The sequence below is a fragment of the Acinetobacter lactucae genome (genome assembly GCF_013122135.1).
Classification (GTDB): domain Bacteria; phylum Pseudomonadota; class Gammaproteobacteria; order Pseudomonadales; family Moraxellaceae; genus Acinetobacter; species Acinetobacter lactucae.
In genome coordinates this window covers 115,344-173,014 of record NZ_CP053391.1, presented here as the reverse complement: position 1 = coordinate 173,014, position 57,671 = coordinate 115,344, and the positions used below count along the sequence as shown (strand labels likewise).

Annotated in this window: 52 protein-coding genes (2 of these 52 cut by a window edge); 23 read left to right on the top strand and 29 right to left on the bottom strand. The window is 39.5% G+C overall.

Annotation, left to right across the window (positions count from 1 at the left end; translation table 11 throughout):
• From HLV59_RS00785 to HLV59_RS00775, 3 genes are all read right to left on the bottom strand, one after another.
• Positions 1–752, bottom strand: the 5' end (the start) of a protein-coding gene (locus HLV59_RS00785; protein ID WP_087089745.1) for a 2-oxo acid dehydrogenase subunit E2. It extends 1,234 nt beyond the left edge of the window; 752 of the gene's 1,986 nt are visible here — the first part of the coding sequence; its start codon is at positions 750–752; its stop codon lies off the left edge, out of view.
• Positions 753–754: 2 nt separating this feature from the next.
• Positions 755–3,472, bottom strand: coding sequence for a pyruvate dehydrogenase (acetyl-transferring), homodimeric type (gene aceE / locus HLV59_RS00780; protein WP_016143781.1), 2,718 nt, complete (start codon positions 3,470–3,472; stop codon positions 755–757).
• 248 nt (positions 3,473–3,720) lie between these two features.
• Positions 3,721–4,413: a M23 family metallopeptidase gene (locus HLV59_RS00775; RefSeq protein ID WP_031949615.1), complete on the bottom strand. Its 693-nt coding sequence runs from the start codon at positions 4,411–4,413 to the stop codon at positions 3,721–3,723.
• A 100-nt stretch (positions 4,414–4,513) separates the two neighbouring features.
• Between HLV59_RS00775 and HLV59_RS00770 the strand changes: the two genes are divergently transcribed.
• On the top strand, positions 4,514–4,960 hold the full coding sequence (locus HLV59_RS00770; protein ID WP_079748565.1) for a DUF721 domain-containing protein: 447 nt from the start codon (positions 4,514–4,516) through the stop codon (positions 4,958–4,960).
• A gap of 97 nt (positions 4,961–5,057) precedes the next feature.
• On the opposite strand, the gene lpxC is transcribed toward HLV59_RS00770, so the two are convergent.
• The 8 genes from lpxC to gshB all read right to left on the bottom strand — a co-directional run bounded on the left by lpxC (position 5,058) and on the right by gshB (position 14,294).
• Complete coding sequence (lpxC, locus tag HLV59_RS00765) at positions 5,058–5,960, bottom strand: UDP-3-O-acyl-N-acetylglucosamine deacetylase (RefSeq protein ID WP_031949617.1); 903 nt, start codon at positions 5,958–5,960, stop codon at positions 5,058–5,060.
• A gap of 110 nt (positions 5,961–6,070) precedes the next feature.
• Positions 6,071–7,246 (bottom strand): cell division protein FtsZ, encoded by a 1,176-nt coding sequence (gene ftsZ, locus HLV59_RS00760; RefSeq protein WP_031949618.1) that lies wholly within the window; start codon positions 7,244–7,246, stop codon positions 6,071–6,073.
• A 164-nt stretch (positions 7,247–7,410) separates the two neighbouring features.
• Positions 7,411–8,673 carry a cell division protein FtsA gene (gene ftsA, locus HLV59_RS00755; protein ID WP_002122057.1) on the bottom strand — a complete coding sequence of 421 codons (1,263 nt, stop codon included), beginning with the start codon at positions 8,671–8,673 and terminating at the stop codon, positions 7,411–7,413.
• Positions 8,674–8,733: 60 nt separating this feature from the next.
• Entirely contained in the window at positions 8,734–9,588 is an 855-nt protein-coding gene (locus HLV59_RS00750; RefSeq protein WP_016143786.1) for a cell division protein FtsQ/DivIB, read from the bottom strand.
• Positions 9,589–9,590: 2 nt separating this feature from the next.
• Positions 9,591–10,517 (bottom strand): D-alanine--D-alanine ligase, encoded by a 927-nt coding sequence (locus HLV59_RS00745; RefSeq protein WP_032054508.1) that lies wholly within the window; start codon positions 10,515–10,517, stop codon positions 9,591–9,593.
• A gap of 37 nt (positions 10,518–10,554) precedes the next feature.
• Positions 10,555–12,003 (bottom strand): UDP-N-acetylmuramate--L-alanine ligase, encoded by a 1,449-nt coding sequence (gene murC, locus HLV59_RS00740; protein WP_125698196.1) that lies wholly within the window; start codon positions 12,001–12,003, stop codon positions 10,555–10,557.
• A gap of 11 nt (positions 12,004–12,014) precedes the next feature.
• Positions 12,015–13,112 (bottom strand): undecaprenyldiphospho-muramoylpentapeptide beta-N-acetylglucosaminyltransferase, encoded by a 1,098-nt coding sequence (gene murG, locus HLV59_RS00735; protein WP_057106088.1) that lies wholly within the window; start codon positions 13,110–13,112, stop codon positions 12,015–12,017.
• A 237-nt stretch (positions 13,113–13,349) separates the two neighbouring features.
• On the bottom strand, positions 13,350–14,294 hold the full coding sequence (gshB, locus tag HLV59_RS00730) for a glutathione synthase (RefSeq protein ID WP_171429103.1): 945 nt from the start codon (positions 14,292–14,294) through the stop codon (positions 13,350–13,352).
• Between the two features lie 160 nt (positions 14,295–14,454).
• Between gshB and HLV59_RS00725 the strand changes: the two genes are divergently transcribed.
• Positions 14,455–14,667 carry a DUF1737 domain-containing protein gene (locus tag HLV59_RS00725; protein WP_057106086.1) on the top strand — a complete coding sequence of 71 codons (213 nt, stop codon included), beginning with the start codon at positions 14,455–14,457 and terminating at the stop codon, positions 14,665–14,667.
• Positions 14,668–14,896: 229 nt separating this feature from the next.
• Positions 14,897–17,083 carry a TonB-dependent receptor gene (locus HLV59_RS00720; RefSeq protein ID WP_216606748.1) on the top strand — a complete coding sequence of 729 codons (2,187 nt, stop codon included), beginning with the start codon at positions 14,897–14,899 and terminating at the stop codon, positions 17,081–17,083.
• Positions 17,084–17,515: 432 nt separating this feature from the next.
• Here the strand turns inward: HLV59_RS00720 and HLV59_RS00715 are convergent, their stop codons facing one another.
• The 3 genes from HLV59_RS00715 to pyrE form a co-directional block, all read right to left on the bottom strand.
• Complete coding sequence (locus HLV59_RS00715) at positions 17,516–18,355, bottom strand: sterol desaturase family protein (protein ID WP_171429100.1); 840 nt, start codon at positions 18,353–18,355, stop codon at positions 17,516–17,518.
• 97 nt (positions 18,356–18,452) lie between these two features.
• Positions 18,453–19,220 carry a helix-turn-helix domain-containing protein gene (locus HLV59_RS00710; protein ID WP_171429097.1) on the bottom strand — a complete coding sequence of 256 codons (768 nt, stop codon included), beginning with the start codon at positions 19,218–19,220 and terminating at the stop codon, positions 18,453–18,455.
• Between the two features lie 358 nt (positions 19,221–19,578).
• Entirely contained in the window at positions 19,579–20,229 is a 651-nt protein-coding gene (pyrE, locus tag HLV59_RS00705; protein ID WP_057106169.1) for an orotate phosphoribosyltransferase, read from the bottom strand.
• Positions 20,230–20,267: 38 nt separating this feature from the next.
• Here pyrE and HLV59_RS00700 point away from each other — a divergent pair, with 38 nt between their 5' ends.
• Together HLV59_RS00700 and HLV59_RS00695 are read left to right on the top strand one after the other, a co-directional pair.
• Positions 20,268–21,092, top strand: coding sequence for an exodeoxyribonuclease III (locus HLV59_RS00700; RefSeq protein WP_125739501.1), 825 nt, complete (start codon positions 20,268–20,270; stop codon positions 21,090–21,092).
• Between the two features lie 453 nt (positions 21,093–21,545).
• Positions 21,546–21,896 carry an arsenate reductase gene (locus HLV59_RS00695; RefSeq protein WP_046811811.1) on the top strand — a complete coding sequence of 117 codons (351 nt, stop codon included), beginning with the start codon at positions 21,546–21,548 and terminating at the stop codon, positions 21,894–21,896.
• A gap of 37 nt (positions 21,897–21,933) precedes the next feature.
• Here HLV59_RS00695 and HLV59_RS00690 read toward each other — a convergent pair whose 3' ends face one another.
• A complete protein-coding gene (locus HLV59_RS00690; RefSeq protein ID WP_171429095.1) occupies positions 21,934–22,371 on the bottom strand; it encodes a DUF2147 domain-containing protein in 438 nt (145 codons plus the stop codon).
• 152 nt (positions 22,372–22,523) lie between these two features.
• Here HLV59_RS00690 and HLV59_RS00685 point away from each other — a divergent pair, with 152 nt between their 5' ends.
• A complete protein-coding gene (locus HLV59_RS00685; RefSeq protein WP_016143795.1) occupies positions 22,524–23,435 on the top strand; it encodes an alpha/beta hydrolase in 912 nt (303 codons plus the stop codon).
• 174 nt (positions 23,436–23,609) lie between these two features.
• Positions 23,610–24,803, top strand: coding sequence for a GGDEF domain-containing protein (locus HLV59_RS00680; protein WP_171429093.1), 1,194 nt, complete (start codon positions 23,610–23,612; stop codon positions 24,801–24,803).
• Here the strand turns inward: HLV59_RS00680 and dsbD are convergent.
• From dsbD to HLV59_RS00660, 4 genes are all read right to left on the bottom strand, one after another.
• Positions 24,798–26,624 (bottom strand): protein-disulfide reductase DsbD, encoded by a 1,827-nt coding sequence (dsbD, locus tag HLV59_RS00675; protein WP_062850296.1) that lies wholly within the window; start codon positions 26,622–26,624, stop codon positions 24,798–24,800. The genes HLV59_RS00680 and dsbD overlap by 6 nt on opposite strands.
• Positions 26,625–26,642: 18 nt before the next feature.
• Positions 26,643–27,410 (bottom strand): transporter, encoded by a 768-nt coding sequence (locus HLV59_RS00670; RefSeq protein WP_171429091.1) that lies wholly within the window; start codon positions 27,408–27,410, stop codon positions 26,643–26,645.
• Between the two features lie 12 nt (positions 27,411–27,422).
• Positions 27,423–27,968: an ankyrin repeat domain-containing protein gene (locus HLV59_RS00665; RefSeq protein ID WP_005066773.1), complete on the bottom strand. Its 546-nt coding sequence runs from the start codon at positions 27,966–27,968 to the stop codon at positions 27,423–27,425.
• Between the two features lie 153 nt (positions 27,969–28,121).
• Complete coding sequence (locus tag HLV59_RS00660; protein ID WP_001019316.1) at positions 28,122–28,472, bottom strand: HPF/RaiA family ribosome-associated protein; 351 nt, start codon at positions 28,470–28,472, stop codon at positions 28,122–28,124.
• A 252-nt stretch (positions 28,473–28,724) separates the two neighbouring features.
• Between HLV59_RS00660 and puuE the strand changes: the two genes are divergently transcribed.
• The 5 genes from puuE (at position 28,725) to HLV59_RS00635 (ending at position 32,852) form a co-directional block, all read left to right on the top strand.
• A complete protein-coding gene (puuE, locus tag HLV59_RS00655) occupies positions 28,725–29,690 on the top strand; it encodes an allantoinase PuuE (protein ID WP_171429089.1) in 966 nt (321 codons plus the stop codon).
• Between the two features lie 99 nt (positions 29,691–29,789).
• A complete protein-coding gene (uraD, locus tag HLV59_RS00650) occupies positions 29,790–30,293 on the top strand; it encodes a 2-oxo-4-hydroxy-4-carboxy-5-ureidoimidazoline decarboxylase (RefSeq protein ID WP_081172537.1) in 504 nt (167 codons plus the stop codon).
• A complete protein-coding gene (gene uraH / locus HLV59_RS00645; protein WP_081172536.1) occupies positions 30,290–30,613 on the top strand; it encodes a hydroxyisourate hydrolase in 324 nt (107 codons plus the stop codon). The genes uraD and uraH overlap by 4 nt, the downstream gene beginning before the upstream one ends.
• A gap of 24 nt (positions 30,614–30,637) precedes the next feature.
• Complete coding sequence (locus HLV59_RS00640) at positions 30,638–32,005, top strand: nucleobase:cation symporter-2 family protein (protein WP_081172534.1); 1,368 nt, start codon at positions 30,638–30,640, stop codon at positions 32,003–32,005.
• 121 nt (positions 32,006–32,126) lie between these two features.
• The gene (locus tag HLV59_RS00635) at positions 32,127–32,852 is read left to right on the top strand and encodes an outer membrane protein OmpK (RefSeq protein ID WP_171429087.1); all 726 of its coding nucleotides are present in this window, start codon (positions 32,127–32,129) and stop codon (positions 32,850–32,852) included.
• A 52-nt stretch (positions 32,853–32,904) separates the two neighbouring features.
• Here HLV59_RS00635 and hpxO read toward each other — a convergent pair whose 3' ends face one another.
• Positions 32,905–34,062, bottom strand: a complete 1,158-nt coding sequence (gene hpxO / locus HLV59_RS00630) for an FAD-dependent urate hydroxylase HpxO (protein ID WP_171429086.1) — start codon at positions 34,060–34,062, stop codon at positions 32,905–32,907.
• Between the two features lie 199 nt (positions 34,063–34,261).
• Between hpxO and alc the strand changes: the two genes are divergently transcribed.
• Entirely contained in the window at positions 34,262–35,272 is a 1,011-nt protein-coding gene (gene alc / locus HLV59_RS00625; RefSeq protein ID WP_171429084.1) for an allantoicase, read from the top strand.
• A complete protein-coding gene (locus HLV59_RS00620) occupies positions 35,269–35,772 on the top strand; it encodes an ureidoglycolate lyase (RefSeq protein ID WP_171429082.1) in 504 nt (167 codons plus the stop codon). Before alc ends, HLV59_RS00620 begins: the two co-directional genes overlap by 4 nt.
• Positions 35,773–35,894: 122 nt before the next feature.
• Here HLV59_RS00620 and parE read toward each other — a convergent pair whose 3' ends face one another.
• A complete protein-coding gene (parE, locus tag HLV59_RS00615; RefSeq protein ID WP_171429081.1) occupies positions 35,895–37,778 on the bottom strand; it encodes a DNA topoisomerase IV subunit B in 1,884 nt (627 codons plus the stop codon).
• 14 nt (positions 37,779–37,792) lie between these two features.
• The gene (locus HLV59_RS00610) at positions 37,793–38,374 is read right to left on the bottom strand and encodes a YqiA/YcfP family alpha/beta fold hydrolase (protein ID WP_061873986.1); all 582 of its coding nucleotides are present in this window, start codon (positions 38,372–38,374) and stop codon (positions 37,793–37,795) included.
• Positions 38,375–38,585: 211 nt separating this feature from the next.
• On the opposite strand from HLV59_RS00610, the gene HLV59_RS00605 reads away from it, so the two are divergent.
• Positions 38,586–39,929 (top strand): PGAP1-like alpha/beta domain-containing protein, encoded by a 1,344-nt coding sequence (locus HLV59_RS00605; RefSeq protein ID WP_017387586.1) that lies wholly within the window; start codon positions 38,586–38,588, stop codon positions 39,927–39,929.
• A 63-nt stretch (positions 39,930–39,992) separates the two neighbouring features.
• On the opposite strand, the gene HLV59_RS00600 is transcribed toward HLV59_RS00605, so the two are convergent.
• The 6 genes from HLV59_RS00600 to gshA all read right to left on the bottom strand — a co-directional run bounded on the left by HLV59_RS00600 (position 39,993) and on the right by gshA (position 48,804).
• Entirely contained in the window at positions 39,993–40,718 is a 726-nt protein-coding gene (locus tag HLV59_RS00600) for an SH3 domain-containing protein (protein WP_125739491.1), read from the bottom strand.
• On the bottom strand, positions 40,715–42,661 hold the full coding sequence (locus HLV59_RS00595) for a LysM peptidoglycan-binding domain-containing protein (RefSeq protein ID WP_171429079.1): 1,947 nt from the start codon (positions 42,659–42,661) through the stop codon (positions 40,715–40,717). Before HLV59_RS00595 ends, HLV59_RS00600 begins: the two co-directional genes overlap by 4 nt.
• A complete protein-coding gene (locus HLV59_RS00590) occupies positions 42,661–43,224 on the bottom strand; it encodes a hypothetical protein (RefSeq protein WP_025465228.1) in 564 nt (187 codons plus the stop codon). Before HLV59_RS00590 ends, HLV59_RS00595 begins: the two co-directional genes overlap by 1 nt.
• Positions 43,217–46,531: a type VI secretion system Vgr family protein gene (locus HLV59_RS00585; RefSeq protein ID WP_171429077.1), complete on the bottom strand. Its 3,315-nt coding sequence runs from the start codon at positions 46,529–46,531 to the stop codon at positions 43,217–43,219. The genes HLV59_RS00590 and HLV59_RS00585 overlap by 8 nt, the downstream gene beginning before the upstream one ends.
• Positions 46,532–46,688: 157 nt before the next feature.
• Positions 46,689–47,210, bottom strand: coding sequence for a disulfide bond formation protein B (locus HLV59_RS00580; protein ID WP_002121896.1), 522 nt, complete (start codon positions 47,208–47,210; stop codon positions 46,689–46,691).
• Positions 47,211–47,226: 16 nt separating this feature from the next.
• Entirely contained in the window at positions 47,227–48,804 is a 1,578-nt protein-coding gene (gshA, locus tag HLV59_RS00575) for a glutamate--cysteine ligase (protein ID WP_171429075.1), read from the bottom strand.
• Between the two features lie 168 nt (positions 48,805–48,972).
• On the opposite strand from gshA, the gene HLV59_RS00570 reads away from it, so the two are divergent.
• The 5 genes from HLV59_RS00570 (at position 48,973) to HLV59_RS00550 (ending at position 54,115) form a co-directional block, all read left to right on the top strand.
• Positions 48,973–49,512, top strand: a complete 540-nt coding sequence (locus HLV59_RS00570) for a DUF924 family protein (protein WP_171429073.1) — start codon at positions 48,973–48,975, stop codon at positions 49,510–49,512.
• A gap of 59 nt (positions 49,513–49,571) precedes the next feature.
• Entirely contained in the window at positions 49,572–50,135 is a 564-nt protein-coding gene (locus HLV59_RS00565; protein WP_016143814.1) for a CC0125/CC1285 family lipoprotein, read from the top strand.
• A 13-nt stretch (positions 50,136–50,148) separates the two neighbouring features.
• Positions 50,149–51,459 (top strand): DUF445 domain-containing protein, encoded by a 1,311-nt coding sequence (locus tag HLV59_RS00560; protein ID WP_031949645.1) that lies wholly within the window; start codon positions 50,149–50,151, stop codon positions 51,457–51,459.
• Between the two features lie 27 nt (positions 51,460–51,486).
• Positions 51,487–52,641: a pyridoxal phosphate-dependent aminotransferase gene (locus tag HLV59_RS00555; protein WP_171429071.1), complete on the top strand. Its 1,155-nt coding sequence runs from the start codon at positions 51,487–51,489 to the stop codon at positions 52,639–52,641.
• A gap of 106 nt (positions 52,642–52,747) precedes the next feature.
• Positions 52,748–54,115 carry an MATE family efflux transporter gene (locus tag HLV59_RS00550; RefSeq protein ID WP_032054538.1) on the top strand — a complete coding sequence of 456 codons (1,368 nt, stop codon included), beginning with the start codon at positions 52,748–52,750 and terminating at the stop codon, positions 54,113–54,115.
• A 57-nt stretch (positions 54,116–54,172) separates the two neighbouring features.
• Here HLV59_RS00550 and HLV59_RS00545 read toward each other — a convergent pair whose 3' ends face one another.
• On the bottom strand, positions 54,173–55,006 hold the full coding sequence (locus tag HLV59_RS00545; protein WP_016143818.1) for an SDR family NAD(P)-dependent oxidoreductase: 834 nt from the start codon (positions 55,004–55,006) through the stop codon (positions 54,173–54,175).
• Positions 55,007–55,218: 212 nt separating this feature from the next.
• Here HLV59_RS00545 and HLV59_RS00540 point away from each other — a divergent pair, with 212 nt between their 5' ends.
• The 3 genes from HLV59_RS00540 to phoR form a co-directional block, all read left to right on the top strand.
• Positions 55,219–55,890 carry a TetR/AcrR family transcriptional regulator gene (locus HLV59_RS00540; protein ID WP_000224580.1) on the top strand — a complete coding sequence of 224 codons (672 nt, stop codon included), beginning with the start codon at positions 55,219–55,221 and terminating at the stop codon, positions 55,888–55,890.
• A 253-nt stretch (positions 55,891–56,143) separates the two neighbouring features.
• The gene (gene phoB, locus HLV59_RS00535; protein ID WP_000650776.1) at positions 56,144–56,854 is read left to right on the top strand and encodes a phosphate regulon transcriptional regulator PhoB; all 711 of its coding nucleotides are present in this window, start codon (positions 56,144–56,146) and stop codon (positions 56,852–56,854) included.
• Between the two features lie 9 nt (positions 56,855–56,863).
• On the top strand, positions 56,864–57,671 hold the 5' portion of the coding sequence (gene phoR / locus HLV59_RS00530) for a phosphate regulon sensor histidine kinase PhoR (RefSeq protein ID WP_002121907.1). 551 nt of this gene lie beyond the right edge of the window; only the first 808 of its 1,359 coding nucleotides appear in the window; the start codon lies at positions 56,864–56,866; the stop codon falls past the right edge of the window.

Here is a 57,671-nt window from a genome sequence, read left to right as displayed (position 1 = left end):
ACCAAGATTTCAGCAACAACGGCTTTATCAACACCCAAATCAGGAACGTTAATATCAACTGGTCCAGATTGAGTAGCAGTCGATGCTACAGTTTCTTGCTGAGCTGGTGCAGGTGCTGCCGCCGGAGCTGCTGTTGTAGGAGCGGGTTCAGCCGATGCACTAGATGCAGACGTTGTTTTCACTTGAATGAGAACCACGCCTTCTTTAACTGTATCGCCTTCTTTAACTTGAATGCTTTCTACAGTACCAGCAACACTGCTTGGTACTTCTACAGTTGCTTTATCAGACTCAACCACAACGATGCTTTGCTCAACATCGATTTGCTCGCCAACTTTTACTAAAATTTCACCAACCAGTGCTTTTTCAACACCAATATCTGGAACTTGAACTTCAACCACTTGGCTAGTTGTTGCCGTTGCTGGTTGAGCAGCAGTTGAAGGCTGTTGTGCCGCTGCCGGTGCTGCTGTTTGCTCAGCTGCTGGTGCAGATTTTTGAGCTTCTTCTGCTTGAGCTGCTGGTGCAGCTCCTTCAGCTTCAAGTTCAAGCAATACCGTACCTTCAGTTACGCTATCACCTTCTTTGATTAAGATGCTTTTTACCACACCTGCTGAAGTGCTAGGCACTTCAACAGAGGCTTTATCTGACTCAAGCAAAACAAGGCTATCATTTTCTGCAATGCTGTCGCCAACTTTTACCAAAATTTCAGCAACAACTGCTTTATCTACACCAATATCAGGGGTCTTAATTTGCATGCTTAGTTCCCCTCACCTGTTTGCGTTTCATTATATTCAGCAACTGCCTGAACTTCTGGATGCGCTTGAGGAGCCCATGCCACTGGACGGTCAGTATCTAACTCAAAGTTAGAAATTGCGTCTTTAACTAAACGTGCATCCACTTCACCTTCGTCAGCTAATTTTTTCAAAGTAGCAACAACGATATGTGCAGCATCAACACCAAAGAAACTACGTAAGTTAGCACGTGTATCTGAACGACCGTATCCATCTGTACCTAATGCAACAAATGGGCGACCATCTGGAAGATACGCACGGATTTGTTCGCTGTAAGCACGCATATGGTCTGTTGCTGAAACAACGATACCTTCTGTGCCACGTAACTGTTTAGATACCCAAGACTCTTTCACTTCTTCAGAAAGTGGGTGTAAACGGTTGTATTCTTCACATGCCATACCATCACGTGACAACTCATTGAAGCTTGTTACACTCCAAACGTTTGAATGGATTTGGTATTCATCACGTAAGATTTTCGCAGCTTTGATCACTTCACGAAGAATTACACCTGAACCAAGCAATTGAACAGTTGCTTTTTCATCTTTTTCGAACAAGTACATACCACGTTTAATGCCTTCCTCAGCGCCTTCAGGCATTGCAGGATGCTCGTAGTTTTCGTTCATCACAGTTAAGTAGTAGAACACACGCTCTTGGTTCACATACATACGTTGTAAACCGTCATGTACGATTACAGCTAATTCATAACCAAAACATGGATCATAAGATACACAGTTTGGAATAGTGTTCGCCAAGATATGTGAATGACCATCTTGGTGCTGTAAACCTTCACCGTTCAACGTTGTACGACCAGCAGTTGCACCTAACAAGAAACCTTGAGCTTGCGCATCACCAGCTGCCCATGCAATGTCACCAATACGTTGGAAACCGAACATTGAGTAGTACATATACATTGGAATCATTGGCAAGTTATTAGTTGAATAACTTGTTGCCAACGCAGCCCATGCACTCATCGCACCAGCTTCGTTAATCCCTTCTTGAAGCATGTGACCGTCACTTGCTTCACGGTAATGCATTAACTGTTCTTGGTCTTCTGGGGTATATTTCTGGCCGTGAGCGGCATAGATACCAAGCTGACGGAACATACCTTCCAGACCAAAAGTACGTGCTTCATCTGGAACGATTGGTACTACGCGGTCTTTAATCGCTTTTTCTTTGAGTAAAGAAGCAATTAAACGAACCATCACCATCGTGGTAGATTGTTCTTTACCACTTGAACCATTTAATACAGCATCAAATACAGATAATTCAGGAATCGCTAAAATTTCACTCTCTTTACGACGTGCAGGTAGATAACCACCTAACGCTTCACGACGCGCCTTCATGTACTTCATTTCTGGAGAGTTTTCACTTGGACGATAGAATGGAAGCTCTTCTAACTTATCATCTGTAAATGGAAGGTTGAAACGGTCACGTACATACTTTAAAGAGTCGATCTGCATTTTTTTGATTTGGTGAGTTTTGTTCACTGCTTCAATTTCTTCAGACAAACCGTAACCTTTAACAGTTTTCGCAAGAATAACTGTTGGTTGACCTTTGGCTTTCATTGCTTCTGCATATGCAGCAAACACTTTGTAAGGGTCGTGACCACCACGGTTAAGATTATCGATATCTTCATCGCTTAAATCTTTTACAAGTTCCGCAGCTTCTGGATACTTGCCAAAGAATTTCTCACGCGTGTATGCACCACCTTTCACTTGATAGCGTTGGTATTCACCATCAACTGTTTCTTCCATTACCGCTTTTAAAGCGCCTGTGCTGTCTTTTGCAAGTAATGGATCCCAATGACGTCCCCATACTACTTTAATGACACGCCAGCCCGCACCACGGAATAAAGATTCTAGTTCTTGAATGATTTTACCGTTACCACGTACAGGACCATCTAGACGCTGTAAGTTACAGTTAACAACCCAGATAAGGTTATCAAGCTTTTCACGGCCAGCAAGCGAAATCGCACCAGTACTTTCTGGCTCGTCCATCTCGCCATCGCCAAGATAAGCCCAAACTTTACGGTCTTCTTCTTTGATCAAGCCACGGTTCATCAAATATTTTTGAATGTGTGCTTGATAAATCGACATGATTGGACCAAGACCCATTGATACAGTTGGGAATTGCCAATAGTCAGGCATTAAATATGGATGCGGATAGCTTGGTAAACCGTTACCGCCAACTTCACGGCGGAAATTACTTAACTGTTCTTCAGTTAAACGTCCTTCAAGGAATGAACGTGCATAAATACCAGGAGCACAATGTCCTTGGTAATAAATCATATCTCCGCCAAAGCTATTGCTGTTTGCGCGGAAGAAATGGTTAAAACCTACGTCATATAATGTTGCACTTGATGCGAAGCTCGCCAAGTGTCCACCTAAATCATCACCTGTTTTATTCGCACGAAGTACCATTGCTAAGGCATTCCAACGAATCAATGCACGAATACGGCGTTCCATATCTTGGTCGCCCGGCATTGCAGGTTGTTCTTCAACAGAAATTGTATTTAAGTAAGGTGTATTGAGACGTTGAATTGGAACATGCTTAGCAATTGCTTGTTGGTAAAGTTTTTCCAACAAGAATGCCGCTCGTTCAGTTCCCATATGTTGTAAAACTGAATCGAATGCATCTTGCCATTCTTGGGTTTCTTGTGCGTCGGAGTCACCGTAAAACGCCATAATTCACCTGTTCCTTGTTCTCTAATCTACTTTGTATTTTTACCACGTTTTACCCCTTTCAAGTTATTGCCTCGGGTGAATGTGAGGGGGCCCTATTATTTTCTGAATGAATAGTCATTGACCGAGCATTAAACAAAATAACAAAAAAACGCCAATAATGGCGTTTTTTATACATTCTTTGCGTTAAAAAAGGTTTAGCTTAGTTTTAGATTCATAAATTTAATAACCTCACCCTTTTAACTATGCTTTTATGGAAGCATTGCCAAGTAAGTAGTTGGGTTTTTACGTTGACCATCTTTTACTACTTCATAGTGCAAATGTGGACCAGTACAGCGACCTGTACACCCTACATTAGCAATATGTTCACCTGCAGATACTTGGTCGCCTACACGCACCATTAGACGTGAAGCATGCGCATAACGCGTTAAATAACCATTACCATGGTTAATTTCAACATATTGACCATAGCCAGTACCCCAACCAGATTTAGTTACTATACCTGGGCCTGTAGCATAAATTGGTGTGCCACTCGGAGCCGCCATATCCAAACCGCCATGATGTTCTGCGCGACCACCCATGGTGCGGCCACCAAAGTTCGAAGAAACTCGTACTGTATCAGGAAGAGGATGAGAAACTAACCAAGAGTAAGGATTTGAAGAAGAGGCTTTAAATGAATTTTTTGCAGTCGTACTACCGTACTTCTTTGCGAGCGACTCATTGTTGAGTTCAACTGGTTTTTGGCGTAAGGTCACTGAAACTTTCGCACTCGCCGGAAGATCTAAATCATCGGGATGAGTATATGAACCTTGAGATAATGTTTTTGATAGTTGTTCCAATCGATCTGAGTCAGTAGATTGGTTAATTGTTTGATAATCTGCAAAAGCAACTGATGCTGCCGAAGCGGCAAGTGAAAACGCTAATAAAATACGACGCGTGTGCATAAAAACCTCTTGAAACTGTTCTTACTCAAGTTCCTTATGATCTCTTCCTTGATATCGATTGAAATGAACGCTTAAGATTAAGACAAGAATCTATCCGAGAATGACCATGTCTAAACCCGATAACGTTTTTCAACAAACCGGAAAACACATAAAAACAGGAAACCTTACGTTTCTAACAACGCAAGTCGCGCAATGGCAAAGACTTACGAAAATTATCCAACCCTTATTGCCCCAACCGGAACAATGGCAGGTCGTGTGTTATCAAAATGGTTCTTTAATCATTACTGGTGAAAATCAAGCGATGATCAGTCAACTCAGTTACTTACAGAACCAATATGTATCTAAATTATCTCAGCTTGAAGGGTTAAAAGACTTACAAAGAATTCAGGTTCGTTTGAGAAATAAAAATATTTCCAATGCACCCTCATCTGAGCCATCTAAACCCATCCCCCCGGAAGCACAAGAAATGTTACGTAGTGCAGCCGACTTCGTGAGCGACCCTAAGCTTAGCCAAGCTTTACTACGTTTGGCAAGCAATAAAAAATGACGAGCTTTCTATTTCTTAATTAGAAACATTATTATTATGTGACCAAAATCACACTTTTTAATGTTACATTATAACGTAGCCAAGTAAAGACAAGGACTTATGTCACGCTCACATATGGAATTGGACACTGACTCTCGTCATCAAATGTTACAATTTCATAATTACTCGGATCACTTTGAACATTGCGTAACAACTGATTATTTAAAGCATGTCCTGATTTGTAGCCATCAAACTTGGCAATAATTTGATGACCAAGCAAATACAAATCACCTACTGCATCTAAAATCTTATGTCTGACGAATTCATCGGCGAAACGTAAGCCTTCTTCATTGACGACCCCTGTATCATCTACACCAATTGCATTATCTAAGCTTGCACCTAACGCTAAATTATTGGCTTTCAGATAGTCTAAATCTTTCATGAAACCAAAAGTACGCGCTTCACTAACTTCATAAACAAAAGTTTCAGTCGAAAAGTCGATCGTCGCAGATTGATATTCTTTAGCAAATGCAGGATGGTCAAAATCAATTGTAAAATTTAATTGAAAACCATTATGCGGTCTAAAAATTGCTTTTTTATCATCGATGAGGGCTTCAACTGGTTTTAATATTTTTATAAATTTTTTCGGTGCATCCAGCTCACGTAATCCACCTTGCATTAAAAGGTAAATAAATGGGCCGGCACTTCCATCCATGATTGGAACTTCAGAAGCAGACACTTCTACAATCAGGTTATCAATTCCTAAACCTGCAATTGCACTCATTACATGCTCAATTGTTCCAACTTTTATATCTCCAGTGACTAAGTTGGAGCACATAAAAGCTTCTTGAATCAATAATGCATTGGCAGGGATATCGACTGGTGGATCCAAATCGATACGGCGAAATACAATACCTCCATCCACGGTATGTGGAATGAAATTGATCATCACTTTTTGACCGCTATGAAGACCTATTCCACTCGCTTTTACCACACGACTGAGAGTACGCTGTTTCACCATGCTTTGTAACTTCTTTTTTAAAACCGCTATACGTTAGCATATTTAGTCATTGATCAAAAATAAAAAAAGGCAGTGTTTAAACACTGCCTTTCATTAAAACTAACGATAATTTACTTACGTTGCTGATTTTTCAAGTAATCTTGAATACTCATTGGAGAAGAACGTGGTGTAGAACTTGCTGTACTACTTACTTCATTATCAGCATTTTGACGCTTATTGATTGCAGGAACATCATCTTCATCAACAGATTGAGCTGACTGAGTCGATGCATGGCTTACCGTATTACGTTTTCTCGGTTCAGCATCTGCTGCATTACGAGTTAAACCTGTTGCAATCACTGTTACGCGTAATTCATCACGTGCATCTGGATCAAATACTGTACCGTAGAAGATTTCGCCTTCATCAAGGTCAACAATCTGGTTTACCACGTCAGTAATAATTTCTGTCTCACGTAACGTAATGTCATCACCACCAGTAATGTTAATTAACACGCCTTTAGCATTAATAATATTTACGTTATCAAGTAAGGGACTGCGAATTGCTTGTTCAGCAGCTTGACGCGCACGGTCTTCACCACGACCTAAACCAGCACCCATCATTGCGTAACCGCGAGTACTCATTGCAGTTTTCAAATCGGCGAAGTCAAGGTTAATGTGACCACGGTTAACAACCAAGTCAAAGATACTACGTACAGCGTTTAACAATACATCATCAGCTTTTTTATAAGCATCTTTCATTGAAATATCGCCATATACGCTCAATAAGCGCTGGTTAGGGATAATAATCAATGAATCGACATGTGCTTCAAGTGCTTCAATACCGCGTTCAGCAGATTTTAAACGGCGACGGCCTTCAAAGTTAAATGGCGTTGTAACTACACCAACAGTCAAAATACCCATTTCTTTGGCAACTTCAGCCACAACAGGCGCTGCGCCAGTACCCGTACCACCACCCATACCAGCGGTAACGAAAACCATATCGGTACCTTCAAGGTGGTGACGAATGATTTCACGGCTTTCTTCTGCTGCAACTTGCCCTACTTCAGGATTAGCACCAGCACCTAAACCACGTGTACTTTGCTCGCCTAACTGAATTTTGAAAGGTGCATTCATACAGTCCAGTGCTTGTTTGTCTGTATTGGCACAAACGAATTTAACACCTTGAATATCAGACTGCACCATATGTTGAACGGCATTACCGCCACCACCACCTACACCAAATACAGTGAAACGGGCTTGACCGTTGCCATCGTTTAGTTCATCTTCTATAAATTCAAATGAGGCCATGACCTTTAGGGTTCCTAATACATTATGGCAGTCACTTCAGCCCGTATACTGCCTTGATTTTCAAAAATAACTAATTTTAAGAATGCTGTGCAATACCAACCTTGTCAAGTACAGCGGTTTTCTCTTACAACTTCCTAACAATTCTACCAATAAATACATACATCCTAAAAAATGGCTTTTAACTTGCTATTAAACGCATTCCAGCCATTTACCATTCGTTCCCATACCGAACGGTCATTTGCCTCTTCAGGCTCTTCAACAGCATCTTGCAACTCACTTTGGCTAAACATGAGCAAACCAGCTGCTGTTGCATACATAGAACGACGTAAGGCTGCTTGATGTTGATCATCAGCATAAACCTGTAACGGCGGATTACCCAAATGTGCAGATACACCCAACATACGACGAGCTAAACTCACCATACCTTCTATTTGACAAGCATCCCCTGTCAATACTACCCCATGGTATAAACCATGAATTGCACCGCTTTGTTCGAGTTCATCGCGAATCTGGCTAAAGATCTCTTCATAACGGGCAATAATAATTTCTGACAACTCAATTCGGCTAATGGTTTGAGGGCCATCAATTCCTTCTACCTGAATCATGTGATCAGGCTTAACAGCACTTAAATCGACACAACCATGCAGAATTTTAATTCGTTCAGCTTCTTCTGTCGTGGTTTGCAATACAGCAGCAATATCACGTGTAACGTGTTCACCACCGCGTTGCAATGTACGTGCTAGAGCCAAACGTCCATCCAGATAAACAGCAAGATTGGTAATGCCTGCGCCAATATCAACCAGACAAACACCATACTCTTTTTCATCTTTCAGCAAGCTTGCCTCAGCGGTTGCCAGACAAGACACCACCATTTTTTCAACCCCGATATTTGCGCCTTTCATAGCACGATCAAGGTTTTGCATAGTCGCTATAGGCATCATCATGAGTTGATAATGTCCAGTCATACTATGGGCAGTCATATTAATTGGATTCTGCACCCATTCAGCAGAATCACCCAGTTCAAAGCCTAACGGCACTGCACTTGCTAAATAGTAATCAGAAGTCACATGACTTGCTTTTGCCAATTCTAACGCGCGCACGACTTCATTTGTTGTAATCACATGTGCTGGATTAGATACTGGTGTGCGACCAGAGGCATAAAAACTTTGCAACTCGGTACTCGGAATCGATACCCATGCGCTATGAATGCGACATTCGGCCATATTTTCCGCTTCAGCAACAGCATTTTTAATCGCAGCAATGACTTTATCGAGGCTTACAATTTTTCCTTTATTCATGCCTCGATTGCGAGCAGTTGCCATACCGATAACTTGAATGTTATCCGGCGCATGAATTTTTCCAATCAAAACTGAAACTTTATGCGTCCCAATGTCAATCGCAACAACTGAGGGAACAGCTTCACTCATCACTCATACCATTTCTTTGTTGTTTAATACCAGGCAAATTGCCTATTTTAAAGCCACGTATTATGGCTTTGCTTTTGTTCCACCTGCAATGCTTGTGTCATCACTCGTTACAACAAACTGACCATTCACAATTTTAGGTGGTGTTGCGTTCTTCCATTGAATAGATAATCCATTACGATATCGCAAATCAATGGCTGATATTTTCGACCACACCGGTTTCAAGTCAGATTGTGCCAGATGACTTAAACGTTGCAACTTATTCATTGTTTGATCTTGGTCAACAATAATACGTAAACCTGAGTCAAACTGCATAAACCAAGTCATTCGCTCAGTTAGATATAACTCTTTTAAGCGTAAATTGACAGGATGGAATAATTGATTAATTTCATTATAGCGTCGCATCATCATTTTTGACTGACTTACCGGCCCATGAAGCAACGGAAGTTCAGGATGAATTGTTGGCTCCGCCTCACTAAATACATCGCCTCCATCGCTTAACAAGCGACCTGTTCCCCAACGGGCGATAGCATGTCGAGGCATGACACGAACACGAATACCATTGGGCCAAGCACGAGATACAACAACCCGGTCTACCCATGAAATTTCTAATGTTTTGTCACGAATTTGTTCTAAATCAGATGTGAAATAATTCGCTTTTATAGTTGGAGCAACATGTTGCATCACTTGTTGTGTTTCAACTGACGTCGTTGAACCTACAACTTCTAGCTTTGCAACTGTCGCATCTGTAATAACTTTATATAACCCATAAATTCCGACTGCCAGCACCACAAAAGCAATAACCAACAGCACCCATCCACCAGCATTCGCAAGTTTCTGCTTACGCGTAGGCGGTTTATCATGAATAGAGGTGATAGCCGCACGTTTACGGCGCATGGAAGCCGGAAGTTGTGCCATATTTAAGCCGTACCTTCCAATGTTTGCTCAAGAATTGCAACACACAATTCATCAAAGCTATAACCCACAGCTTTAGCAGCTTTTGGAACTAAAGAGTGGCTGGTCATACCCGGAACAGTATTTACTTCTAAAAGCCAGAAATTGCCTTGCTCATCCTGCATCGCATCAATACGGCCCCAGCCTTCTGCGCCAACAGCCTGAAAAGCACGTAAACACAATGCTTGTAGGTTTTTCTCTTCTGCCTCACTGAGACCACAAGGAATACCATACTCTACATCATTACGTTGATATTTCGCTTCATAGTCATAGAAAGCAACATCTGCTGGTGGTTGCAAACGAATAACCGGTAAAGGCTGTCCATTTAGGAATGAAATTGTGAACTCACGACCAGTGATCCACTTTTCTGCCATCACCACAGCATCGTGCTGAGTCGCTTTCTCAATTGCAGCTGCAAAATCTTCTGCTTTCTCAACCTTACTCATGCCGACACTCGAGCCTTCATGCACAGGTTTAATAATGACAGGTAAGCCTAACTCAGCAATCACCGCATCTAAATCTGTTTCTTTAGTAATAATGCGATATGGCGCTGTAGGTAAATCACTACCTTGCCAGATTTGCTTGGTTTTGACTTTATCCATGCCAATAGCAGAACCTTGCACACCTGTTCCGGTATAAGGCAGGTTTAACCATTCAAGCACACCTTGAATCTGGCCATCTTCCCCGCCGCGACCATGCAATACAATAAATGCACGATCATAATTTACAAGTTCAGTCACACTGCGGTCTTGCGGATCAAATGCTTCAGCCTGCACACCTGAACGTAACAAAGCGTCCAAAACTGCCTGACCACTATCCAAAGACACAGCACGCTCAGCCGATTTCCCACCAAACAGCACGGCAACTTTGCCGAATTTTGTAGCATTTGACACGTTTAAATCCTTAACCCGATAATTCAATACTTTTTGTTTATTTCACATACAAATGGTGTTGTGCAAGTTCTACTGAAATCGCTCCCACGTTACCCGCACCTTGCGTTAATAACAAGTCATTTGGTTGTAACACATTTTTCATGATGTTTTGCAAATTACCTTCAACCGGATCGACCAAAATCGGTTCCACTTGTCCACGTAAACGAATACTACGCGCCAAAGTACGGCTGTCTGCACCCACAATAGGCTTTTCACCAGCAGGATAAACTTCCAACAATAATAGTTGATCGACTTGAGAGAGCACTTCAATGAAGTCATCAAAACAATCGCGAGTACGAGAGTAACGGTGTGGCTGAAACAACATAACCAAACGACGGTCCGGATGGCTTTGGCGTGCAGCTTTAATGGTTGCTTCTACTTCTTTCGGATGGTGTCCATAGTCATCAACTAATTTAACGTTGCCATCAGCAAGTTCAAATTCACCCTGCACTTGGAAGCGGCGACCTACACCACTAAATCCTTCTAATGCACGGCTAATTGCATCATCAGAAACACCTTCATCTGTTGCAACACCAATTGCTGCCAAGGCATTTAAAACATTATGTAAGCCTGGTTGATTAATTGTTAAACGCAATGGTTCACGGCCTTTACGCAACACAGTAAAGTGCGATTGCATACCATCTTGTTCAATATCAACTGCACGAATGTCATTATCTTCATTAAAACCATAAGTAATGACCGGACGACCTACACGCGGCATAATTTCACGAATGTTGGCGTCATCACCACACACTACAGCTAAGCCATAAAATGGTAAGTTATGAAGGAACTGTACAAATGTATCTTTTAATTTATCAAAGCTACCTTCATAGGTATCCATATGGTCAGCATCGATATTCGTTACAATCGCTGCCATTGGTTGTAAATAAAGGAAAGATGCGTCTGATTCATCAGCTTCAGCTACGATGAAACGGCTTTCACCTAATGCCGCATTTACGCCTGTACTGTTAAGTAAACCACCAATAACGTAAGTTGGATCAAGGTTTTCTTCAGCCAACATCGTCGTCAAAAGACTTGTAGTTGTGGTTTTACCATGTGTACCTGCTACAGCAATACCATGACGATAACGCATAAGTTCGCCTAGCATCTCTGCACGACGTACAATTGGAATACGCTGTTCAATCGCAGCTTTAATTTCCGGATTTTCCGGATCAATTGCTGTAGAAACTACAAGCACATTGGCATTTTTAATATTTTCCGGTTGATGGCCAATATAAACCTTGATGCCATTTTTCTCTAATTGTTCTGTAGTTTTAGACGCTTTAATGTCTGAACCGGAAATTTTATAGCCTTGGTTACCCAAAACCTCTGCAATGCCACACATCCCAGCGCCACCGATCCCCACAAAATGAATGTGTTTGATACGGCGCATTTCAGGCACTTTAATCAGTTTTTTTGCTTGGTTCGCAGCTGTTGATGGAGACATAGTAAATCCGATTACATTTTTTGGATAAGATCAACCACATGCTGAGTTGCATTTGGTTGGGCATGTTGACGCGCTTTCACTGCCATTTCTGTAAGTAATTGGCGGTTCATCAGCGAAGTGAACAATTCATTTAAAACATCTGGTGTCATGGTCGATTGCTGGCAAATTTTCGCAGCACCGACATCGGCCAGAAATTTGGCATTTGCAGTTTGATGGTCATCAACTGCTATAGGGAGTGGTACAAAAACTGCGGCCACCCCTGCTGTTGCAACTTCTGTTACCGTAAGTGCTCCAGCTCGGCAAATAATTAAATCCGCCTCACTATAAGCCTTTGCCATATCTTCAATAAACGGCAAAACTTGAACAGTTAAATGAGCTGGTGCATCGGCATAAAGTGCTTGAGTTGCCTCAACTTGTTGCTGACCACACTGGTGAAAAATATTGAGTGGAACTTGTAATTGTTTTAATGCTGGAGGTAAGCGCTCATTGAGTGCTTTGGCACCTAAAGATCCGCCCACAATTAAAATATTTAACGGCTTACCCGCTTGCTCGCGCTCATCATAGCGCCACTTTGGGCTTAAAATATCCGTGATTTCACGACGCACAGGGTTTCCTGTGGTTACAACTTCTCCACCAGCAGGAAAGGTATTTGGAAATGCTTCGCACACCACTTTAGCAACACGAGATAACTGTGCATTGGTAAAACCTGCAACTGCATTTTGCTCGTGAATAAGTACAGGAATACCTAATAAACGTGCAGCTAGACCACCCGGTCCCGCCACATAACCGCCAAAACCTGCAACTGCATCAACTTTAAGCTGCTTCATATAGCGCATTGCACTAAAAGTAGCTTTTAGAATTTTAAAAGGTGCAGCAACTTTACGGACTAATCCATTGCCACGAACACCTTGGATATCAATTTGATATATTGGAATATTTTGATCTTTTAATAACCGATTTTCCATACCTGTTGGCGTGGCTAACCATGAAACCTGACAACCTTGTTGTTGAAGTTGTTTGGCTACGGCGAGGGCTGGGAAAACATGTCCACCTGTACCGGCAGCCATCATCATGACATGTTTGGGTTTGCTTTGCTGTGAATCGGTCACGGTCTAATTCTTCAACTCAAAAAACAATGGAAATTGTCATCTATTTTTGTAGCCGTTTATTTTAATCCTAAAGCTTCATTAACGAAAAGCTAATTTCACTCGTTTATAACAGAAAGATGTGCTTTTTTGAAAATATGCCTACAAAGCTGTGGTGTATTTAGTATTGTTATTTTATTAATTCATATATTTTCAGGTGATTTCCCATAAATACCTTAGAAAACCACCTGAAATAACGAGTTAAGCTGAACGACCAGCTTCTAATACATCAAATAGAACGTCTGCAATTGATGTACCAAATTGAGCATCAATTTCACGAATACAGGTTGGGCTAGTGACATTAATTTCAGTAACATAATTACCAATTACATCTAAACCAACAAAAACCAAACCTTTTTCGCGTAAGAAAGGACCGATCTTAGCCGCGATCAGCTTATCGTTTTCGGTAAGCGGACGCGCTTGGCCTAAACCGCCTGCCGCCAAGTTACCGCGCACTTCACCATTTTGTGGAATACGAGCTAAACAGTAAGGAATAGGCTCACCGTTTACCATTAAAATACGCTTATCCCCTTCTACAATTTCAGGAATGTAGCGCTGTGCCATAATTGGACGTGTACCAAGCTCTGTCAGCATTTCTAGAGTAGAACCAATATTTACACCGTCTTGGTATAAACGGAAAATACCCATACCACCCATACCATCAAGTGGCTTAACAATGACATCGCCATGTTCTTTAATAAATTCACGGATTAAACTTTGTTGCGATGTCACAAGTGTAGGTACTTGTAGTTCTGGAAATTGCGTTGCAAAAAGTTTTTCATTGCAATCACGCAATGACTGAGGCTTATTAATAATCCATGAACCTTCGCGCTCAGCTTGCTCAAGCACATAAGTCGTGTAGACAAAGTTCATATCAAACGGCGGATCTTTACGCATGAGCACAACATCGTAAGCCGCGATAGATTCTTTTTTCTTTTCGCCTAGCTCATAGTAATGGTTGTAATCTTCGAACACCTTTAACGGTGAAATGAGACCGTAAGCTTTTCCTTGATCGATATATAAATCTTGTTGTAATGCATAACCTAATTCATGTCCACGACGGCTCGCCGCCCACAACATTGCCATGGTTGAATCCTTTTTAAGGTTTACGGTTTCAATCGGATCCATGACGACAAGTACACGCATGCTCAAGCTCTTCTTAAAATTTAAATTAGCATGAGTATAACTGAGATTTTTCACTGGTTTTTCTTAATTTCAGTAAAACCTTATCAGTTATTTCTTTATCTTGAATTAAGATAAATTCAGTTAAACTATGCTCATAAAATATTATTTTTAAAGGCTAAACATGAAACTTTATCGCTATTTAACTGGCCCGGATGATTCTGCGTTTTGTGCACGAGTGACTAAAGCACTGAATCATGGTTGGGAATTATATGAAGCACCCACTATGACCTTTAACGGCACGCATGTCATTGTGGGACAAGCAATTTGCAAAACAATTGATGAAAATTATGATCCAGAACTGGATATTTTAGATGTCCTCAAAAATAACGCGTAATTCCAGAAGGGTGCTTTTAATCGACAAAAGTCCCCTTTAAAACCTAATTAACAAGAAAAACTAATGAGTCAACTCATAGAATTTGTTTAATTTTCTAATTAACTTACCAAAAATCAGTTATTAAAAAATAAATATGTCATTTTTTAAGGTAATATTTCTTTTATTCTAAACAATTAAATGATTATAATTATCATTTATACTTTTATTTTTGTTAATTGACTTTATTTTTATGTTAAGCATTTCTACACCATCTCCCCAAATGAAGCGTCTTTTTCCACTGAGCTTACTCAGTTTAATGATCTTGCATATTCAAGGTGCCTATGCAGAAGATGTGACTGACTCATCAAAAGTCGCCGCTACCATGCCCACCATAAAAATTGAGGCCATGAGTGAACTCGACCCAATTAAAAGTTATATCGACTATGACAAAGCCAATGTCACACGCAATGGTTTAGACAAAAAAGATATCCCTCAAACCGTTGATACCATTGATGTTCAGAAATATAAAATTTATGGATCGAATGATTTAAGCGTTATGCTACAAGGCACCCCTGGCGTATCAACCAGTTACGATATGCGCGGTGATGGGATCACGATTCGTGGTTTTGGTGCTGATACAGGTGATATTTACCGCGATGGCATACGTGAAAGCGGACAAGTACGTCGTAGTACAGCAAATATCGAACGTATTGAAATTTTAAAAGGCCCCGCCTCTGTTTTATATGGCCGTAGTGCTGGCGGCGGGGTTGTGAATATGGTGAGTAAGTTCGCCAATTTTGACTCTAAAAGTTCAGTTGGTGCGTACGCTGGTTCATATGATAACTACGGAACAACGGCTGACATCAACCAAGTACTTAATGACAATCTAGCAGTACGTTTAACTGGAGAATATGGCGAGTCAGGCAGCTTCCGCTCTGGCATTGAAAATAAGATTGAAATGTTTTCACCAAGTTTCACTTATAAAAATGACGATGGAACACTCACTTGGACCACGCAATATACCTATGACAAATTAGGTCGTGTACCTGATCGTGGTCCAGCATATGAAAACTTGCCTGCGGGAACTTCAATTAAAATGGGATTTGCCCAAGAGGGCGATTATGTTGATGATATTTTGCAAGTTGTGCGTACCGATGTGAATTATCAATATGCGCCTGATTGGAACTTCCACTGGGCAGCAAGTTATCGACAAGCAGAACAGAACTTTGATCACTTTTACTTTGGAACGTATTGTGGGTTAGATGGAAACGACCTAAAAGGTAAAGAATGCAACACTAAAAAAGGCTACATCAATCAAATTTACTACTGGCAACAAACCAGCAATAAAACCACCACCAATACATTTGATATTAAGGGCAAGTTCAAAACAGGTTCGCTTGAACATCAAATCATGATGGGTACAGACTGGACTTATGAACAACGAGAACCACGCTTAGCAAATGAAGCTCAGAATGGTTCTATTTACGGCTACGTTAATCCATTCACAGGCGAACGTGAATATAGCCGTGGCAATGGCCCATTAAAGATGAGACAGCATAACTATAATGAAGGCACAACTTACGGCGTATTTATTCAAGATTTAATTGGTCTAAATGACCAACTTAAACTCATGATGGGTGTGCGCTACGATTACTTTGACTTTTCAACCACCAACAAGCTGACTAAAGAACACCGTAATGTAAAAGATGGCAGCTTTAGCCCAAATGTTGGTTTGGTATGGCAACCGCTTCCTGAACATAGCTTTTATACGTCTTACTCTAAGAGCTTTGCACCGTTTGGTGGACAAATGGGTGTTAACCAAGTTACTGGAAGCACCGATGTCACAAAAATGGATAAAGAGCCTCAATATAACGAGCAATATGAAGTTGGGGTAAAAAGCGAATGGTTAGATAATCGTTTAAATACTCAATTTTCTGTCTTTGATATTCGTAAAAATAATATCCGCTATAAACCAAAACCTGATGAACAACCAGAGGTATGGGCAACTGCGGGACAGCATCAATCACGTGGTCTCGAATTTAGCTTTATTGGTCGTGTACTTGATAATGTCTTTGTTCGCGGTGGTTATGGCTACACAGATGCTAAGGTAAAAGAAGACAAACAAAAGCCTGAACAAGAAGGTAACTCTTTAGCCAACACATCTAAAAATACGGGTAATTTATTTGTTCGTTATTTACCAACCGAGCAGTGGTATACAGAGGTGGGGGTAACCTATGTAGGTTCGTATTATCCAAATATTAATAATCAAGTAAAAATGGAAGGCTTTAACCGTGTTGATGCAGCGATTGGTTATAGTGCAGATCCATGGAATGTCACACTTGCGGTAAATAACCTTACCAATAAAGAGTACTGGCGCTCAGACAGCATGCCAGGCACTCCACGTAATGTATTATTGCGTTTGAATTATCAGTTTTAAGTAAATATTAAAAAAGCATACCCCTATTTAGGGGTATGCTTTTTTATTTTTAAATACCATATTTCTCGCGATAAGCTTGCATATTTGCTAACGCTTCTTTTTCGCCTTTGGGATGACTGAACAAGGATGCAAAGAGAAATTAGGCATGATGCTAGAGTGTAAAAAGTGTGATGAGAAAGATTTCGTAGATTCACGACTATGTTAAATGAACTATTAAATAAGGCTAAACTCTAGATAGATCAGCACGGTACTTTTTAAAATTAAAAGTCATATACCAATTGGCATTTGCTGTGATTTCTCACCAACCCTTCAGTTTGTCGTTTAGTTACTTCAACTTCTATACATTAAAATTTAAATCATCAATACCTGATAATTCTAAAGTTATTGATGATTTAATTAGACCATTTCATAGTCCAAGAACTATGATTAGAGCTATTTTTTAAATGGCCACAACAACTGCTTGAAATATCGATTCGATATAGGGGTACGAATGCCCAAACTATCTGCAGAAACTGCTTTTTCTTCGTAGTGAAAAGTGCCAAAAATATGATCCCAAATCACAAAAACCTCGGCAAAATTTTTACTGCCAAAGCCCTGTTTATGGTGCCAACGATGTACTTCAGCAACAGCAAATACATGTTTTAATAGCCCTGCCCGATAGTCTAAGTTGGCGTGTTGAAAACTTAAATGTACCGCAGTAAAGGTTAGCCAACAACCTATCAGCAAGGTTGGTGCCCCTAATATCGTTAACACCAATAAACTAGGTGTTGCTAGTGCAATCGCACTTAATGGGTGACGTTTTTCACCATTTAACCAATATAAGCGTTTAGGTTGATGGTGAATGGCATGTAATTTCCACAACCAGCGCCGACGATGACTCAGTTTATGCATATACCATAAACCAAAATCGATAATTATCCCCACCAGTAAAAATTGTATCCATATTGGCCATTGAATAGGCCATAATTTAGAAAAAAACTCGAACTTCAGGATAAATTGTAAAATTGTTGCGGTTATTAGAATAAGTGCTACATTAAAAATCGCATGAAAAATGTCAGTGAATGTATCCTCTTGATCATGTAACCATTTTTGCTGATATGGCAAAAAGCGCTCTAAAATTGCAACCATAGCGCTAATGGATACAATGCATACTAGTGCGGATGGCCAATAGGGTATTTTTTGATAAGCCATCAATAATACTATTGCTAAGGTCGTAACAGATAAAATCGGATAACTCAAATAACGTATTAAAAAATGACTATACTTTAGCATGATGATGTCCTCTATTTAGATTGATCACTACCATGCAGGATTGTTTGATGTTTAAATTGAATAAAACGGCTATATTTTATTTAAAAAGTGAACTTACTTAAGATTCAGGCAACAAGATCATCTTGTTTTGAATGTTTTTGATAGCCGAAGGTTGGATGCCAAACATTTGCATACAGGTTCTAGAAAAATGTGCTTGATCGGTAAAGCCACTCTGATACGCTGCTGCAGTTAAATTATTTTCTTCATGTAGATTTTTAAGTGCAATAATCAAGCGTAACCACTTGCGATAACTACGTAATGAAATACCAAAATGGGAATTGAACCAGTGTGCTAGACGACTTTCAGATAAGTGATGTAACGCTGCCAGCTCCTGACGTGAAGGAACATAATTATATAATAGATGTTGATAGATATAGCCATTCATTAATTGAGCACGTTCACTAGCTACCATACAATCAAAATAGCACTGTAATTGAGCAAAGGCTTTGGTAATATTATTAGTATGCAAAAAATAAAGCCGCAATTGCTCCAGAAGCGTTGTTGGCAGTATTTGTATCTGAGAAGTTGAGGCAAAAAATTGATGTATAGCCTGCCCTAAATAATAAGTTCCATCCAAATAAATCGAGCAATACTTGCCTTTCTGTAACTGATGCACAGTATTTGCTGGAATGAAAAAACCCCTACCCGTATATAACTGCTCGTATCCAATAATCTGCATAAATTGTAGTGGATCGAGGGGAAAAGTGATCTGATGCGCAAGATGTCGATGTGGTCTGTTATCTCCTGCTTGTCCACAAAAATAACCGTAACCCAAACCAATAGCCATCTGACCTTGCCAATGTGATGACTGCTCTTTTTTTATCATGTTTATATTTTACAAGATTAACGCTAAAATTGAATGCTTTATAAAGATATTTAAATAATTCAGTTACATTAGTATTGAGATGGAATATATAAAATTTAAGAGTCCTCAAAAATAAAAACTTGATTTCTTTTAATTTAAGAAATTCTAGAGTTAACATAATGCAGTCATACGAAATTCTTTTTAAATCAATTTCTTATTTCACTTACTTAAACCCAGTCACACTCGATTGGGCTTTTTCACGTTCCACGACTATGATTCAACCCATTTTTTTCAAATTTAATGAGATCTACTCAACAATTTAATCCTCTGATAAATGAAAAAGGAAGCCATCGCTTCCTTTTTTCAATTCAATATAGACTTAGATGCCGTATTTCATACGGTAGGCTTCCATTTTCGCCAAAGCTTCACTTTCACCTTTGGCTTCCAAATAATCCATTAAATCTTTCATGGTAATGAGTGCGTGTACAGGAATTTCTAACTCTTTTTGAACTTCTTGAATTGCAGAAAGCTCACCTTGACCACGTTCTTGACGATCTAGCGCAACTAATACACCAGCGATAGTTGCACCAGCATTTTTCAAAATCGTTACGACTTCACGAATAGCAGTACCTGCGGTAATTACGTCATCAATAATCCAGACTTTTTTACCTTCAACCGCAGCACCAACTAATACACCGCCTTCACCATGATCTTTTGCTTCTTTACGGTTAAAGCCCCATGGCACGCTCTTGTTATGTGTTTGCGACAAAGCAACAGCAGTCGCTGCTACAAACGGAATACCTTTGTAAGCTGGTCCAAAAATCACATCAACATTTTCACATTGTGTTAATTTATCGGCATAGCCTTGTGCTAAAAGAGATAAAGCTTCACCATCGTTGAGTAGGCCTGCATTAAAAAAATAAGGACTCACGCGTCCAGATTTTAAAGTAAACTCACCAAATTTAAGCACACCGCGTGATAATGCGAGTTCGATAAATGCTTGCGGGTGAAATGACACAGGCGTTGTCATGAGGTGCTCCAAATTCACAATTGAGGTTAAATTTTCGCATGATACCAAAGGATCAGTATCCAAGTGATGTAAAAATTCTTCGAGTCGTTTCCATTAACGTAAATGGCTTACGTTCTTCAGTAACGAAAGGCTTACTTGAATGGTTAGAACAATCAGATGCCGATGTCGTATGCATGCAGGAAAGCCGCATTACCCATGAACAATGGACTGAAAAATTTAGACCCGAAGGATGGCATACCCATCTCTTTCCAGCAGAGCGTGCAGGTTACGCGGGGACTGCGATATATAGCCGCCTACCCTTTGTCTCTGTTAAAGATGGTTTAGGGTTTGAGCTAGCTGACAGTCAGGGCCGCTTTATTTCTGCGGAATTCGATTTAGGTTTGTCACATCCGGTACATATTGCGTCATTATACTTACCTTCGGGCTCAAGTGGTGAAGAAGCGCAAGCACGTAAAGATTTATTTTTAGGTGAATACGCAAAAATCTTGAAGCAATGGCGTGATGAAAACAAGTCAGTCATCATTTGTGGTGACTACAACATTGTTCATAAACGAATAGATATTAAAAACTGGTCAGGTAACCAGAAATCATCTGGTTGTTTACCACATGAACGTGCATGGCTTGACCATATTTACGATGAACTTGGCTATGTCGATACTTTCCGTGTAGTTCGCACAGAAGCGGAACTTTATTCATGGTGGTCAAATCGCGGTCAAGCGCGTGCAAAAAATGTAGGGTGGCGTATTGACTATCAAGCGTGCTCACCAGACTGGAAAACACGTGTAATCAACGCATGGGTCTTTAAAGATCAATGGTTTAGTGACCATGCACCTGTCATTATTGACTATAAAATTCAAGAGTAAGTGAACACTTGTTCACTTACATTGTCGTTTTCGCTTACAGCACATGTCGTTTTTGAGTATTTTTCTTACACAGCTTTAACGGCATTATAGCCCCACGGCACAGGGAAGCAGTCAGGATGACGCAAAAGGATAGGACGCCGTAGGAAGATAAAATAAACTTATGATAAGTTTATTTGCAAGGATGTGACATTGGACGTTGAAATGAGACCCGCATGATCAGGATGATTAAATGCGGGTTTTCTCTTTTTTAGTCTCTTATTTTGCGCTAAGTTTTTTTAGTTTTAACTTCTTCTTATTAAGCTCATTATCGCCTTGTCTTATGACAATAACATGACACCTCACTTTTGATTAATCATTAATTTTCATTTGTTTTAAAAGTATCGGTATAAAGTAGTGCTTGAAAGCATTTTGGGTTAGGCTGTGTGCTCTCTCTTTTTGACATGGTCCGATAAAATGTTAAAAATTTATGGAATTAAAAACTGTAACTCAATGAAAAAAGCATTTGATGCCTTACAGGCTAAAGGGCTTAACTATGATTTTCATGATTATAAAAAACAAGGCATTGATGCAGATACTTTAAAAATCTGGTTAAAAGAAATTGGACAAGATACTGTTCTCAATAAAAAAGGCACGACATGGCGCAAGCTTTCAGAAGAAGAACAAAATCGTGCTCTAAGCAGTGAAGAAAACCTCATTGAAGCACTCATTGCTCAACCAAGTTTGATTAAAAGACCCGTGTTAAAAACTTCTCAAGGTTTCATTGTAGGTTTTGATGAAACCGCTTATCAAAATATTCAAGCGTAAAAAAACGAGCCATTTGGCTCGTTTTTTATTAAAACTTTTAGTTCGCGCGAATCCATGTTTGGTTACGACCAAGTGCAGAAACGCCAATATAACCACGTAATTTAAGCTTTTTACCGCCATCGGTTAACTCACCTTTCAATTTGTAAGTTTTACCAGATTTTGGGTCTAAAATCGTACCGTTTTCATAATTGTTACCACCTACATTTTTTAAATTATGTACAATGGTGACACCTTTAAGTGGTTTGTTTTTATACGGACCTTCACATTTTGTACAAGCGTTTTCTTCGCCCGGTGTCAAAATGTTTTGAATGGTTGCAGTTAAGGTTCCGTCCTTCTGTTCCGTAAATTTCACTACGGCTTTTGGCTTGTTGGTCTGATCATCAATCGTTTTCCATACCGTTCCATTGAGTGTATCAGCCGCATTGGCAAATGCAGCCATACCAATGAGTCCTAGAGCTAAAGCAATCTTTTTCATTTTTGTAATATCCTTGGGTCTTTCAAGATTTTTAGTATTCAGAAGTCGCAAAGATATTGCAATTTTTGAATGTGACTGTTTCGTGTAACCTTGTAATCTTGCAAAATAAAATTTACAAGAAAACAAGAAACTAGCATAAAAATGGATGCTCTATGAATATACCAAATGTTTGGAAATATTATTTTACAGAAACTTTTCTTAAAACAACAATTCGCAAGCCAAGCCAGCTAAATTTGCCGGCTACTGCCTTACGTCCCGTTCTAGATCAGATGTGTCGTGCTTTTCCACGACAAAAAAATGTTTCTGTGCGCCCAATTCGGTTAGCAGGTATTAAAGGTGAAGAAATCAAACCGCAAGATTCTGCGACTCAACTGATTTTTCACATTCACGGCGGCGCTTTTTTCTTAGGCAGTGTCAAAACACACCATGCTTTTATGACAGATCTCGCTGCCCGTACTCAAATGCAAGTTATTCATGTGGACTATCCACTTGCACCAGAGCATCCTTATCCTGAGGCAACTGAAGCTCTATATGACATCTATCAATCTTTAGTGGTACAAGGCATTCAGCCGAAAGATATTATTTTATCGGGTGATTCATGCGGGGCAAATTTAGCACTAGCACTTTGCTTACGTTTAAAAGAACAACCGGAGCTCATGCCAAGTGGTCTGATTTTATTGTCTCCATTTTTGGATTTAACACTCACGAGTGAGTCTCTCAGATTTAATAAAAAACATGATGCGTTATTGTCTATTGAAGCCCTACAAACAGGTACGCAATACTATATAGGCAATCATATTGCAGCTGATGATCCACGCGTTTCGCCTATTTTCGATGACTTGCATGGCCTACCGCCCACTTTGGTTCAAGTGGGGTCGAAAGAAATCTTATTAGACGATGCCAAACGTTTTAGAGAAAAAGCTGAAGATGCTGGCGTTAAAGTTCAATTCAAACTTTATACAGGCATGTGGCATAACTTCCAGATGTTTAATGCATGGTTTGATGAGGCAAAACAAGCATTGGCAGATATTGCTGAATTTGCCCACGAACTCGATAAAACTTAATTTATCTATAAATGATGTGGAGAGTGAACAAAACTTTTCGCATCATTTTCTTTATAAAAAGTCATCATCTATAAAATGAAAATCATGGTATGTTTAAAATACAAATTATTTAAACAATCCAATTTTAGGATGGTCTAACAAAGAGGCATCTATATTTAGGAGCCCTTACTTACTATGAAAAATCGTTTAATCACTCATCCCATTCATAGAACAAAACAGGTGATAATCGATTTCATCCACAATAATCACATCATCAACTGGACACCATTACAAAAAAGTGCACTGATGCTCACACTTGCCTGTGCGATGAATTTCAGTTGGATTTTATGGAAAGGCTATATTTTAATTACACCCAGTGTCTGGCAATGGGCAAATCTGCCTTTAGTTGAATCACAAATCTGGCTCAATTTATTTACCTTATTTTTATTAATCATTTTAATTATTCCCTGTTATCGCTACAAAAATGATGAATGGGTTCAGAGAGTTATTCCTTTCATTAGTGTGCAGTTCTTTGCACTCATGCTATGTCATGATGGGTATTTAATTGGCAGCATTAGTCCAGCCACTATGGTCGGCTATGTAGGCACGATTGGAGTCGGTCTGGTGTTATTTGACCGTAAAATCGTTTATAGCGCCCTTGTCCCTGCAACGATTATTTTAACGGTGTGTACGTATTTAAGTATGAAAGGTTTTTTGCCTTATGCGCCTTTATTTAATCTGATTGCTATGCAGCGTGCTCAAACTAACCCATTTTGGTTAGGAAGTATGGCTTTTTTTATTATGCCCATCTTATTGGCCTGTTTTATTTTATTTGAAATATTACTTACCCAATGGCGTCAGCGAGAAACTTATATTCAGCGTTTAAGCCAAATTGACCCTTTAACTAATGTATTAAATAGACGTAGTTTAAATACGTATTTAGAGTCGCTACACCAACAACAATTAGATTATGCAGTGGTACTTCTTGATATCGATCATTTTAAAAAAATTAATGATATATACGGCCATCATCAAGGTGATCAGGTTTTAATTGAAATTGCTCAATGTCTTTCCGAGAACTTGCGTAGCGAGGACATTATTGGACGTTTTGGCGGGGAAGAGTTTATTTTACTACTTCCCCACACCGATATTATTCAAGCAGAAAAAATTGCTGAACGCTGTCGCCACGCCTTAGAAGAACTGCCCGTTTTTAGTACTCAAAATAACCCCATTCATATTAGTGCGAGCTTTGGGGTAAGTAGCTCAGCTTTTGCACAGGACCCTTATCTAGTTATTCGTCAGGCAGACCAAGCACTCTATGCGGTAAAAGCTTCTGGACGCAATCAAGTACGTACATTTCATCAGATCGAAACGATGATTACCTTATGAATCTTTTAGTTTTGCCAAGCTCGCAAGTTGTTGCAAAAGCTCTTGCTGACTAAAAGCACCTGTTAAACGTAAAGCACGAATCTCTTTTTGCTCTGGGCTTAAAAATAGATAGGTCGGTGGACCTAAAATATTCCATTGTTTGAGTAGCGCTTCATGTGACTGGTCATAATGACTCAAATCAAGCTTAATTAAATAATATGGTGCAAGAGCAGCCTGAACCTCAGGTGATTTTAAAATACGATGCTCAATCGGTTGGCAGGCAACACACCAGTCTGCATAGACATCAACGACAATAGCTCGATCTGTAGGCGCTGCTGCTAAAATTTTCTCAAAGTCCGCTGCTGTAGTTGCAATATGCCACTCGGCCATATGATTAGAACTTTGCAAAGTTCGATTTTGAATGTGTTGGTATTGGTTATAGGCTACAAAAGGTGTAACGATTAATAATAAAATCGCGTAGAGCCATTGTAGCTGTCCTTTTTTCCAGAAAAACTGATAAACAGCATAGGCTATAAAAGCGAGACCTAATACAAGACTAAGTGCTTGCATGCCCCAATCTGGCAATAAAGGACGAATAAAATAAAGGCTTAACCCCAACATCAGAAAAGCAAAAATCACTTTAATCTGATGCATCCAGTCGCCCGCTTTAGGCAAGAATTTTGCCCCTAAAATACTTGCCAGCAACAACGGAATTCCCATTCCAAAACCTAGGCAGAATAAAAGCAAAGCGCCTTGCCACTGATTTTGCGTTTGAGAAATAAATAATAAAGTTCCAGCCAGAGGTGCAGTCATACAAGGACCCACCAAGAGTGCAGAAACCACACCCATGACGCCAGCACCCACTAAAGTGCCACCTTGTTGCATTGACTGAATACGGTCAAGTCGGTTTAACCATGTTTGCGGTAAACGAAGCTCAAACAAACCAAATAAGTTCAGAGCAAAGATAATAAACAGCAAACTAAAAGCAATTAAAGTTGCTGGCTGTTGTAACCAGCGTTGGAAATTTAAGCCTGCCGAAGAAGCAATTAAACCCAAGCCTGCGTAAACCAATGCCATGCTACACACAAAAGTAAGTGCAATGGTCCACGCTTTTAAACCTTTATGCTCTCGAATAATCAACGAAGTCAAAATAGGTAGCATTGGTAAAGAACATGGCGTGAATGCGAGCAACATGCCTAAACCTAAAAATAATAAAACCCCATACCACAGCGAGTTTTCAATTAACTTGGCTGACCAGATCTGATCTTGCGCGATTTGAGGTGTAGTTGTATCAGCTACTGCCTCTGTACTCTGCTCTTTTTCTAAAGATTCTGAACCCGAGGAAGCGTCTGATTGTGTATTTGCTAAATCCAATAATCTTTTTGGCGCTGTTCCTGCTTGATTTTGTACACCCACTAGGCCATCAGCATCGGTTTGAAACTCAATGGTTTGGGGCGGATAACAAATACGGTCTTTGGCACAGCCCTGCCAAGTCACACTATAGTGTTCTGAAGGCTTAGTCTTAATTTGGAAATTAACTTGATGGTAGTAAACCTGACTTTGCCCATAGTTTTCATCATATTGGGCAATCGCTTTAGGTAACTTTAAAGCTAAAGGTTGAGTACCTTGTTGTACGGAAAATTTATGCTGATAAAGATAGTAATTTGGCTGAATCTGCCAAGATAAATTCGCAGTATGCGGCTCAGAAGATTCAACCGAAAATGAAAAAGCTTGTTCGGGTGAAAGTAGCTTATCTTGCGCAGAAACCAACTGGCTAAATACACAAACAGCAACTGCTAGAAAATAAAGAATTCCCTGATGAATAAGCTTTTTCATTAACATAAATTTAAATTGCTTTGATTAGAACAAGAACGCCACGCCTAAGCCACCGTTGTAGCTCTTGTCTTGACCGTTCAAATCGACTCCGATACTTGCATCAAGCTGAGTACGATTATTTACGGCGTAGACTAAACCTGTACCTAAACCATATTCATAATCTTGGCTTTCAGCTTTACGGTAAATGAACTCAGAATAGCCTGACAGCTTACCTGCAATTTTATAGTCAATTGTCGGTACTGCTGTCACAGCCCAATCACTATTTTGCACTTCATAGCGCATGGTAATTGAAGTACCCACTAAATCACTATATTGGTAAGCTACTGCTGAACTTAAACTATAAATATCGTCATGTGCTGTAAATTCATCATTTCCAATGGCAATGATCGCTTCAGCTAACACAGCCATAGACAATCTATCATCTTTTAAATCAATTGCTTTTTTTAAACCGATGCTGACATCACCAAAACCTGACGTGTCATGTTTTTTACCAGCACGTTTAGTTTGAGTCCATGCCGGACCTTGCCATCCTAATTGTAATTCCAAGTCACGCGCTAAACCGGTACGGAATAACATATCCTGATTTAAAGTTACGGTCTTTTCTTTAACACCGTCAACAGTCGACTCAGTATAGGTTACACTCGGTAATCCTTGCTCCCAAGCCAAATTACCTACAGGAGTAATCCCTGTTCCCATTCCAGCACCGGGACGGTCAAAAGAGAACTCTGCGGCAAAAGTACTTCCTGCGGCAACAGTGGTCAAAGCAAAAGTTAAAATTTGAAATGTTCTCATTCTATTATCCAATCAAGTAGTTAGTTCTTTTGACATTTTTGCCCCATGTTGGCGCAACAACTCTAGTGTTTCACGCTCTTCTTGAAGCGCTTCTGACCAATCTATTTCATCAAAGTCACAATCAAAGAACAACTGACTGATTGAAGATAAAATAGTGAGTCCTTCTTCATCACGTGTGTTTGGATCAACTTTTTCATTTAATAAACGTTGAACGGCTGGCGCACATGCTGAGCTTGCCGCATCCCATAAAGGACCATAAAACTCTTCTGCATCCCAAAGGTGTACGTTGGCTTTAGCTTGAATCAACGCTTCGAGAATATCGAGGTAGACTTGTAGTGATTGTTGCTTTTCTTCTTTTGATAAGGGTGTACCCGCTTCATAAGCTTCTGATACATCTTCCCACCATTTAAAAATTCCATCACAAATGATTGATACAGGTGGTCCTTGTTCCGGATCAATAAAGTTCGGATCAAGTCCTTCAGCAAGTAATTTTTGCACTTGCGCGAGTTCTAATTCTTCTATGGCTTTAATTAAAGCTTGCTGCTGGGTGGTTAACATGACCATCTCTCAAAAATATATTAGGGCTATTATGCCTAATCTCATCTGAAGATTTTAGAGGTTGATTGCATCGCATTGCAAACCTAATGTTGTGAATAGTTTTATTTTCATCAAATATAAAAAAAGCCCCGAAGGGCTTTTTAGTATTTTCAACTAAACTTCATCATCAATGAATTCTGGTTGACCACCTCTCGGGTGTTCTTTTTTCTCAAAAGTATGTTCAAGGCTACGTTTTAATTTTTCAATCGCACCATGAATCGAAGCATCAATATTTCCTGCTTTATGGTGCACTGCAACTGGTTTCAAACCTGAAGGACGTGCTTCAATCATACAGTGGATATCTTTGTCACCACCTTTGTCCCCATTTTCATCACTAAAATGAACCGAAAAATGCGTAATACGTTCGCTATGACGTTGGAATTCCTGAGTAAGTTCTGCACGTACATAAGTAATTAAACGTTCGCTGTTATGGATGTTTTTATCTGTGCGGATTTCAATATTCATAAATACCATCCTCTCTTTCTTACTGTGGATCTTTTCTATGCAAAACTTTTTTATGTTGGCATGTTTTAAGCATGCATGAACTGACTTCAATTGTACATTTTGATGGTGTAATGGTTTGTTATCTCCTGACTTAAACGTACTGGTTTTAATTTATTTTGAAGATCTTCATATCTTCAATATCAGTCCATCTATAAAAATATGCAAGCTGATTTTTTAAATTTTTATGAAAAATTGAACAAAAGGAGAGCAATCGTGTCCAAATCTTATCTATCTGGAGCCGAGCTCATTGAGCAAATTCAAAAGTCTCCTTATTCACGTGATTTGATCGGTTATCACGGACAGCCTCCACAAGTTAAATGGCCTAACAATGCCAAGATTGCAGTGCAATTTGTGCTTAATTATGAAGAAGGTGGCGAAAAACATATTGAGCACGGCGATGAAGGCTCAGAGCAGTTTTTATCGGAGATTATTGGCGCTGCAAGTTACCCAGCTAAACATATGTCGATGGACTCCATGTACGAATATGGTTCACGTGCTGGTTTTTGGCGCATTCATAGTGAATTCCAAAAGCGCAAGCTTCCAATGACTATTTTTGGGGTTGCCATGGCACTTGCCCGCAACCCTTATATTGTAGAAGCGATTAAGCAAGCTGATTACGATGTGGTTTCTCATGGTTATCGCTGGCTTCACTATCAAGATACCGATATTGAAGTTGAAAAACAGCATATAGAACAAGCTTTATCTGTTTTAGAAAACTTGTTTGGGAATAAAGTAATAGGTTGGTATACCGGACGTGACAGTCCCAATACGCGTCAATTGCTTGCAGAGTTTTCACAAATACAATATGACTCAGATTATTATGGCGATGACTTGCCTTTTTGGACAACGCTCACCGATGCTGCTGGTACACCACGTTCTCATCTGATTATTCCTTATACTTTGGAATGTAACGACATGAAGTTCTGTTCACCAGGTGGATTTAATAGTTCAGAACAGTTTTTTCAATATTTAAAAGATAGTTTTGATGTGTTGTATGCAGAGGGAGAAACTGCACCAAAAATGATGTCGATTGGAATGCATTGCCGCATTTTAGGGCGTCCGGGCCGTTTTAAAGCATTACAGAAATTCCTCGACTATATTCAAATGCACGATCGTGTCTGGATATGTCGTCGTCAGGATATTGCTGAACATTGGTATAAAAATCACATAACTAAATAATTGATTTTTAATTTTCAAAATTTATAAGCGAATCAAAACTCGCTATTGGCACTGTTATTGCTAAAACTCTATATCAAGACAACGAGTTTAGGAATAACAGTGTTTTTAGCCGAGTTTAATCAAGCCCCACCAGAACAACTCAAGACTTTGTTAAAAAACTGTGTCCACATTCCAGCATGGGCCGAAAAAATCATCTTAGATCGTCCCTATTCAACAAAAGCATCTCTTTTGGAATATGCAGAAAATTTAAGTCAAATGTGGTCATGGCAAGACATTGAAACTGCTTTAGCAACCCATCCAAAAATTGGTGAACGACAAGCAAAAAAACAACTCAATGCAAAAGAGCAACATTTTTCAAATCAGGAACAAGCTGGCATTTCTTTAGATGAACAAACGCAACAAGCGCTGCTACAAGGCAACCTCGATTATGAACAAAAGTTTGGCTTTATTTTTTTAATTAAAGCAGCAGGCCTCAGTAGCGATGAGATTTTAAAAAAGCTACGCGAACGTTTACAACATGACTTAGCCATCGAAAAAGTAATTGTACATGAGCAACTCTCAGCAATTGCTCTATTACGTCTATCTCAGGAAATACAAGCATGATCAGCACTCATATTTTAGATACAAATTTAGGTAAACCAGCTGCAGATGTAGAAGTGAAGTTGTTTCATGCAGCAACCCATGAGCTGATAGCGACCGCAACCACTAACCCAGACGGTCGAGTGAGTGATTTCGGAATAAAAGGCTTAGGTGAAGGCGCTTATCAACTTGAATTTGAAATTGCACCTTATTTTTCATCGCAGCAAGTCAAAACTTTTTTCCCGCGTGTTTGTATCCAATTTTTTATAGAAGACGCTAGTCAGCATTACCACATTCCATTGCTGATCAGCCCGTTTGCTTATTCCACCTATCGCGGTAGCTAATTCAAATATAAATAGGAGAAAAATATGAATCATCAGCAAAAAAATGCGATTTCTCCAGAGCATGAATATTTAGGAATTTCCAAAAGTTTTGCTTACGGCTTACAGCATGTGCTAACCATGTATGGTGGCATTGTAGCCCCGCCCTTGATTATTGGAACGGCAGCTGGCTTAAGCTCAGCACAAATCGGAATGCTCATTGCAGCGGCCCTATTTGTAGGGGGATTGGCAACACTGATTCAAACCATCGGAACCAAATATCTAGGCGCAAAATTACCTTTAGTCCAGGGTGTGTCTTTTGCGGGTGTGGCGACTATGGTCGCCATTATCACTACAGGCGGTGGGTTGCCTGCTGTCTACGGTGCAGTGATTGCCGCATCTCTGATTGGGCTATGCCTTGCACCTTACTTTTCAAAAATTATTCGGTTTTTCCCACCCGTTGTGACTGGATGCGTCATTACGATTATTGGATTGTCTTTGCTACCTGTTGCAATTCGCTGGATGATGGGTGGCAACAACAAAGCACCAGATTGGGGTAGCGTAGAAAATATCTCTTTAGCACTGATGACCTTAGGCATTGTGATTGTTCTAAATATGCTGCCGCAAGCAAGCATTCGTCGTTTATCAATTTTGTTGGCTATTGTTGCTGGTACTACCCTTGCCTACTTCATGGGTTTTGGTGATTTTAGTCAGGTGAGTTCAGGCGCATGGCTGCAATTCCCGCACTTATTTGCATTTGGTTTACCGACTTTCGAACTCAGTGCAATTTTATCGATGTTGATCGTGACCTTAGTGATTATGACGGAAACCACAGCTGATATTATTGCTGTCGGAGACATTGTAGGAACTGAGGTCGATTCGAAACGGATCGCCAATGGCGTTCGTGCAGATATGTTTTCGAGTGCTTTTGCGCCTATTTTTGGTTCATTCATGCAAAGCGCTTTTGCCCAAAATGTTGGACTGGTTGCGATTACAGGCATCAAAAGCCGCTTTGTAGTGGCAGCAGGCGGTGTAATTCTCATTATTTTAGGTCTACTACCCATTATGGGTCGTTTGATTGCAGCGATTCCAATGCCCGTACTTGGTGGTGCAGGTTTGGTCTTATTTGGTTCGGTTGCAGCGAGTGGAATCCGCACTTTGGCAAAAATAGATTATAACGATCAGAAAAATTTAATTATTGTAGCGACTGCTTTATCAGCTGGGATGATCCCAATTATTAACCATGAGTTCTATGCTCATTTCCCAGTTTGGGTACAAACTTTGTTCCATTCGGGCATTAGTTCAACTTGTATCTTTGCTATCTTGTTGAATTTATTATTTAATCATTTACCCTCATTTCGTAGCTCGCGTACCCCGCATTTAAGCCAAACAATAAACACCAGAAATACACATTAAAGATTTACTGTTTAGCGCCCCACTTCGGTGGGCTTTTTTTTAACCGTTGATCAAATTTGGCTTCATTTTTGCTTAAGACCCTGTATCCTTAGCGTGCTTTATTTGGGGGGAGATCATTTAAATGCAATTAAAGCAACTTGCGGCGACTTGTGCCTTGTTATCTGCAACTGCCATGGTTCAGGCAAAACCAATCTGGCAAGATTTTAGTGTGACTGGACTTTATGGTGAAAACTATGAAGTTGTAGATGAAAAAGAAACCACGATTACTTTGGAATATGCAGCGAAAGTTAAATACGCTGATGTATTTTTCTTCGTGGACCGCATGCGTGGTGAAGACGATCATAAAAGTACATATTTTGAGTTATCACCGCGTTTGAGCTTAGGTGAAGTATCGGGTAAAAAACTTGCATATGGGCCAGTAAAAGATGTGTTGATCAGTACCACTTGGGAAAGTAATTCTCAAAATGGCAATAACTTCGACAATTTCCTTTATGGTTTTGCAGTTGATTTAGATATCCCATATTTCCAATATGCGAATTTAAACTTCTACCGTGCAAATAATGAGAACATTGACGACGATTATCAAATGACATTCGTTTATGGTATTCCATTAAAATTAGGATCTGAAGATTTCTTGGTAGATGGTTTCCTTGACTGGTCAACTGCTGAAGGCGACCATGCGAGCGAGTTGAACTGGACAACTCAGTGGAAATGGAATGTAGGTAAACACATTTCTCCTGATACACGCCTATACCTAGGTATCGAGCACTCAGTGTGGAATAATAAATTTGGCCTTCAAGGTCGAGACGAAAATAACGTTAGTGCATTGGTTAAATACCACTTCTAAAATCCAAATTTAGAAGATAAACAGCAAGGAAAATTCCTTGCTGTTTTTGTTTTTAATCAAGTGGATTACCCACAATATTACTAATAATCCCCTGCATAATATGTCCACCTTGTTCACGGCGTAATTCTTCATACCATGCTTGTGTAACAGCTTCATCTTTCATATGTGTCACATCACAACGTTTGCGTGCGCGAAGCACCAACTCATTGGCACGTTCATTGCGCTTGTTTTGATAGCGACGTAAAGCATCTTCTAGCCCCAAAGTATTAATTTGCAGAGAACGCGCTAAATAAATCGCGTCTTCCATGGCTTGGCAACCGCCTTGACCAATATCAGGTGTCGTGCTGTGTGCAGCATCACCTAAAATCACCACGCGACCTTTATAAAATTGAGTAAACGGCTCAATATCATGTATTTCTACCCGATTGGTCTTTTGCGGGTCTAAACGTTCAATAAGCTGCTGTACGGGTTGACACCAATCCGCAAAATATTGTTTTAGAAGTTTTTTATAGTCATCTCGATTATTATCTAGCCCTGCTGGTAAAGGGACATCTAAAAAGAAATAGAACTGTCCATCTGCAACTGGCATTAAAGAAGCTCGCTTGCCTTCGCCCACATAAGTCGTCCATTGCTGGGCCGGAGCTAAATCTTCAGAGATCTCAACCAAACCATTCCAGTTTACATAACCTGCGTAACGGCGCTGCACTTGCTGCCCCAACACATAGGTCCGTGTAAGTGAATGCGTACCATCGGCTCCAATTAATAGATCAGCCTGCGTTGAACTGCCATCTGCAAAATGAACCTCGACATAATCAGCTTTGTCTTCAAGGCTGACCATTTTTTTGCCTAAATAAATCTGATCTCTGCCAAATTCATCCATTAGCATATTTTGTAAATCGGCACGTGCAACTGGATATGGTCGTTGGCCTACTTCTTCAATTAATGGTAGTAAACTGAATTGTGTCATCACATCTCCAGTTAGACCATCCACGTAGGCCAAATCATCCATTTGTCCACCAAGTTTGGCGATTTTGTCAGTTAATCCCAGATAGTTCAGACATTTCACACCATTCGACCACAGCGAAATTGCCGCGCCGACAGGAAGAATTTTTTCAGTTTGCTCAAAAATGCGAACTTGGTGACCAAATTTCTTTAATGCAATGCCTGTGGTTAGACCTCCCATTCCTGCACCAATAATCACCACATTCATAACACTCTCCTATAGATATTCACCTATAGGGTGCTTATGCTAAAAACATGCCATCGTTCAAAATTTATTTAGCTTTTCCACAAAACTGGCATGCACCATGCTTATATATTTATGTATAAAACTCGTCTCGGCACGCTCTATGTCAGCGCAGTTTTAAATGAAAAATCATGTTTTTAACAAGAAATACGGATAATCCACTATGGCAACATTACACGCTCCAGCTTTTGAACTTCCTGAGATTTTGAATACGAAAACCAATTTGGCAGATGCCCGAATTGGTGCACAAGTCATTGAGTGTTCAGATGATTTCTTTGCAGAAGCAAAGCGTATGCTGCAATTTGATGCACCGATTTTTGTTGAAGATAAATTTGATGACAACGGCAAATGGATGGACGGTTGGGAAACACGCCGTAAGCGTCATGCAGGTTATGATTGGTGTATTGTGAAGCTAGGTGTAAGTGGAAAAATCGCTGCTCTTGATATTGATACCAGCTTTTTCACAGGAAACTATCCTGCATCTGCCTCATTAGAAGCATGTTATGCACCAAATGGGGACCTGACAGGGGCAAAATGGGAAAGTGTTTTAGGAAATACCGAACTCGGCCCAAGCCAGCATCATATTTTTATGGTCAATAATGATGCACTTTTTACTCATATACGCCTTAATATTTTCCCAGATGGTGGTATTGCTCGTTTACGTGTCTATGGAGACGTTCATATTCAGGTAACTGATAGCGAGCAAACTCTTGATTTATTAGCCCTAGAAAATGGTGGCCGCGTAGTTGCCTATAGCGATGCGCACTTTGGACATCCGCGTAATTTGATTAACCCTGGTCGTGGCGTCAACATGGGCGATGGATGGGAAACTAAACGCCGCCGAGCTCCGGGTTATGACTGGTGTATTCTTGCGTTGGGTAAAAGCGGGAAAATTGAGAAGCTTGAAATTGATACGGCTCACTTTAAAGGGAACTTCCCTGCCCAAGTATCTATTCAAGCGGTTTACCTTGAAAATGCAACCGATGCACAGTTAATTCCACAAAGTATGTTCTGGTCTTATTTACTTGAAGCTCAACCGATGCAAATGGATCATATTCATGAATATATGAATGAGATTTTACAACACGAAAAAATCTCGCATATTCGTATTAACATGATCCCAGACGGTGGGATTAGTCGTGTTCGTTTATGGGGAAAAATTGCTAAGTCATGATGATGAATACTGTTCAAATTCAGCCTTTAACAATTGAAAATTTTCAGTCCTTCGGAGAGGTCATCTGTTGCGACGGGCATGATTTTTTTCATATTAACGATGCCCACACCGAGCGCTACCATGCGCTCGTTGAAACTGAAATTGAAGGGGAAGCAAAGGCAGGAATTAGTATTTTCCGTAATATTAAGGCCAGTGTATTACCTCTGGAAATTTCAATGCTAGAGCGTCATCCAAAGGGGTCTCAGGCATTTATTCCATTACAGCAACAAAAGTTTTTAATTATTGTCGCGCCCGCTTTAGACGAGAATACTCCTGACATTTCAAAGCTATGTGCATTTGTTTCAAATGGGAAGCAAAGTATCAATTATCGGGCAGGCACATGGCATCATCCTTTGCTTACCTTTGAGGCACCAAGTGATTTTGCAGTGGTAGATCGAATTGGAGGTGGAGCGAATTGTGATGTTTTTCAATTTCCACAGGCTATAAAAATTACGACCTAAATTTAAATATACAGATCTGTCTATTTTAATTTAATGGCAGAAACCGTTGTGGTGATTTCCAACAATTTAGATTTACATAAAAAAATCCCCGCCTATTGAGCGAGGATTTTTTTAATTCTATTTTAAACAGTGATATCAGCCAAGTTACCTTTCTGCTCAAGCCACTGCTTACGATCTGCCGAACGTTTTTTCGCAAGCAATTTATCGAGTAAGCCTGCCGTTAGATGAACATCATCTAGATCGAGCTGAACTAAACGACGCGTGTTCGGATCCATAGTCGTTTCACGCAATTGAATCGCATTCATCTCGCCTAATCCTTTGAATCGGGTAATTTGCGGATTACGATTGCCCTTAATATTTTTCAAAATAGTTTCAAGTTCATCATCATCAAGCGCGTAATGAACATCTTTACCAATATCGATACGGAACAATGGTGGCATTGCTACATACAAATGCCCTTCTTCAACCAATGCTGGAAAATGTTTAACGAATAAGGCGCAAAGCAAAGTCGCAATGTGTAAACCGTCCGAGTCCGCATCGGCCAAAATACAGATTTTGCCATAACGCAGTTCAGATAAATCATCACTACCCGGATCTACACCAATCGCAATTGCAATGTCGTGAACCTCTTGAGAAGCCAATACTTCATCTGAAGAAACTTCCCACGTATTTAAGATTTTTCCACGAATTGGCATAATGGCCTGAAAGTTTTTATTGCGCGCTTGCTTAGCACTACCGCCAGCAGAGTCACCCTCGACAATAAATAACTCACTGTCTTCACGTGTTTGACCAACACAGTCTGCCAACTTACCCGGTAAAGCAGGGCCAGAAACAATCTTTTTACGCTCGACTTTTTTTGCTGCTTTTAAACGACGACCTGCTTTAGAAATCGCCATTTCTGCCAGTTGCATCGCAATTTCAGCATGTTGGTTTAACCAAAGTGCGAAAGCATCTTTAGCAATATTTAAAACAATATTTGATGCTTCTCGACTAGAAAGACGCTCTTTGGTTTGACCTGAGAACTGCGGTTCTTGGAACTTGAGCGATAAAATATAGTTCACACCATCCCAAACATCTTCTGCCGAGAGTTTAAGATTACGCGGTAACAAGTTACGCAGTTCACAGAACTCACGTAACGCCTCAGTTACGCCTGAGCGTAAACCGTTCACGTGAGTACCGCCTTGTGCAGTTGGAATCAGGTTTACATAACTTTCTTGAACCTGTTCACCGCCTTCCACATTCCAACAAATCGCAAATTCACATGCTGCACGGTCTGCCTGACCATTACTCACAAATGCAGGGTTTGGCAAAATTTCGCGGTCTTGCAATTCATCCATCAAATAATCGACGAGGCCATTTTCAAATTGCCATTCGATTTTTTCATCATTAATTTGATCGATATAGATAATTTTTAAGCCAGCCGCTAAAACAGCTTTGGCCTTTAAATTATGTTTAAGCGCTTTTAACGCAAATTTTGGACTATCAAAATATTTCGCTTCTGGCCAAAAATGTACTGTTGTCCCTGTCGCACGTTTTGGTGCTTTACCTTCGAGAACAGCTAAAGGCGCAACAGGCTCCCCTTGCTCAAAGGCCATTTGGTATAGGTTACCCTGCCGTTGGACTTCGACCTCAACACGTGTTGATAAAGCGTTTACAACCGAAATCCCCACACCATGTAAACCACCTGAAAACTGGTAGTTATCGGTACTGAATTTACCACCTGCATGAAGCTTGGTCAGAATAATTTCGATACCACTTTGGCCATATTCAGGATGAATATCGACTGGCATACCACGGCCATTATCTTCAACCGACAACGACCCATCTTTATAAACCGTGACACATATTTTGTCGGCATGACCAGCTAATGCTTCATCAACAGCATTATCAATAACTTCTTGGGCTAAATGGTTAGGTCGAGTCGTATCGGTATACATCCCTGGACGACGACGAACAGGGTCTAAACCGGAAAGAACTTCAAGCGATTGAGCCGTATATTGTGTCACGTTGTACGTTTTCCTTATTTGATGGTGTGCGCAAAGAATTCGATCACTAACGGTAATTTTTCTTCAAAATCTTCCATAGCATGATTGCCATGAGCATCCGTCAAAATCAATGAGGATGGCGTTGCAGCACTATAATAGCGTTGTGCTTGACGATAATCCAAAATTTCATCACCTTGTTGCAACAAGACGAGTATTTTGTCGGCATTTTCAGGTTGTTTCAGTTCCAGTTGTTCTAACTGCCGTAACTGAACATGGTCAATTGACCATTGATCATTCACCACATAGGGCATACTTTCCACTTGAAATAACTCATCAAACAGTTTCCATGGTTGCATAGCAGGGTTAATCAGTACAGCTGGAACATTATATTTCGCGACAAAATATGTCGCAAAAAAACCGCCAAGGCTACTACCGACTAAGGCTACATCTTGTAAAGACTCTATCAGCTTTGAAACTTGCTCAACCACTAGATCAGGAGATCTGTTTAAATCTGGCAAATGCACATTTATGCCCAATTCGCTACAATATTGCTTAAGGCTCAGCCCTTTAATTGAAAGAGAGCTACTATTAAAGCCATGGAGGTAGATAATATTCATATATTTTCCCTCTAAATTGAGAATAAACTCACATTTTTGTTCTCAGTTTGTATATAAAAACACTATTGTCAGACAAGAAAAACCACTCAACTAACCATTCATCAGTATTTTAAAAATATGTGCTATTTAAACTACTAAGATGGAAACGTTTACTGCCGTTGATAAAAAGTACAGCTTAAAACGTCGGTTATAACGTATATGGGGAAAAGATATGCCGAGCTTAACACCACTACATGAAACTTATTGTAAATGGGATCGTACGCCACCTAGTCAGGCAGACGTATTAGAAGGTTTAGCTCAACTGTTCAGTACCAGCTTAAATGGTGTACATGAATTAATTCAAGTTATTAATATTGAAGTATTAAAAAATGCTTTTGGTGTGAGCACACAAAATGCTAAAAACTTTCAAAAACGACCATTTGTACAAAAGGCATATCAGTTTTCTTATGGCGCTTTACAAAAATACGGTAGCTGTTTTTTAGCGCCAAGCTTACGTCATATTATTGAAAAATATCCCACACTTCACGAAAAACCACTCACCCCAAGCCTACATTTTTTAGTCGGCATTTTGAATGGGATTTTTGGGGATTATCTACTTAAACAGCATAGCCCCCTCGCCTTACCCATGGTGCTATACGATCACTACGGTGCAATACAACAAGGGGAACTTGCTGGTCGTATCGTGATTTTGGCTCATGGTTTATGTATGAACCATCTGACTTGGTCAAATGCCCATTATGGCGGCATTGGTGAGCGCCTATTAGCACAGCGTGACCATAACACCATGTTGTATTTAAATTACAATACAGGTCGACGCATTTCAGCCAATGGACGCAGTTTTTCAAACTTATTAGAAGACTTGGTCCAACGTAATCCAAGAATTACCAGCATCGATATCATTGGCCATAGTATGGGCGGACTGGTTTCCCGTAGTGCCTTGTTTTATGGCAAACAAAATATGTATCAATGGATTCATATGGTCGAGAATCTAGTTTGTATTGGCTCTCCGCATCATGGAGCAGTTTTGGAGCGCTTTGGCTTTACCATACAAGATAAACTTGGGGCTTTCCCTTTTGTTGGCTTACTCGGTCAACTGGTTAATATTCGGAGTAATGGTATTTTAGACCTACGCCACGGCAGCGTTCGTGATGATGATTGGGAACATATGGATGCCCGTATTGGTATGATGGATGATAACCGTGCTCCTGCTCCGTTACCTTCCCATATCAACACCTTTTTAGTGGCAGGGACCTTAGAATTTGAAAAGGTCCGCAATAAAGCATTGACCGTAATTGGCGACTACTTGGTGAGTGTAAAAAGCGCACTAGGTGAACACCCTAATCCACGTTTTCAGCTTAAAGTTCCAGACTCACATAAAGCCGTATTTTATGGCTTAAATCACTTTGAAATTCAATATCACTCAAGTGTTGCCGAACAGATCACTCGCTGGTTATACCCTCATGCGAATGATTACGTTCAAGAAGGTATTCAAACCCATATTATTGATATGCCGAACTATAAGCTCGAAGATTTAGAAGGGATTGTAGAGACTTAAAAAAAGCCCAACTTTTGTTGGGTTTTTTTAATTAATTAGCTTTTGTAGAAGAAAGAAAATATTTTAAATTTCAACCTTCCAAGCTTTATTAGCAACTACTTTTCCATTTTTTATATTTAAAACAATATTGTAAGCTGCTGCACCACCATTATTAAAAGTATTTAAAATATAAATATTATTATTTAAATAATATATTTTAAAATCAGCAAGCTCGTTCTTGTCACCATCTATACCATTTTTAGGAAAAAAGTATTGCTCTATATCATTTTTACCAATTTCTAATTTCTTATCTTTATCCTTAATTATGATTTTATCAAGTTGTAAAAAATCATTATTAGGTAAAGTACCATCAGTACCAAAGAATTGTTTATTATTAAAATACTTATATTCACCTTTAAAAGTTTTATAAAGTTTAGGATCTAAAATAGCTTTTTTTGCATACACTTCTACTATTATATTTTTATCACTATAGACAACCTTTTCTCTAGAATATTGAGATAGCTTAATAGGAGTGTAACCACTAAAATTATTTATTCTATTTTTATAGACAAATCCCGTTACACCATTGCTTGCATTAACTAAACAAAAATTATTTGTCCCTTCATCCATCACACAAGAAACAATTTCATTATTATTTAATTTGGTCGTAACTTTAGAATTTAAACTTGAATTTCCTCGTACATTAACGTATCCATCTTTATCTTGAATAAAACCAAACTCAGCGTATGAAGATACTATAGGACCAGTCATTAGAAAAGTAAAAATTATAAACTTAAGTTGTTTCTTCATTTAGGATAAGTTCCTTTACTATCTCGAATATATTTGATCTTTATTTTAGGATATTGCTTTTTAAATTCTGTAATTTTTTTTGCCAAATTTTCAACATCTATATTTTGTGCTCTTGTGCAACCCATAGTGACTCTCCAACCTTGTTTCTCAGCATATGGATCACTTAAACCGCTTCCCCCGCCATGTACCCATCTTGCACGGCTATCTGTGGTCATAATTTTTGTAGTTCCATAGGCAGCTCCCAACTTACTATTTCGCTTTCCTCCAGCAATATATGTATAGAAACCACTAAAAGGGCCATCTGCATTTTTTTTAGATTTACTTGATACTCTACTACCAGTTTTAAAACTGTATAATTTATTACCTAAGTGATCATAAAAAACTGTATAACCGACCTTTGGTGCATCGTGTGGCCCATATTCGGTATCTTGAAATGTATAAATAACAGCCATGCCATCTGTTACATCTACTTTTACAGTCTTATTATTCCCGTTTGATTGCGTTTTATTTTGTTCTATAACAGGTTTAGTTTGTTTTTTTGGCTTTACAGCTTCAGCACTTACCGGTGTTCTCAACTCTATTAAATTTGATTTACTTTTACTAGTTGTATTACTAGAACTGCCTTTAGGCTTAGCTGTATGATTTTTGGAAAATGTTATTAAATCTAAATTTATATTATCTAATCCTAAAGAACCAAAAATATCCTTTAAAGCACTATTAGATGGTTTATGTCTTAGGAATTTATGTACTCTAAGTTCTTGTCCAATGGCTATTCTATTAATATTTTTTAAATTATTATCTTTGGCAAGCTGCTCAACAGTAGTACCATTTCTTTTTGCAATACTTTCTAAAGTATCTCCTTGCTTTACTATATATTTTACATCAGAGTTTACTTTAAGTTGTTGCCCAATAGATATTTTATTTTTATCTTTTAAATTATTATCCTTGGCAAGCTGCTCGACACTAGTACCATTTCTTTTTGCAATCTTTTCTAGAGTATCTCCCTTTTTAACTACATAATTGCCAGCTGATTTTGTATTAATTAAATTCTTAAAATTATCTGGTAATAAAAGAGTAATAATCTCATCTCCAATTCTCGAATGAACTGGAGATGACTCACCATTGGAATTGGTTTTTCCAAATACTACATTTACCTCTTTCTTTTCATTTCTATTCATTGACAAATGCGTAGGTTTTTTTCTATCAGAGCTTTTAACTGTAGCTATAATATAATTTTTATTTTCAATTGCTTTACCCTCATGATCAGTAAGTTTTAACTTTGTTTCAACTTTTTGTTTTAATAAAGTCGTTAATAAAAGTAAATTTTTCTTAAAAACTCTCTCATAAGTATCTACAGCATCTTTTCGCCATTTAAATCTCAATGCTCGTTCTTTTCCTCGGTCATCTTCATAATAACCAGGACCATCATGATGAAGCATATAAATCAATTGCCAATATTTATCATCATCAGGTTTAAAACCCCATTTTAGAGCTAAATTTTTATTAAATAAAAAAGCGACTAAAACACCATAACAACCTATATTTGCATCAAAGACATTTGTTCCGCTCATGTCTATTTCAAAACCTAGTATTGATTTTGATCTTGATTTAAAAGCATCTGCTGTTGATCTTGTATATTGAGCAAGACCTGATGCACTTGTGGTTCCAGCGGCCGCATCTGGATTGAAACCAGATTCAGCTAAACAAATTAATAGTGTATAAGCTATTTCTTGATATTCTAAATTAAATCTAGAACATAAAGAAATAATTGTATCAACGATAATTTTGAAGGTTTCCTCATCTACATCACCAATGATTCTAGAATTACCTTTTAACTTTTTCCCTGTAGGTATAGGTAAATTTACTAATGAGGCGTCAATTATTTGCTCCTTAGTATATGCATATCCCTTTTTTGGCTTAAGTAATTGATAAATATCACCCATTATTCATTCCCATAAACTGCATTAGCTGAAATTGCTTTTCCTTTTTTACTATTTTTTAGTATTTCCTTATTTCCATTTTTAATTATATTACCTTTAAGATCTAATAGCACTGGATTATCCCACAATGATCCTTTACTATGATCCATCATATTTATATTATTAGAAGTTGCTTGATTTAATAAAAGAAAAGAACTTTGATTATTTTCAATACATGCAAAACTAACTAAGCTCCACTTTCCTTCTTCAAGATTTCCTGAAAAATCATATCCTTGTTTTTTTAATAATTGTTTTTGGCTTTCTGCCATTACTGGTATATTTATTTCTTTCTTATTATTTATATTAATTACACTACTTTTACACTCTCTGACAATACCACCACTACCTCTATCTTCAAGCCCTTTTTCAGGATCATAACAATAAGAGATTACTTTAATATTAGCTTCACCACATTTTAAATTTTGAGATTCATATTTCTCATATATAGGAGCACTTTGAGCTACTGTAGCACAACCACTTATATTAAAAATAAAAACCATCGATAAACTAATATATATTTTATTCATTTTCATCAACCTCTTTATCAAAATTTACTGGTATTTCTAAGTCATCAATTGTTTCATATTCATATGTAGATTTCGGTTGATACCAGATATCTTGATGTAGATCCTCAATAATTTCTAATTTTAATTTTTGATTATCTTCGCCAGAATATCCAGTAACTGTACTACCATTTTCATCTGTAAATCCTAGAATTTCTTTTCCACTTGGTAGAGTCATCTTATATTTTTGACCACTTATAGGATTATTATTTTTATCCTTAACATTAAAATTACCATAATACATACTTGGTAAATTTGGAAAAGAATAATTTACAATAGCACCTGCATCAAATTTATGCTGACCTGCTTTAGCATGAAATAATCTAGGTGTATTAATAAAAACTCCTTTATCTGAAATTGTTAATTGACTACCACCAGCATTTAATACAATTTCTTTCTGTCCAATTATTTCAATCTTATCTTCAACAGAGAGAATTTTAATATTTTTTCTTGAGAGCATTTCAATACCGTCTGTTTGCGCTTGTACTTTGATTGGTCCTTTAGCGGCAAACGCACTTAAACCCTTTTGCGCGGCAAACAAACTAATTTTGTCTTGTGCATGCCCAATAATATTTTTCTGTGCACTTAAATTAATTGAACCACTGGCACTTTCAGCAATATCTTGCGAAGCTTGCAAAATAATATTTTCAGGTGTCGTCAAGGCAATACCATTTGGCGATGCTAATAACATCAAGGCTTGTCTAAAAATCTTGCCTTGTTCTTGCTGTTTAGTATCGGAACTGCTTTCTAAACCTTGGGTATAACCCTCCATAAAGCCTTGTAAAGAACTCAATGCTTTAGAAGGTGATACTTCCAATTTACTGCCTTTACTAAAAGTTCCACACACACTCATCATGTCAAAGTCTTTAGTCTCAACATTGGCTAAAACCTTTCCGACCTCTTTAATACTCTCAAATGGATTTTTATGAATTCGGTCTTTAATGCTGGCAAGTTTTCCTTTAACGATGTCAGCCCCATGCTCTTCAACATTTTCAATAAATGCTTTTAAGTTTTCCACCGCATCTTTGGCATCACTAAAAAAAGAATTAAATTCGTCTACAACGCCTTTTGCATTTCCCCCTAGCGCACCAATATCTTGAATAAAGCCACCACAGTCTTTTAAAGCGTGAATAGGATCTTTATTAATCCCTTCTTTAAATAGGTTCACCGTACTATCTAATGCCTGTCCTGTAGTTTTTAGCTCAAGTGACTGGATAAATTTAGGTAGGTGATTAATCACGTTCAAAGCATCAGTTTGTTGCTTTGCTGCAACTTCACTGAGCATTTTCATACTTTCATAGCCTTGTGAAAGTAAGGATTGTGCTTGTGCGGCCTCTAGATGATCTGCAATCGCTTGCTCTTGTGCATAGGTACTAATGAGCATGCCTTTACCTGCACGCACAGCTCCCCAAGCATCTGTTCTAAGCTCAAAGCCTTCACCACGGCCTTGGCTCGTAGCTTGTTCTTTCGGATGGCTCAAGTTACCTAAATTCAGTTGCGTTGCTGCATGACTGCTTTGTAATTGGGTACTAATTTGCCCCGTTGTGTCATCAAAGCGTAATTGGTTAAACCCGCTACCATTAACTTCCTGACTACGAATACCGCTGAGTTTTTTAGTATCTGGAAGCTGCCCTTTCACATCGAACTTGGTTGGCGAACGCTGCGCTTCATGGATACGCCCCGTCACGAATGGACGGTCAATATTGCCATCAAAAAAGTCAATGACCACCACTTCACCAATACGTGGTAAGAAGCGTGCTCCATAGCCTTCGCCTGCCCAAGGAGTCAGTACATCCACCCAAGCCGAGTCGGTATCGTTGTCATTGCTACCCGCGCCACCGTCATGGCCATGATCATCACTACGGGTAAACAGAAAACGCACTTTAATGCGCCCCCATTCATCAACATGAATAGTCTCTCCCTCTGGCCCCACAACTTTCGCTCTTTGTGGATAAGCAATTGGGCGATGCTGTTCTGGATTATATTCAGGTGCCGTCTTGATCTGACGGCGTATTAAGGTCAGCTCATTACCTTGGCGCTCAATATCACCATAACCATGTTGATCCCAGCGACTTTGGGTTAACAACTGGCTCACTTGCTGATACAAATCTTTCGGTAAATTATTTTGGTTATAGAACTTTTTAGCAATAATCAGGAACTCTTGATCTGCTCCTTCATGCTGATCAATTTCAGGATGCTCCTGTAAATTAAACCAATAGCCGACTTGACTATCACGGACGCTACTATAAGCCTTAAAATATTTGGCCCGACTCGCGTACATATCTGTAAATTGCTGATTCAATTTCTCTAGCTGATTACTACTTGAAGCAGTAGCCTGATCTTCCCCTTTCAAATCTTGCATCCAAGCTGGACTCATATGCCATGCTTGTTCAAGGCTCAAACTCGCTGAATCAAATTGCTCTGAATGTAGGTGTGTAGTAATAACTGAACCTACACCTTCTTCATGTGCTAGAGCATCAGGTTGCCAACGCTGCACATGTACAGCAGTCGGCTGTAAAGTCCGCACTGCTACAAAACCCGTAATGCTATCTTGATATTCTGTTGCACTACTTCTGTGATAGCGAATGCTACGACGTGCTAAAGCTTGGTACTGGCTATTATCATCAACCAATCTAAGTTTTTGAGGTTGTATAGGTGCAGTAAAGTGAGGAACAAAAAGCTCTGCTTCATCAATTACCCAACTAACGCCTTCACTTCGCCACAAGCGTGTAAGAAAGTCATAATCAGACTCATTGTGCTGCATGATAAATGGGCGAATATCATAGCTCTGGCTTAACCCACTAAGATCAAGACTTAAACTTGTCGCAAAAAGCTGACTTTTTTCTTGCCATTCTTTAAACAATACTTCCGTGACTTCAATAATACTTTTATTCATGAAAACACGACTATTACGGCGCTTGTGCCATAAGTTTGTCGCGTCTTTTAAGGTGAGTTTATAAAGCGTTAAAGCACCGTCACTCTGGCCATAACTGGCTTCTGTCACAATTCCAGTAGTTCGAAACAATTGTCCAGAATCAGTGACCTGATCAACGGCAACTTGCACACCTATAAACTGCTTTAATGCAATTTGAGCACTCGTTGAAAGGCAGATCAACTCAGCTTCCAATCCCCCATTTAGCTGATGTTGGCCTTCTATACGTTGTAAAAAAACTTGGCTATTCAGTAGTTCATTAGAAAATTGCACATGGACGGCACGTTTCTGCGCACTTAACCCTATTTTTTCCAAAACATTAAAGATATTAAAAAGCATTTTTTTATAATCATAAGGATATATAAACGGCTGCACTTTATAAAAAACAGAACTATCTGTCTACATGATTATGCTTTTTTTAATTCGTTTTTTTATATTTTGACCTATTCCCAAGCAATAAAAAGCCCAACATAGTGTTGGGCTTTTTGATAGAGCTTTAAGCTCTTTTTTTGGTTGTCTTAAATACTGGATAAAAACGGAACAACTGCCATAGACAGACCAGTAATAGTAAGAGGAAATAGACCAATGACCAAACTGGTAAAGATTGACCTAAAAAGGTCCAATCAATTGCTGCACATTCACCTGAACCCGACAATACTTCTTGTAAAACCGTTTTCATTGGTAAGGCATCAATTAAATAGTTTAAACCCGGGCCACAGCTTGGTACTTGATCAGGTGGCAAATGCTGTAGCCATACATGACGTCCTGCCACACCCACTGACCATAAAATTGCGATACCTGCCAAAAATGCATAAAAACGTTTAACCGCATTGGAAACAGGGTTATGCAAAAAGGCTATGAGTGCTACAAGGCCCATCGCCATTAAGCCAACACGTTGAAAAATACAGAGCGGACATGGCTCTAAACCTTTTACATGTTCCAGATACAACGCAAAAGACATGCCGACTATACTTGCTAAAACAAGTAGTCCACTCACCAAACGGTAACTTAATCGCATGTAAAACCTCGTTTTATTATCGATATTGTTCAAGATATTGATCAAAACTGATCTTGGTATCTTGCTCAAGTTTTTCTTGCTGCTGTAAAGATTGCGCAGCCAACTGTTCAAAATGTTTCAAAGTTTCCACACTAAGCTCATGCTGTTCATAACTTTCAGCATGTAACTGAGCCATGTGGCTACCAAAACTCCAAGTTCCACCATGCTTTAACGTATCGTCAATGACATGGGCAGATAAAGTTTCATCAACTTCATCAATTCGTGCTTGCATGACCGCCAAAGCTGAACCATACAAGTCCGTTGCATAGGTCTGATCGAGTAGCTGCGCACAATCTTGCATTTTTGCAATATATAAACGTGCCCAATCTTCAATGTGATATGACCCAGTTAAATCTGTAATGCTTGCGTTCGGCGCTCGACCTCGGTTCACCACCTCTGTCTGATTTTTCTCAACCAAGTCTTGCTCAGGACATAACAAGTCTGGGCTATCACTTAACAGACAATAAAGTGCTAACACTTCAAGAAAGCCTGCTGTCGTTTCATCAACGCCAATTGCCGAGTATGGGTTTACATCTACAGCACGTAACTCAACATAACCGACGCCTCGATTTTTTAAAGCTTGAGACGGTGTTTCACCTGCTTGAGGCACCTGTTTTGGACGTACTAGACTGTAATATTCATTCTCAATCTGCAAAACATGATCATTAATTTGCAACGGCTCACCAGATGCATCATTTAACCCTAAACGGCTAAATGGTGGGTAAGGAGAATGAACGGCTTTTTGTAAACCATCCAGATAGCCAGACAAATTGTTGTAATGAATACCTAAGCTTTTTTGTGCTGAGTTTTGATAGCCCAATCGTCCCATACGGAGTGCTGTAGCATACGGTAAATAGTATGAACCTTTGATTAAAGGCAACAAATGATGTTTGTGTCCGGTCAAGAAACAACGACATACTGTTGGACTCGCGCCCACCAAGAACATGACCAATGGTGTTAAACGAATAAAATTACGAATAAGCCCAAAATAACGATGGCTACGGTAATCCTGCAAACTTAATGATTTTAATTGTTCGTCAGTTTCATGAGCTTGTAGCTCGGCAAAAAATGTATCTGGAAAAGATAAGTTGTAATGCACCCCTGAAATGGTCTGCATACGACGGCCATATCGAATTCCTAACCCACGGCGGTATAGTGTTTTAAAACGACCAATATTAGAGGTGCCGTATTGTGCCAGACGAATTCTTTCTTCATTGTCGTCTAACATACATGGCATAGACAGCGGCCAGAGTTTCTCACCATTTTCTAAATGACGGTGTACAACCGCATGAATATCGGTGAGCTCGTGCAAAGCTTCTTCAATGGTTGGCTTAGGTGAGGTAATAAACTCCATTAACGCTTCTGAATAATCAGTCGTAATTTTTGGATGTGTTAAAGCCGAACCTAATGCCTTTGGATGTAACTCTTGTGATAAGAACCCATTACTTTGCATACGTAGGCTTTCACGCTCTATTCCACGTAACATGCCTTGTAGTAGCGACGAATCCACCCAAGCAGGAATAACTGATTGAGATGGTGTAGTGGGTTGACTCATGCATTTGCTCGCTTATTAAAGATCACTATATACAAAATCGTGAGATGATACGGTTACTTATATAATCACATCATTCCAGTTTGGCAATTTTTATCACAATCTTGTTATTTAAGACACGAAAGAATTGTGATTTTATTGAAGAATAATTGCTAAAGAGTTGTCAATATCATGAACGAACAAGACATTTTAAATTTCTGGTTTTCTCCTGAACACCGTTCACTTTGGTTTGCGAAAAGTGATGATTTTGACAAAAAAATCCGTGAAACTTTTTCTGATGTTCATCGACAGGCAACTCAAGCAGAACTCTGGTCTTGGCGAAAAACAGCAGAAGGTCGTTTGGCAGAGATTATTGTACTAGACCAGTTTTCTCGTAATATTTATCGTGATCAGCCCCAATCTTTTGCCTATGACAGCTTGGCATTAGCTTTGGCACAAGAAGCAATTAGTTTGCAACTCGATGCACAGCTTAATCCAGAGCAACGCTCTTTTTTATATATGCCATTTATGCATAGTGAATCGAAATTCATCCATGAATTTGCCTTGAAACTATTTCAACGTCTTGGTAATGAAATTAACTTAAGCTTTGAGAAAAAGCATAAAGTCATTATTGATCGCTTTGGACGTTATCCTCACCGCAATACCATTCTCGGACGTGTTTCTACTCCAGAGGAAACCGAATTTTTATTAGAACCGAACAGTAGTTTTTAAAGCTTCTTAATTTTTAATGCTGAGTCATCTTTGTTTTAATGCTCAGCTGGGAGTTCACCATGAAATATCTCTCTCTTTGTTTAGCCTTAGGCACTGCCTTAACCTTAACTGCTTGTGCAACGACTCCAAGTAAACCAAAAACCTTTGATCAACTTGGCCAGTTTTCGGCCTATCCGTTAAATGCTCAAACGTTTCGAATCAGCTTTCAGGCTGATCCAAACATGAGTTATGGAGCAGCTGAAGAAATCACTTTGGTAAAATCAGCACAAACGACCGTACAAAAAGGTTTCCGCTTTTTTAAAGTACTCAATGACCCAAGTAACCAAAGCCAGAAACCACCACGTCAGGCTGTAGTTTACCCATCTGCACCAAGCTTTTACCCATATGGTTACTACCGCCGCTATCCGGGTTTCTGGCATGATCCGTTCTATGATTTCCCACAAGTGGTCAATATCGACCCTGTTCAAGTGTCGTATACTATTGAATGTTATCGGGATCAAAAGCAGGCTCCTCAGGATGCTTTTGATGCAACCTTGATCTTGAAATCAATCGGACAAAAATATGGATTGAGTCCGACAGGAGCGCTGTTGCCACCGCCCGAGCCTCCAGTAAAACAAAAATGAATAGGATAAATTTATGAGCATGGCAGAAGAAGTTCACCACGTGCCCAGTCTTAAACGTAGTAAATATTTTGCTACCCTAGCGCTAATCATCGTCGTTGTGCTGTGGATTGCACTGATGGTAGCCGATCGTTTTCTGCCAGAGTACACAGATTTTATTCATATTTTGATGCTAGGGGCTGAAGCAGGTGTAGTTGGTGGTCTAGCCGATTGGTACGCGATTACGGTTCTATTTCGGAACCCATTTGGTAAGTTACCAATTCCTAAGTTTTTACGGGACCATACCGAGATTATTCCACGCAATAAGGCACGCATTGCAGAGTCAATGGGCCGTTTTGTACAAGAAAATTTTCTTTCGCCTCAAGTGGTTGAAAGAAGCTTAGAAAAAACTGACTTAAGCCTCGCAATTGGTCAATGGTTGGCAAGTCCGCAAAATAATACGCAAGTGGTACAGCTCATTCAGCAAACTGTGCCGAAAATTTTTGAATTTGTGAGCCAAGAACAAATTGCCAATTTCGTGCAAAACAACAGCGTACAATGGGTGCGTAATACCCAAGTCAACAAACTGGCAAGTGAAATGCTGCGTGCAGTATTGGAAAATGATTTCCACCAAGATGTATTGCAGCGAGGTCTGGATATCGCTCATGAGTGGGTCGTACAAAATCCGGATAAAACCCGTGAATTAACCCGAAAAATGTTTAAAGCACTGGGTGTATGGTCTCTTGCAAGAGGTGCAAGCTGGATTGGAATTGATGTTCAACAACGTACAATCGATTCACTCGTTGAAAAAGTAGAATCGATGCTGGCCGATCATGAACACCCATGGCGACAAGAAATTGAAACCATTGCCCACTCTCTCATGCTTGAGCTAGCGAAACCAGACAGCGTTGCGAGTCAACGCCTTAACAGCGGTAAAGATGCGCTCCTTGATAGTCCTCAAGTTTTAAATTTTATTAGTGGTGCTGTCACCATTTTATGTGATGCCATTAAAGAAGATTTAATGAAAGAAGACTCTGGCATTGCAATGAACCTGCGAGCTGCAATTCAGCAGCTAGGTGAAAACCTTGTTCAAAATGCAAAAGTACGGGAAGTTCTCAACAAAGAAATGACAGGACTAGCGATGAATTTTACGGATCAATATAGCCATAAAATCATACGCTATGTCAGTGAGCGCATTCATGAGTGGGACTCTCGGGAAATGATCGGAAAAATTGAAAACGAAGTCGGTGGCGACTTACATATGATCCGAGTAAATGGCGTTGTAGTCGGTGCATTTATTGGTTTAACCCTCGGTGTCATTCGAGCGGTGATTGAATCAATTTTATAACTTTAAATATTTTTATAAGAGAACAATATGCTTCAGCTACAATCAAAATTGGCCACTCAAGGCGTGACTATTTTTAGTACTATGACGGCACTGGCACATCGTCTAGGTGCACTCAACCTGTCACAAGGCTTTCCAGATTTTCCAGCGCCACAAGCCTTACTTGAAGCCTTATCTCAAGCGACTTTAGCTGGACATAATCAGTACCCGCCTGGCGATGGTATTCTCGGTTTACGGGAGCAGCTCGCTTTACAGTTTCAGCAACGTGATCAACTTCAACTTGATCCTGTTACTCAAATCACAATTACTCCCGGTGCAACCATTGCGATTTTTTGTGCTATACAAGCCTGCATCAATGTAGGTGATGAAGTCATTATTTTTGACCCAAGTTATGACAGCTATGGCCCTTCTGTACAGTTAGCAGGCGGTAAAGCAGTTCATATTGCGTTGCAAGCGCCTGACTTTAAGGTGAACTGGCAACAGGTTAAAGATTTAATTAATGACAAAACCCGTATGATTGTGGTGAATACGCCCCATAATCCAACAGGTACCATCTGGGCAAAACAAGATTGGTTAGAACTCATTGAATTGATTCAAGATAAAAATATTTTGGTTTTATCTGATGAAGTCTATGAACATTTAGTTTTTGATGGTCAACAACACTATAGTGCTTTGCATTTTCCAGAGCTCAGAGAGCGTAGTTTTGTGATTGGTTCTTTTGGAAAAACCTTTCATGTGACGGGATGGAAAACAGGTTACTGCGTCGCTTCACCTGAGCTAATGCGTTTATTCCGCCAGATTTATCAATATGCGAATTTCTGTGGCACGACTCCTTGTCAGATTGCCCTAGCGCAATATATGGAGCAACATCCAGAACATATTCAAGAACTTTCTCAGTTTTACCAAACGAAAAGAGATCGATTTAATCAGGCAATTCACAATAGTCGTTTTTTACTAAAACCATCTCAAGGTACTTATTTCCAAAACCTTGATTACAGTCAAATTCGTCCCGACTTAAATGATGTAGAAATGTGCCAGTTTCTTGCCGAGCAACATAAGATTGTGGCTATTCCAGTTTCGGTTTTCTACCAGCAAGCGCCTGAGACTTTACGCTTGATTCGATTCTGCTTTGCAAAAAATGATGAGACTCTGCAAAAAGCAGGAGAAATCTTGAATGAATGTTAATAAATTTAGCCACTTAGCACTGTAAAAATACTACAAGTCATTCACTCCAAATATGCTAAGTTGAATATCCGCCCCGCTCAACAAAGAGATGGGCGATGGAGAATACATGCCACCAAGACAGTCCTTAATTCAACAGCAAAATCTATGGAAAACATTTTTTGTTTTCTTGCTACCCTTGATTGCAACCAATATTTTGCAGAACTTGTCGGGAACTATTAATACCATCTTTGTTGGTCAAATGATGGGAGTTGATGCGATTGCTGCCGTCTCGGTTTTTTTCCCTATTTTGTTTTTGCTCCTCGCTTTTATTATCGGGATTTCAACAGGTACTACTGTTTTAGTCGGGCAAGCATGGGGCGCGCAAAATATAGAAAAAGTTCAAAGTGTGGTTGGTTCTACCCTGTTTATGACCATTATCGGTGGAATCATTACTGCGATTATTGGTGTATTTTTCGCTCACGATATTTTAGAGCTTTTAGGCACCGATCCAAAGGTAATGCATCTCTCGTTGCCTTATGTGCAATGGATGCTGGCGGGTAGCCCACTGCTGTTTGTTTATATTATCTATACCTCAATTTTACGTGGTGTCGGAGACAGTACTACCCCTTTACTGGCCCTTGCTTTAACCAGTGTAATTGGTTTGGTGATTACCCCAATATTACTTAAAGGTTATTTTGGTTTACCCGCTCTAGGGATCATTGCTCCAGCAATCGCAACGATTACGGGTTATGTAGCTATTTTGATTTTTCTCGCGATTTATCTAAACAAGAAAAATCATCCACTTCGCCCGAACCGTCAGCTTCTACAACATATCCGTCATAATCCAGAACTGAGCAAAATCATTTTGCGCTTAGGCGTCCCAACTGGCATTCAAATGATTACGACCTCAATGGCTGGTTTAGTGATTGTTGGGTTGGTTAACCATTATGGTTCACATGCTACAGCAGCGTATGGTGCAGTGAATCAGGTGCTCAACTACATTCAGTTTCCAGCGATTTCGATCTCAATTGCAGCTTCAATTTTTGCAGCGCAAGCGATTGGTGCGGGTAAATCAGATCTATTAGCGCGAGTAACCCGCACCGCTTTGGGGATGAATTTTTTATTTACAGGTACCTTAATTGCACTTGGCTATCTATTTTCAAAATATTTAATGGCTTTGTTTATTACTGACCCAACTGTGGTGGTGTTAGGTCAACAGCTGTTATTTATTGTACTTTGGGCAATTTTATTCTTCGGTGCAGGTGCCATTTTTGCATCTATCATGCGTGCGAGCGGTACCGTGACGGTTCCAATGCTGATTAACATCTCTGCCATTTTATTTATTGAAATTCCATGTGCTTACTGGTTTAGCTCAATGTGGGGACTTAAAGGTATTTGGGTTGCCTATGCCTTGGCATTTGTTAGTTTATGTATTATTCAAGGTTTGTATTATCAATTTATCTGGAAGAAAAAGACGATCAAAGTTCTTATTTAGAACCACCCAAGCCACATAAAAAAAGCCATTATTTGATGGCTTTTTTTAATTTAAATCTTATTTCATCCATTTGGTCACAACGGTTGAAGCACGTTGATATCCTGTTGGGAACAAACGCTGCAATGCATCAAGAAATTTTGCATCACTACCAATCAATAAACGGCGTTTATTTTTCAAAACAGCATCCAAGATTTGACGAGCCGCTTCTTCTGGTGGAGTACGTAAGAACTTATCAAAGTTTTGAATCGATTTAGCCGGATCCATACCCAAACTACTCAAGCTATCACTCATTTTTGCAGCTTTAGCAATATTGGTACGAATTCCCCCCGGATGTACGCACAAAGAACTCACGCCACTTTTTTCAATATCCAACTCTTGACGTAATGATTCGGTAAAACCACGTACAGCAAATTTAGTTGCATTATAGCCAGATTGGGTTGGTTGAGCAGTTAAACCAAATAAGCTCGAGATGTTAATAATATGGCCATCTTGAGTCTGCTTAATGAATGGTAAAAATTCTTTAGTACCGTATACGACACCCCAGAAGTTAATCCCCACAATCCACTCTAAATCTTCGTAGGTCGCGCCTTCGACAGTTGACCCTAATGCAACACCAGCGTTGTTAAAAATCAGGTTAACAGAGCCATGATCTTGCACAGTTTCTTGTGCCCATTGCTTTACCGCTTCACGGTCAGACACATCAAGCTTTTTGGTGGTAATAGTAATATTGCTGTATGGTTTTAAAAGCTCGACAGTTTGTTGTAATCCTTTTTCATTAATATCACTCAACGAAAGATGGCAGCCCTGTTTTGCCAAAAGAATTGCTAACTGTTGCCCAATGCCAGAACCCGCGCCCGTAATTGCAGCGACTTTGTTTTTAAAATTTTTCATTGTCCATCCTTTGTTTTTCGATATTTGCACAGTCAGTTCATTGCATGTGCAGTTTAGACAACTTCAATATAATTTTGACAATACACATTGTCAATATAGTACACTGTAATTTCAGATAGAATGGCACAATTCTTCTGAGCGCTTTATCATAGTGAGCATATTTGGCCAAAACCTATAAATTAGGCAACCATTCTTTAGGAAACAACTTATTTATGGCGACTAACGACTCAACCAGTAAAAAGAAAACAAAAAGTGTGAGTAAAGAACGTCAGTTCAAAGGTTTATCTCTATCTGAACGTAAAGAGGCGCGCCGTGAAAAACTGATTGAAGCAGGTATTGCGACCTACGGAACCCTTGGTTTTTTTTCAGTGACGGTAAAAGATGTCTGCCAAGAGGCAAAGCTCACAGAACGTTATTTTTATGAATCATTTAAGAAGAGTGAAGATTTATTTCAAACCATCTTTTTAAAAATGATTGAAGAATTACAACAAAATCTGATGCAAGCCGTGATTAAAGCTGCACCCGATCCAGAAAAAATGGTTGATGCAGGTTTAAGAGCACTGCTGACGACATTAAAAGATGACCCGAGATTAGCTCGTATTGTCTATGTAGACGCAGTCTTGGTACAAGAATTACATAATCAAGCCACCATTCAAGAAACACTTGCGCAATTTGATCGCATGATTCAAGCCTTCGTTATGCTGACCATGCCCCAAATTCAGCACCACGAAAATGAACTCTCTTTAATCGCAACTGGTTTAAATGGATATGTCACTCAAATTGCGATTCGTTGGGTTATGGGAGGGTTTGAGCAATCTCTTGAGCAGGTTTTAACCGCATGTCGTATTGTTTTCTTGTCTTTATTAGCTCAGGTTTCAAAATAATATTAAAGTTTTTTGACAGCTTAAAATGTGAAAAACAACTAAGTAATTACTGTGTTAACCTATTGAATGACTTTAGAAAGTTTGAAGCTTACATGTCACAATTTGGTCATACCTTTGCCTTAGTTTTGTCACAAATTATTGCTAAATTCAATTTTATAGACTTTTCTGCAATGAAATTGTCATAATTAATCTTTGTAATAAGCCTGTCATAACTACAAAACGGTTCACCGTTAAATCTATAGGATATTGCGCTGTGAAAGATGACTATATTTTAATTGTCGATGATGAGCTTCCTATTCGCGAAATGATCCATACTTCTTTGGACATGGCAGGCTTTCAGTGTTTACAGGCAGAAGATGCCAAACAGGCTCATCAAATTATCGTCGACCAACGTCCGGCGCTTATCTTGCTTGATTGGATGTTACCTGGAGGCGTAAGCGGTGTCGATTTATGTCGCCGCTTAAAACGTGATGAGAACCTCGCAGAAATTCCAGTGATTATGCTGACTGCTCGCGGAGAAGAAGACCATAAAGTACAGGGTCTTGATGCGGGTGCAGATGACTACATGACGAAGCCTTTCTCAACACGTGAACTGGTTTCTCGTATTAAGGCAGTTCTGCGCCGCGCTAATGCATTAAGTGGTGAAAAAACAATTGATGCCAACGGATTAATCCTTGATCCTGTAAGCCAGCGTGTTAGCTTTGGCAACAGCATTTTAGATATGGGCCCAACTGAATATCGCTTACTTGCGTTTTTCATGACCCATCCTGAACGTGCATATACGCGTGCCCAGTTGCTCGATCAAGTGTGGGGCGGTAATGTATATATTGAAGACCGCACTATCGATGTGCATATCCGTCGTTTGCGTAAAGTCTTAGAACCTTTTGGTGTTGACCGATTTGTTCAGACTGTACGTGGAACTGGCTACCGTTTCTCTACACGTGCAGATTTAGCCGCAGGTTAACCAAGATTTATGTATGAACCCTACCCCGTCCCTGAACAGGTACGTGAACAAAAGCTTTCTCGCTACAGTAGTTTATGGACGTTTGCCAAACAAGATTTACGGCTTTTATTATTTTTTCTAATTATTGCCGGTTTAGTCGGTTTCGGTATTGGGTATTTCTGGAGTTGTATCTTTATCGCCTTCGTGGTGTTTTTTACACTCCAGTTACGTTCTTTATATCTGGTCAATGACTGGATTGCCAATAAACCTTATGACGTGCCTCCAAACCTTAACGGGATTTGGGGGGCATTGTTATTTAATGTTTACCGTGCTCAGCGCCAAGAACGAATTGTTCAGGCCGAAATGGTCGGTTTAATTGACCGCGCTCAATCTTCTTTGGTCGCACTTGCTGAAGCGGTTGTACTTATTGATGACCAACATCAAATCGAGTGGTGGAACCCTGCTGCCGAACGTTTGTTAGGGATTAGTCCACTTGACCGTGGCCGAAACCTCTTAACGATTTTACGTCAGCCGACCTTTATTGAATATTTTAATAATATTGATCAGGCACCTGATGGGATTAAGCTGCATTCCAATTTTGATGATGACCGCTATGTGCAGGTTAAACTCACAAGATTTGGTGGAGAAAGTCGTTTATTGGTGGCTTACGATGTGACTCGTATGCATAACCTTGAGCAAATGCGCAAAGACTTTGTCGATAATATTTCGCATGAACTTCGTACGCCATTAACGGTGCTCAGTGGTTATATCGAGACATTTACCGATCAGGAAGATATTAGCCCACGCTGGAAACGTGCATTTGATCAGATGCAGTCCC

What these genes read in the sequence shown, in the direction of transcription:
- dsbD (WP_062850296.1), bottom strand. Translation starts at nt 26,624, where the DNA reads ATGTTAATGAAAAAGCTTATTCATCAGGGAATTCTTTATTTTCTAGCA.
- HLV59_RS00560 (WP_031949645.1), top strand. Translation starts at nt 50,149, where the DNA reads ATGAGCATGGCAGAAGAAGTTCACCACGTGCCCAGTCTTAAACGTAGT.
- HLV59_RS00550 (WP_032054538.1), top strand. Translation starts at nt 52,748, where the DNA reads ATGCCACCAAGACAGTCCTTAATTCAACAGCAAAATCTATGGAAAACA.
- gshA (WP_171429075.1), bottom strand. Translation starts at nt 48,804, where the DNA reads ATGAGTCAACCCACTACACCATCTCAATCAGTTATTCCTGCTTGGGTG.
- gshB (WP_171429103.1), bottom strand. Translation starts at nt 14,294, where the DNA reads ATGCGTGTACTTGTCGTCATGGATCCGATTGAAACCGTAAACCTTAAA.
- ftsA (WP_002122057.1), bottom strand. Translation starts at nt 8,673, where the DNA reads ATGAGTGAAGCTGTTCCCTCAGTTGTTGCGATTGACATTGGGACGCAT.
- HLV59_RS00565 (WP_016143814.1), top strand. Translation starts at nt 49,572, where the DNA reads ATGAAATATCTCTCTCTTTGTTTAGCCTTAGGCACTGCCTTAACCTTA.
- HLV59_RS00555 (WP_171429071.1), top strand. Translation starts at nt 51,487, where the DNA reads ATGCTTCAGCTACAATCAAAATTGGCCACTCAAGGCGTGACTATTTTT.
- HLV59_RS00680 (WP_171429093.1), top strand. Translation starts at nt 23,610, where the DNA reads ATGAAAAATCGTTTAATCACTCATCCCATTCATAGAACAAAACAGGTG.
- HLV59_RS00595 (WP_171429079.1), bottom strand. Translation starts at nt 42,661, where the DNA reads ATGGGTGATATTTATCAATTACTTAAGCCAAAAAAGGGATATGCATAT.
- HLV59_RS00700 (WP_125739501.1), top strand. Translation starts at nt 20,268, where the DNA reads ATGATACCAAAGGATCAGTATCCAAGTGATGTAAAAATTCTTCGAGTC.
- HLV59_RS00775 (WP_031949615.1), bottom strand. Translation starts at nt 4,413, where the DNA reads ATGCACACGCGTCGTATTTTATTAGCGTTTTCACTTGCCGCTTCGGCA.
- HLV59_RS00750 (WP_016143786.1), bottom strand. Translation starts at nt 9,588, where the DNA reads ATGGCACAACTTCCGGCTTCCATGCGCCGTAAACGTGCGGCTATCACC.
- HLV59_RS00670 (WP_171429091.1), bottom strand. Translation starts at nt 27,410, where the DNA reads ATGAGAACATTTCAAATTTTAACTTTTGCTTTGACCACTGTTGCCGCA.
- HLV59_RS00720 (WP_216606748.1), top strand. Translation starts at nt 14,897, where the DNA reads ATGTTAAGCATTTCTACACCATCTCCCCAAATGAAGCGTCTTTTTCCA.
- HLV59_RS00685 (WP_016143795.1), top strand. Translation starts at nt 22,524, where the DNA reads ATGAATATACCAAATGTTTGGAAATATTATTTTACAGAAACTTTTCTT.
- HLV59_RS00710 (WP_171429097.1), bottom strand. Translation starts at nt 19,220, where the DNA reads ATGATAAAAAAAGAGCAGTCATCACATTGGCAAGGTCAGATGGCTATT.
- HLV59_RS00540 (WP_000224580.1), top strand. Translation starts at nt 55,219, where the DNA reads ATGGCGACTAACGACTCAACCAGTAAAAAGAAAACAAAAAGTGTGAGT.
- hpxO (WP_171429086.1), bottom strand. Translation starts at nt 34,062, where the DNA reads ATGAATGTGGTGATTATTGGTGCAGGAATGGGAGGTCTAACCACAGGC.
- aceE (WP_016143781.1), bottom strand. Translation starts at nt 3,472, where the DNA reads ATGGCGTTTTACGGTGACTCCGACGCACAAGAAACCCAAGAATGGCAA.
- murC (WP_125698196.1), bottom strand. Translation starts at nt 12,003, where the DNA reads ATGTCTCCATCAACAGCTGCGAACCAAGCAAAAAAACTGATTAAAGTG.
- HLV59_RS00660 (WP_001019316.1), bottom strand. Translation starts at nt 28,472, where the DNA reads ATGAATATTGAAATCCGCACAGATAAAAACATCCATAACAGCGAACGT.
- HLV59_RS00545 (WP_016143818.1), bottom strand. Translation starts at nt 55,006, where the DNA reads ATGAAAAATTTTAAAAACAAAGTCGCTGCAATTACGGGCGCGGGTTCT.
- ftsZ (WP_031949618.1), bottom strand. Translation starts at nt 7,246, where the DNA reads ATGGCCTCATTTGAATTTATAGAAGATGAACTAAACGATGGCAACGGT.
- HLV59_RS00620 (WP_171429082.1), top strand. Translation starts at nt 35,269, where the DNA reads ATGATGATGAATACTGTTCAAATTCAGCCTTTAACAATTGAAAATTTT.
- HLV59_RS00690 (WP_171429095.1), bottom strand. Translation starts at nt 22,371, where the DNA reads ATGAAAAAGATTGCTTTAGCTCTAGGACTCATTGGTATGGCTGCATTT.
- alc (WP_171429084.1), top strand. Translation starts at nt 34,262, where the DNA reads ATGGCAACATTACACGCTCCAGCTTTTGAACTTCCTGAGATTTTGAAT.
- lpxC (WP_031949617.1), bottom strand. Translation starts at nt 5,960, where the DNA reads ATGGTGAAACAGCGTACTCTCAGTCGTGTGGTAAAAGCGAGTGGAATA.
- HLV59_RS00585 (WP_171429077.1), bottom strand. Translation starts at nt 46,531, where the DNA reads ATGCTTTTTAATATCTTTAATGTTTTGGAAAAAATAGGGTTAAGTGCG.
- uraH (WP_081172536.1), top strand. Translation starts at nt 30,290, where the DNA reads ATGATCAGCACTCATATTTTAGATACAAATTTAGGTAAACCAGCTGCA.
- pyrE (WP_057106169.1), bottom strand. Translation starts at nt 20,229, where the DNA reads ATGACAACGCCTGTGTCATTTCACCCGCAAGCATTTATCGAACTCGCA.
- HLV59_RS00665 (WP_005066773.1), bottom strand. Translation starts at nt 27,968, where the DNA reads ATGTTAACCACCCAGCAGCAAGCTTTAATTAAAGCCATAGAAGAATTA.
- HLV59_RS00600 (WP_125739491.1), bottom strand. Translation starts at nt 40,718, where the DNA reads ATGAAGAAACAACTTAAGTTTATAATTTTTACTTTTCTAATGACTGGT.
- HLV59_RS00580 (WP_002121896.1), bottom strand. Translation starts at nt 47,210, where the DNA reads ATGCGATTAAGTTACCGTTTGGTGAGTGGACTACTTGTTTTAGCAAGT.
- HLV59_RS00770 (WP_079748565.1), top strand. Translation starts at nt 4,514, where the DNA reads ATGACCATGTCTAAACCCGATAACGTTTTTCAACAAACCGGAAAACAC.
- HLV59_RS00570 (WP_171429073.1), top strand. Translation starts at nt 48,973, where the DNA reads ATGAACGAACAAGACATTTTAAATTTCTGGTTTTCTCCTGAACACCGT.
- HLV59_RS00635 (WP_171429087.1), top strand. Translation starts at nt 32,127, where the DNA reads ATGCAATTAAAGCAACTTGCGGCGACTTGTGCCTTGTTATCTGCAACT.
- HLV59_RS00725 (WP_057106086.1), top strand. Translation starts at nt 14,455, where the DNA reads ATGAAACTTTATCGCTATTTAACTGGCCCGGATGATTCTGCGTTTTGT.
- HLV59_RS00610 (WP_061873986.1), bottom strand. Translation starts at nt 38,374, where the DNA reads ATGAATATTATCTACCTCCATGGCTTTAATAGTAGCTCTCTTTCAATT.
- HLV59_RS00605 (WP_017387586.1), top strand. Translation starts at nt 38,586, where the DNA reads ATGCCGAGCTTAACACCACTACATGAAACTTATTGTAAATGGGATCGT.
- HLV59_RS00695 (WP_046811811.1), top strand. Translation starts at nt 21,546, where the DNA reads ATGTTAAAAATTTATGGAATTAAAAACTGTAACTCAATGAAAAAAGCA.
- HLV59_RS00590 (WP_025465228.1), bottom strand. Translation starts at nt 43,224, where the DNA reads ATGAATAAAATATATATTAGTTTATCGATGGTTTTTATTTTTAATATA.
- HLV59_RS00715 (WP_171429100.1), bottom strand. Translation starts at nt 18,355, where the DNA reads ATGCTAAAGTATAGTCATTTTTTAATACGTTATTTGAGTTATCCGATT.
- HLV59_RS00640 (WP_081172534.1), top strand. Translation starts at nt 30,638, where the DNA reads ATGAATCATCAGCAAAAAAATGCGATTTCTCCAGAGCATGAATATTTA.